Consider the following 57671-nt stretch of genomic DNA (forward strand, 5'->3'; position numbering starts at 1 on the left):
GATCATTCCTTTTCATCGATTATTTGTGTATGTCTACAGCTCACCGTACTGCTTCAAAATCGCCTTGATGATTTGACACACTCTTTCCTTGCTGATATTGAATCTCTGGCCAATTTCCTCGTGGTAATAGCCTTCACTTCTCATCTGGAGAATCAGCTTGTCTCGCGTGGACAGCTTCATATACTCCATGATGTCGATCATCATCTCTACTTCCTCATAGCGAAACTCCTCACTCGGAGAAGCAATACGACTGATCATCGTTTCCTCTTCATTCTCATCTCCACCAGAGACAAGAACTGCATTACTGTTTGTCAGGTTTTTTTGCGTGCCGGCTTTCCGCAAGCAGTCGCGAATTTTATTCGTAATCACATGATCGACAAAGGTAGTCACTCTGGCTTTTTCCTGGTCGTAATCCTTCATCGTGCGATACACCTTTAAGAGAACCTCCTGAACGACATCATCATGGGTCATTCCAGCAAACGTCATTCCGGTCAGCTTGGCTTCACAGTTTTCTTTTGCCTTCTGCAAAAAATCATCGACTTTCCCTGCGAAAAATAACTCGTCCATTTGGTGAAGTTGATCTGTCATGTACTTCATCCCTCCTCATGCTCCTATTCACAGTTGCTCTATCACACTAGGTAATGGGAGGAGGGATTTAGCAACCAGCTTTCAAAATTTTTTTCGGACAAGTTTGCAAGGTACCAGCCGTGAATACTTTTCCATTCAAAGTCTTCCAGGAAGCACACTGACGCTTAAGGTACCACTGGCAATCGCGGCAAATGTCATGAACCACACAACCACAAGTCATGGGTACGACATCCTGTTCCTTTGCTGACATCACGATGTCGTTGACTGTGATTTTCTTTTGGCAGGCTTTTTCATAATCACATCCCTGACAGGCCATGCTACCCACCGATCCTGACAATCCCGATTCCTTTTAGGGACTCAGGATTTACTTGAACATGCTCGCGAAAGAACTCTTCCAAAACAGCTATGGGGGTGTCTTGGGTCGACGTATATTTCATGACCTGCACCTGCTCTCCATCTGCCGAAAAACTAATCTGATAGTACATGGTTTCTCCCCTCCTTTTGCCTCTTGTCGAATCTATACGAAGCGATTTGCGATGCATTAAGCGGATTTTGAAATAAAAAAAACCAGCCGTTTATTCCAGCTGGTCCTCTACGTATAATTCCTCTATCATTTCCTCTGTTATCTTCATCTTCCCAAATTCCTGGCAAACTTTTTGAAATCCAAACAGCAGGGAGTCATTTTCTGTGAAAACCTCGTTCAGGTCCATTCCCACCATGCCAAGCGCGTCACTGAGCTCCTCCCAGCCTTCGCGATCGATATCCTCTCCTAGTAGAAATTCAGCTAATGCAGCAATAATTACGACATACAATACGGCTTTTTTGGAATCTCTCATTCTTATCCCCCTCAATTCTTATTCGTTTGAGATAGAATAGACAGTTTCGAATGAGTTTTCTCCCTTTAAAAAGAAAAAGCCCGCTGTAAACGGGCCTACTTTACATCTGAGATGATTTTTTGAATCAAACTTTCATCAATCAAATGGCTGGCTACTGTCAATGCCTTTGCCATTCGCTCCTTATCTCCATCAAAAACCTCGTGGATAATGTGACGCACACTTTCTTCATTCAGCATGAAGTTCTTGGCCATCGCCATAATCCCAACAACAGCTTCATGGTCCTTGAGCGCCTTCGTAGAAACTTTTTCCTTCGTTTGTTGAATGATGATTTGTATCCTATCACTTCGCAATGTTATGACCTCCTGGCTTATTGACGACCGAATATGTATTCCAAGGGAGACATCTTCCTCATCTGTCTAACCTATGAACGTAGAAGGAGCACATTTTGTTCCCAAAATTCTCAGCAAAAGGGGGTGAATCATTCGTGGTTGTCGACCTCTATCATCATCTCTATGAATTACTGTCTACAGATAGCCAGTTGCTCGCATTACTCGGAATTGCTCCAGAAGACAAGGACTCCCTATCCAAGCAGATTATCAAACGAAGAAAGCTCGCCGAGCTATCTGATGTTACGAAGCCTCTCCTTTCCTTCTACGCAACTTCCGGAAAGCGCGACACCGATAATCCCCTCCTTCTCACCAGCTTTTTCCGATTGGATGTGATCACGCCTGGTGATGTCGAGCTGGCGCATCAGATCACGAACCATCTTTTCCATCTCTTAAACGGCAAAAGCTTATCGATGAATGGAATAGAAGGATTGGACACGTATGTTGTCTCCCAGCAGGAATCCGATACCGGCCATTCCTCTGCGTACTGCTTCACACTGATCACGAAGTTTACTTTGCAAGTTTGTTAGACATTTCAAAACCCCGTCTATCCTATGACAAGCTGATCGCGGTTCCCTTTCCACACGATTCAGCAACAGCACCCAAATCCCCTATCTAGAAGGAGTGACTTTCATTGTCTAAAAAAATGATTATCAAAGGTGTCGGTCAATTTCTTGCCAAACGCGCTTCCAAAGATGGAAATGGCGTCGAAGTCATTACGCTTGGTAATATGCAGGATCTGAAAATTGACATGAATGTTGAAATGGAGGATATCTTTGGCGGCGATGGACTCTTCGCCATTGACACTCTCGTCAAATCCAAAAGCATTGAGATTACCGCAACGGATGCCAAATTTGATCTGGCCGCACTTGAGCTCATGATGGGCTCCAAGCTGCAAGAGCAAAAGAGCGACTATGTCTATGTGCTGGGTGAGCAGAAAGCAATCACTGCTGGCAGCCTTGATCGTTCTGCATCCACTGGCGACGCTGGTGTGTGTGAAGTCGACTTTGGCGGTACCCTCTTCAACGGCGGCGGATTTGCTGTTCGTCTGAAAAATAGCAATCGCCTGTTGAAGCAAGTTAGCTTGAGCACGTCTGCTGCGCCAAAAGCTGACGAATTCATGGTGGATACTTTCAAAGATGGCGGCGAAGATAAAACGCGTCTCATCTTCTCTCCTGCCCTGATCAATGAAGATGTGGTCTTCAACTATCAGCGAACCGAAACCGTAGACGTGGTCGATATTTTGATGGATGAAGTTCCATTCCCGGTTCATGTCGTCCATCACGGCTCCTTCCTCCAAAAAGACGGAACCTATGCAGGCATTGAAACTGAGCTGTTCTCCTGCATGGCAAAAGGCAGCTTCTCGATCGATGCGGCCCGCTCCACAGCCAGCACTTCCGCTATTTCCTTGTCCGTTATTGATCCAGAGCGAGCAGATGGCAAGCTAGGCAGTGTGAAACGCTTCGTATCGACCAAAAAAGTGTAAACCTTTCGAGGTTAATCAGGCTGAGTGGAGAGCTCCGTGCTCTTCGCTCTTGCCTTGCTTTTCTCAAAGGGAGTAACTTACAACGAATCATAGCGAACGACAACTCATTTTAGCAAGTAAATATATGTTTCAAGGAGGGATTCTTTCGTGCTAAACCAACAAGAAGATCTGGAAAAAAAACACGCAGAGATGATGAACCAGGAAGCTGTAGAGCGCATCAAAAAACAGCAGGAGGCTGATCTGGTCGAAGCTATTTTCTTTGAAGATGATAGTGAAATCATGTTGCGTGATGGCAAAACTTACCGGATTCCGCCTGTGACCTTAAAAGACGCCCGCATCCTGATGAAGAAGCTAGGAACCGTCCATATCGACGCGATTATCCTTAATTTTCTCCCCTACGAAAACAAGGAAGAAGATTTGTTCGATATCCTGCTTCTAGGCTTTCGCAACTACCCTGCGGTTACTCGTGAGTACTTGGATGAACATTGTGATTTGGAGACGGCCAAAAAGCTTATTAACCTTCTCATTGGTCTAAACGGCTTAAAAAAGTAGAGAGTGGCGAGGGTGACAGTTCCACCATTCGCGATATGGAATCTGGTGAGCCACTTGATTGGGGCGACCTATTTTTTCATCTCCATAAGGACTGTGGTTTGAAGAAATGGGATATTTGGGAGTACACCCTTCCCCAAGTAGCAGAATTAATGAAGAGAGTGAACAAATACATTCAATTTGAGGTAGAGACACGCATGGGTTTTCCTTTTTGGAGAAGAAAGGGAACGAATTCTGTCGACAGCTCTCCCCGTGCATCTAGCTCACAAGACTATCAGGAAATTTCCGAAGACGATATTGCCGTACTTGGCAAAGTGTTAGGTGGTCTATAACCCGTTTCTGTCTATTCTAAGACCAGAACGGGATTTTTCTTTTGAGGAAGGTGATATTCATGGAAACCCAACGCTTGACCGATGCCCTCCGCTCTCTAACGAGTACTGTACGAAATTCAGTAGAACAGTCGGCATCCCCATTTCGTCCCCAACAAGCTGCACCATTTTTTCAAGCACTGCATCAGCAACTGTATGAACTACGCCAAATGATACGGGACATTGAGTCGAAGCCGCTCAGCATTTCCCGTAAGTACGCGTCTCAGCCTGTTTCCCATGCTGCTCCTGCTTCCCGATTGTCCGTAAGTACAGGCGAAGTCATTACCCCATTTCGCTTTGTGACTTTTCCTGATGCTCCCGTTAAAAGAACGGAAAAGTCCTACGGCACGAGAAGCACCCTCCATTCACAAGCTTGGGAAAAGGCTGCCGTAGATGTGTTGCGAAACATGATGAGCAGCGGCCTTCACACGCTGATCACCTCGATGGATATCGAAAATTGGGAGTCAGCGAAATCTTTGAACCGCCTGTTAAAGAAGGCAGAGCGTAATTTTTTATTCAAAGACACAAACATGATGGATTTGGCGCAGGCACGCGTTTCTGGACGAACGACGGATCAAAAACAAGTGGAAGAAGAAGCCCATGGTTTGCGCGAATACTTGCGATCGGGAGTCAAACAAGACCTGCGGGATATCGCGCTAACGCATGCCGTCAGCCTTGAAGAAGTAACCAGAGCCTACTATACGTCTTCCCGCCAATCCAATGACCCGCATGTAACTGTAGCCGATATTCGGGAGAAAGCAGCTCTGTTACCAGATGGCCCTCTCGCTCCCCAAAAACGGATGCAAGCCCTCTGGCAGACAGCATCCCTAGAAGCATTCGATCTTTTTAAAAATCAGCCCGGCAGCTTTCCTACGCTTTTGATCCACCTACTTCAGCGCATGCGAGAAAGCCAGAACCAATTATCGCTCGCTGTGCGTCTGTTGAAAAATGCTGCGGATCAATACGGAGGAAAAGCCTCCTACGTCAAAGCTCAGCGCAATCTTTATGAAGGAAGTGAGCAGCGAAGACAAGAGCGTGTTACCGCACTGCTTGGTCAATCCTCTTCTCCCTTTACACAAGAGGCGCTGGAGATCCAGTCCTGGCAATTGCAAAATCTGTCTTCCTATCAGGCTGCCCGCACTCGATTGATTCGTAACAGGCTAGAACAGAAAAGGGTACAAGAGCTGTATCCGTACAATGATCGATTGTTAAAGGCATTGATTGCGGAAGAGAAAAAACTTCTTGAACAGTTGCATTTGCTCAGACGAAAGATGCGCGACGTAGAGCGTCAGGCACATTTGCTCACCAGCCGAATCCTTTTGGTCCAGCGCGCATTTGGGGGATTGCAGAGCACGATTACCACCTTGATTCCTTCCGTCTCTTCGCTGGATGAGAAGCTGCGTGCCCTTGCTGATACGTCTATCACAACCGACCAGCAGATCACGGACATGACAAGCGATTTGAAGCAGCAGGAGGAACAACTCCAGAAAACACGGGAAGCCTTGAACGAATTGACAGAAGCACTGTCCACGGCTATACCCAAACCTCCGACTGCCGCAGCGGGTTCTCAGGCCGCTCCCTCAGCTACAGCCGCAAGCAGTTCATCCTCTACCGCTAGCAGACTCGCTCCTGTTGCTGCTCTCCTTTTTGACGAATTATCTGGTGATTTCAAGACGAAGATACGGGACAAGATGTTTAAAGGCAAAAAGAAGGAGGATAAGAAAGAAGCTGACTCTGACTCCGACTCTGACTCTGACTCCGACTCTGACTCCGACTCTGACTCTGAAACCGATTCTGAACCTAAACCTAAATCCGAATCTAAACCGAAACCTAAATCTGCCGAAAAAACGAGCGATACGGATGAGACAGACTCCACTCCAAAAGGCCCATCCAAAGCAGGCAAAGCTGCTTCAACGTCTGTTGATGATGCAGCCAAGAGTGTACCAGCATGGCGAAAAGGATTAAAAAATGCTGGGAAATTTTTAAAAGGCGCAGGTGTCTTAGGTGCTGGTTTAACGGCGCTCACGTTCTTGGATACTTTTAACAAAGATTGGTTACAGCCTTTGTTTATGTCCGACACCCAGCGACAAAGCAGGGTCTTGGATAACCAAAAAAACCTCGCGGCTGACATCATGAATATTGACAAAATGCCTCCTGTTTTAAAGGCTATGGGTTATATATCAACAGCTTTTAATGCTGTTACAGATAGTGCGATCAACCTCATGGGTGGCACTGCTCCTTCATGGAGCGATTACTCGAAAGCCTTGCAAGCCGGTGATAAATACGACGGTGCTAGGCTCAAAGAAGAGTTAAATAAAACGCTTCAGCTAGACGAGAAAGAAGCTGACCTTGAATTCGAAAAAACGAAATCCGATAAGAAAAAGCTGGAGGAGAAAGATAAGAACTCTAAGCTTATCGATATCGATGGCGACGGCTCCAAGTTGGACAATACCCCCATTACTTCATGGAAAGAGGTTAAAACACTCGACCTTGGCAAGGAAGTAGTTGGTTATCATCTGGAAAAACTCGACTATAATGACAGAAATCTCAAAGCCAAATATGAACTAGAAAAGAGCAAACTTTTGTCCGAGGGCAAAACAGAGGATTCCCAGGAAATTCTAGACTTATTTGCAAAGTACCAAGATGATAGAAGAGCAAATAACAGAACAATTCGTTTTTTACTGGAAAGCCTCATCAAGAATATTCCTGACAATAGCGACGCCAACCTAGTAGGACAATTTACACTTGCGGGCTTAGATGCTTCTTATGAACAAATTAACCTCGATAAAACCAACCATACAGCCGGTACCAAAATTGAATCTGCGATGAGCAAAGTGAGCTCTGACCTGGCAAATAAAGAGCATCAGTATTACATTGACCGAAGCGAAGCACTCTTAGCTGGTCACAGTGCCAATTCTGAAGTCATTAAGAACCTCGAGGAAGAATATTTACGCAGTACTATTGAGTCGTTAGATGCAGGGAATTCTGACATGGATCGTCTTTTGGCCGAGTACCAAAACAACGAGACATTCAAGAAAAGCATCGAAGACTTTAAAAAAGGCCTCGAAAAAGCCAAATACGACAATCTCGTATCCCTGAATATGTCCAAGCGGCCCACCAAAGGAACCTTCAACATGCCTGACGGCTTGCAGCCTCTTACCTACTGGGGCATGCAAACGGCAAATGCAACACATAGCACCTACGACCTTACTTATGGTGGCAACAGCAATGTGAACATTACCATCGCCAACATGAGCGGAACCGAAGCTGACCTACAGCGCATCGGCTCGACCGTCAGCGAAGCCATTCGCAGTACACAAGCAAGCCTTTCCACCGAATTGAGCCAACAAGTACGCTCCGGCATCGCCACGAGCTACACGAGATTGTAAGGAGGTACAACGATGACCCAACAATATGCCTTTGGCACTGCCAATCAGCGCTACAAAAAAAAGCTGTTCGTCGATACAGGCTTCGAGTTCATGGAAGTAAACGCCCGTCTCATCGAGCCCTATTCTCCGCCGAGCCCCCAGCCATCCTTGCGTGAAATCAAAATCATCAACGCTCCCTCGCACATCCACCACTCCGGCTTTAGCAGCTACCAATGTTCATTGACCTTGCTTTTTCCAGATAAAGAATCGTATAACCAGTACTTGAGCTACGCAGGCTGGACCCACAAGTTTTACGATGAAAAGGGCAGCATCTTCCTTGGAAGTGCAGAATCCATCACCCCCCATGTGCTTGAGGCAGGACGGCGCTACAGCGTAACCGTCGACCTGATCCTTATCAAAAAAGACTCGATCGAACGCGAATCTCGCTTCCAGTTTCAAGATATTGAAGGGCATTGGGCGCAGAAAAACATCGAGGAAATGGCCGACCTTGGGCTAATCACGGTCATTACCAGAGATGGGAAGCCCGTCATTTACTTCCGCCCCAATGATTTTGTGACGCGCGCCGAATTTATTGCTTTTTTGAATCGGACAAGGCGGCTGGTAGAGCGGATGATTCGGGAATAGCTGAGGCTGTTCCGCGTTTCTGTCTACTCTATATAGGAGGTGATGAAAATGATCAGCTGGGCTGATGTGAATGAAAAAGACTGGTTTTTTAATGAAGTAATGGAGGCCAGCAATTATTTGATGGCTGACGGAGAACCGTTCATTCAAGGAATTGCTTATGGCTCCTTTGAAAGCAATGCTCCTTACTTGTATGAGGAGCAGAAGGGCTCCACCGGACAAAAAGTATTTACGCTCGCAGCCAAATTGACACCAAGTGCGGATAACCCCCTCTTTGTCTATATTGACGGCACGCAAACCCTTTTCAAAGAAATTCGGCCGAATCAAACAGACCCGAACAAAACGGACGTCGAGCTGTATTACGCACCATCTGCCAACTCAGTCGTCGCTTTTTCCAGCTTCGGTAAGCCTGCCTTAGACCGTTTTGGCAAACCCATTCCCCCCAACTCCTCTTCCTTTGCTTACCCGAACAAACGCCTCGATAACGGAGACACGTATTTCTACAATCCGTTCAGCCGCCAATTCAACGAGTATTTGTACGCATATGGACGCTCCTTCAAGCGGATTGATGTGCCAGAAGAGGAATGGAAATCGACACCTGCCCAAGATCTCGCCAAAAAATATATCGGACTCAAGCAAGACGTCTACATGGTTAGTCCTGCTCCCGGAGCCACGATTTATCTTCCTTACAATCTAAACGGCGTACAGTTGCGCTTCATCTACAACAGCTACGAAAACGGCGCTCTGTTTATGCGAGGCGGATATTTTTCGGTGAAAAGCCCTGGCGTATGGCGAAACGACCGCTTCTTTCCCAACGCCTACATCAATCGGGCAGAGGCTTTTCTGCTCATTGACCGGCTTCGGCGCTCTTTTTACCAACGCTTCACGGATTCACAACCTCCCACACAGCGGCTGGATGAATCCCACACGGCATACGAGGGGCAACGTGTTTTTCGCCTGAACGGTACCTATCCCGCGGGTAAAAAGCTGCTTGCCGTCAAAGTGGATGGGAAAGTGGTGAGCAGTTCCGACTATCAAGAATTTGATGATCATACGGTACTGTTCAACATGCCGCTTACGGCAGGTAAAAACGTTCATTTCTTCTATGTCAAAGAGATGAGCACCCGCTTTGAAGATGTCGGGCGTGAAAAATATATGTACAACAGCAATACCGGGGAAAAAATTGCGCTAAACGGTGGGATGGCAGGCAGCAAGCCTTCATGGTGGGCACCATCCGTCCTCTCTATGGAAGACGAGCGGTTTGGCAACGGAGATTACTTGATCGAAGGAATTGCGATCAACAATTTCGTCGATGGAGCGGCTGTCGTCAACCATATGTACGAGGTATCGTCATCCAATGCGGAAGAGAAAGAAAAATGGTTCATGCCTTACTCGCTACTAACCCGGGCACAGGCCGTCTCTTTTTTGAATCGCTTTCGAAAATGGTCCCTGGAACGGTTTAAATAGGAGGTGTTTTCATGCAAACGATGTCCAATGATCTGCGCAGAATTCTCTCCGAAAGACTCAAACTCGGAGAATTATCGAAGCCCGCTTGCCGCGTCGAGGTAGATCGACTCGTCTTCGTGCCGGGCCGTACCGAAGAACTCGATTTCATTATGAGTGATCCGCGAGAAGAGAAAACGCTGACCCGCACCATCATTCAAGATGGTTCAGGAGAGGGAGGAACTGCTCTATCCAAGATTCCTTTTGTCTTTCCCGTAGAGGGCAAAAGCATCCGAGATATTACAGCCTATATGGGCGACAATCGCAACCACAAAGGGATCGATATCGCTTGTCCAGTCGGCACGCCTATCAAAGCTGCCTGGGCTGGCAAAGTAAAAAAAGTGACCGTGTCTGAAAAATATACGAGCTTTGGCTTTCGCGTAGAAATTCAGCATGCGGATGGCATATGGACCCGCTACGCCCATATGAGCGAAATCCACGTCAAAACAGGGGATTATGTCACGCAGGGCACCATCATCGGAAAAAGTGGCAATACAGGCGATGTCCGCTCTGCCGGCGTTACGAACATGGGCACCTATGACGATCCCAATTCCCCCCGCTCGAAAGGAAGAGGTGCTCATCTGCACTTTGAGGTCTGGAATGGACAAGCCGTCATCGATCCGTTTCCTTATATGAATGGCTCGAAGCATCTGTTCGCTGCCTCTTCCAATAGCGGCGCAGGAGTCACAACCGATGCCACCTATGTTGGAACGCCGGGAGCAATTCTTTTTGACGAACGCTTTACCAATAATACGTGGCACACAAAATCTGTCTATAAAGTAGATGAGCTGACCAAAAAGCTATCCATGATCGCCAGAAGCTCGACGGAGCATAGCAACCTCACCTTTACCTTTGATCCCAAAGGGTACAAGACCGTCTTCCCATCCCCTACCGTTACAACAGGCATGAATCTCAAGCTAACCTCCGTTCACCCCGGCATTTTTAGCATGGGGTTCTCCACCAACTTCGGTGAAGGTGCCGGCGAGCTGCGCGTTTTTTTCAATGGAAAAATGCAAATCAAGGTCAACAAATTCTCCGGGACAGAAAACGTAGAGATTCGTGATATCCCCTTTCCCAATGGCGAAATGGAAATCCGTATCGAGCTGTTTTGGAATGGAAAACAAGTCAATCGTTTTTCCCTCCAATACATTCAGATCAAGGAATTGCAAGGGCGACCTGACCTGTACGGGAACAAAGACAAAGTCGATCCGACTGTACAGCAGGAGTTTTTTGAGGAACGGGAAATTACGAGCACCTTCATGCCTGGTCAGCCGCGAAAAGTATCGCTCCAGGTCGGGAAGTTCGTCTATATGGACACCCTTACTCTGGACAATATTAACCACATCGAAATGGATGACCAGTTTGAAATGGATTCATGTGAGGCACGGATCACGATTTCAAACCCGGGCGGCTACTACAGCCCCGACTATAATCCGTTTTACTTTCCCGAAACCTACAAGGAAACCCCTTGGTCTTATTTTGTGAATGGATTCCATGTCGGTGTCCTCTCTGAAAATACTCCCGTTCGGATCTACATGGGCTATGGTCTGAATTTGATGCGAGTCTTTACAGGCCTGATCGACAAGCTCGATTTAAATGGCGAGGAATCGACCATGACCATTTACTGCCGCGATATGTATAAGAAGATTTTGAACAAGGTCATTACCGAGGACAAGCAATATCCCCCAGATGTCGGACATTCTGCTACACATGATACCAACGTTTTTTCCTCGATGTCTCGTCGGGACAAAATCATCTCGATGGCCAAAAAGCAGGCCAAGCAGCAGGGCCCAGAGCTCGACTATAAGTTTCTGCTTGCCATTGCCGAGCATGAGACGAAAATGGGGACGCTGGGGAAAGGTCTGCCCCCAGGGGACTTCATTCTCGGGTATGGATGCTTTACCGGTGAAAAATGCGACCCGCAATACCAAGGGATCGAGCGTCAGCTCTATCGCGGAGCCGTTCGCTATCGGGAAGCCATGGCGAGCAAAGGGTGGCGTTTCCAATCTGTCGACGATGTCAAATTTTTTTGGCAAGGAGGAGACAAGGGAGCCTATCAATGGGCTGGCGATACGAATTGGCCTAACAGCGTGTGGCAAATCTATCAAAAATTCCGTTCCAGCACGGAGTTTGATTCGATTCCAGAGTGGGAGGGTACCGCACCTGTTCCGACAGAGCCTGCTGCGAAAGCGGCCTATCTCAAATCCGCTATCGTCCAGGACTTGATCGCCCATGCAGGAATGTATGGCTGGCGCAGCAATCCGCAAGACATTTACTACCCCTATGCCATTGTACAAGAGACTAGCTATACCCACGCGACGCAGGCAACAGGCAAGGTTTTCAAGGCTGTGCCTGATAAAGAGGGCGAATTCTTGGAAGTAGATGCCGAATCCATTTTGACCCCAAAAGGTTGGAAAAATCCTTTTATCGAGCCGCCCGGCCGCAAATTCGAATCGTATCAATACAAAGTGGGAGAAGCCATCGCGGAAATCATGAAGGATACAGATTTCCGTTCCTATTGTGACCGTTATGGTACGTATCGCTTGGAAGAGATTGATATGAATCGGCCGATTGTGGCTACGTATACGGAGCACGATAATTTGATCACGATTCATAAGACGATCGATTTTTCCCGTGGCAGAAGCCATCTTGTCATTTTGGATGAAGAAAATAAGGCTGGTCATTTCGTAGACACGGAGATTTTGATGGAGCTGAAAGGCGAGGTCCGCACAGGCGTGAGGCACGTTCCTTTTGCGAAGACAGATGAGTTGAAGCGACTGGCCGCGCGACGATCATTTTTTGATATAAAACGCTTGTGCCGTACGCTGCAAATCTCCATCCCCGGCAACCCTACCCTAGATGTCCTCGATCGCATTTACATTATCGACTCCAATACAACCACTCGCGAAGCGTATACCATCAAAGGAATCCGCACGATGTTTGATGCGGAGAACGGCTATATGCAAATCCTTGATTTATTTTGGAGCAACAACGAGGGGGCGATTGTGTAATGGCCGGGATTGCCAATGATTATTTGATTTACCCCATCCTCGATCTGATCCGTGATGAAGTGCACCGTACCACGACCGTCACAGCAGACCCGTTCTCAGAAGAACCCTCTGTACGTCTGATCCGGGAGCATCCTCTCGACCCGGAAAAGGTCACGGGTGCCAAGCTATTCTACGAGTCTGGCTACATGCTGGATATTTCCCTCACGTTTGGCTCTACAGACACTACCACCTTCCCGCTTGAAGTCGATCAGCTCCATCCAGACTGGGAGTATTATTCTCTCTGGCGTTTGACCTCGGTTACCGCTGTGGGATACGCACCTGACGGAAAAACGGTAGGATCTTACCTGATCCGTCTACTCTATGATACGAGGGGCCTCTTAACTGGCACCGATGTCCTTCGTATAGAGAAAGAGAGGTGAGTACAAGTGGGCTTCTCCGTTGTTTATTCGGGCGGGGGCGTGATCGACAAGGTACGAGAGCTCCCCTACCCGCACTTTTCCAAATTTACCGAGCCCTTCATTCGCGGACGCATGCTTGATGTGACCGCGTCCAAGCAAGTCTTTTCCGATACCTATGCCCTTCCCTATCCGACAGAATTTTTATCCGTAGCTTTTGCTACCAATAATTACTGCGTCGGCGATTACTGGGAGCTGAGTCTGGACGGCGTGAAGGTCTGTGAAACGATCTATACCAAAGAGCTCCCGGAGTCCGTCTCGATGGGAAACAGCTTTGGGATCGTTTATCCACTAAAGCCAAATGCGCAGGTCCGCTTTGACTTCCACAACATTTCAGGTACGGAAAAGAAAGTTTGGTACAATGTGAAATTTTTACGCAAGAAACTGTAAAGGAGGCGTATGGATGCCTAGTAAACAAGTAGCTTGGATCGAGGGCGAGGTCACAGCCGATTTGCTCATCAACAAGCTGGCTGATGAAATCGTCAATGCCAAAATCCCGGATACGAAGAACCGCTGGGAAAAGGTGTTTGAGGTTAATGAAGATAAGTGGGTTACGTATACAAAGACGACTGTTGCGAATACGCAAGGGACGTACAAGCATACGGATGGGAAGAGTTATCCGGTTTATGTTTTGCCGGATTTGAGGGAATTAAGAGCCTCGTACGCTGATATTCCGCTCGTTGATGAAGATGGTTATGTCTATGAAACTCTCGGCACTAGCAACACGAAATCAGGTAAAAAAATTCAGGTAAAGGAATTTGTCTACAAAGATACTGAAGGTAATGACATTCCCCTTTCTGTGCCAGGGCTACTGGTGGTTAATATCGATGATGCTGATCCTTCAAACACCGTCGGAAAGAAAGCCTATGTACTGCTTCAAGGTAAATACGATCTTGATGGAGTTACTTTTACACCCGGTGTCGAATGGAACGAGTACAAGATCATTACACAAATGCCTTCCGATTGGAACGACCTACTTTCAAAAACTAAATGGACTACCTATTTTTCGGGAGGTTACACCACTTACGTTAGTGCCCAACTATACAAATTCGGAATGGTCAAATACACAGCCAACCCCGTCCATCACTACGACCGCACTGTCGTCCTAAAAACCGTTCCTGACGTACCTACAGGCCAAACGCCTAACGATTATTTCGTCATGTTCAAGCATCCCATCCAGCAATACAACTACTTGGATGTGTCCTACGGGAAAGGCTTCACAGGCAAAAATCCGTTTGGAAACTCTGCTGATACCTACCTGCTTGCCTGCGACAAGAGCACCGTCATCCCCGGCAAAGTCCCGGTCGTCCTCGACCAAAAACAAGCCGAGCTTCAATACAACAAATGGAACAATCCCGATGAAACCGACAAATACACCCCGCCTCACGAAGCATGGGCACTCGATTACGATGACAAGGTCGAAATTAAAAGCCCTTCCTCCCACTTTTTCTACGGCGCTGACTCTGTCGTCTCTTGGGTACCAAACAAGAAACGTCGCCCAGACTATTGGGTCGAATACAACCTCTCCGTCAGCAATGATCGTGTAGCAATCGTAATTGAGGGCGATCCTTCGCCTGATATGGATGCTTACTACAGCAGCTTTGCTTATATCGGAAAAACTATTCCTTTTGCTGACTATGACCACAAAGGCAATTTCGGAATTACAGTCGGCATGGGTGATTTGACAAAGGAAAAATCAGGCTTCCTTCCAGCCGACATCAAACAGGACTCCAATCCTAACTACTCGGGCTGGGGACGCTATACCTCCAACGGCATGTACTCCTTCTCCATGCTGCAAACCCGAAGCTCCGTCTATTTCCAAGCGTACTACCCTGCCTTCATTACCCAGCTCCCTAAATACGATGGAGTGGGCACAATCCCTCCTGAGCTGTCCAAGATGGTACTCGAAGCAAACGGCTTCCAAAGCTCGAAATGGACGAAGAAATATCACGCGTCGCCGATCTATCTGGTGCATCAGTTCGAAGGTTATCGTGGCTACCTCGACAGTGTCGTAGCAATTGAGGATCATAATCTGATCAACAAGGACGAGCTTGTCGTAGATACAGAGGAACCAAAAGATCCGAAGGACCCCGCTGCCGGAACCTGGACAGAGGTTTACAAGTTCTTCCGAATCAATACCCCTGTCAACTTCTTCAAGTACTCCCCCAACCCTACTGATTGCACCATCGCTATCTTAAAAGAAGTATATTAAAGGAGGAATTTCACATGGCCAATTTTAAATATATTGAAAAAATCACCACTTCTAAAGAGCTCCTGGATACGATTAAATCCGAAATTGAACAACTTACCAACTATACCTTTAACCCAGCCGCCGGAGAAACACAAGAAAAATCAACCTGGACGGTCATGACCGATCTGATCAAAAAAGATACCGCTTCTGGCAAAACCTCCGAGCTTGTCCTGAAGGGCATCTCCAGCATTAACAACGTGACCAAAGAGTTTTATGTTAAATTCGTCAATCCAGGCTTCACCAACCCGAAGGAGCATAGCTCCTTGACGGTTCAAGTATTGGAAGGATACAACGCGACAGCCAAAACCTTCGCAACAGAAGGACATCCAGTCAATTTCGAATGGGCTGACGAGAAATTCGTCACGAGTGACAAACGACCGACAGATCGTACGATAGACAAACCTGTCTACCTGTACATGAACGTGATGAACAATCGCCTTTCCCTCGTTGCTGTTGGCGATCCCGCTGTTCACTTTGAAGATTATCGCAAAAGCTTCCTGTACGTGGGCGCACTGAAACCATTCAAGTACAACATGGATGATGTGGTTGGAAACATCATGCTGACGGCTGGTGCTGTCGCTGCTGAGCCTGCTGCACCAATCGCCCCACACGATTATGGTCAATACACCTCTTTTGGCAACAACACCTTGCAAATGCTGGCGACAAAATCGGGCATTCGCTTCCAAAAACACTACCCTGCCTTCATTACCCAAGCTCCACAACCTGGCAAGGCATATTCCGATAGCAAGCTCGGCGACACTGGACTTCTTCTGGAGCCTCAAGGCTTTAACGCATCTGCTTGGACACGCCGTTACCATTTGAGCCCGATTTATGTCGTGCATGGCTACGATGGATACCGCGGCAGCCTGGATGCATGCATTGCTGTTTCGAAAAACAACATTCTCCACTTGGATGAGTTGATCATTGATGTCGATCCGAGCGACACGACCAAGAAACACAAGCAGGAAGTATACCGCTATTTCGACCACAATACCGAGCAAAATTTCATGAACTACTCCGCCAACGTAAAAATGGGAGTCGCATTCCTGAAGGAAGTTCGCTACTAAAAGAAGTCCCTCGAAAACCGTATAGTTAGCATAAGGGGGAAACTAGAACACATATCTGGTCTTCCCCCTTCTTTTTGGGAGGTGAACCATTTGACCGGGATTTCTTCTCTAGCAGCCTATCAATTCAGACTTGCAGACCACCATGCTTCTATTCGCAACTATATAGGAAAAGTAACTTTCACGACTTCTCCCTCCCGTACGTATTCCTTCGTCTATATTCCCTACGGACAAAGTGCCAGCATGGTCATGCTGGATTATTTGCTCGCGAATCGAAAATGTTTTGCCTCCGCTGAGCTTCAAGATTCCTTGCAGGATATGATACGGAATGATACCAGCATGGCAAATCCTATGGATCTGGTCGTGGTATCCGATCGCTCTCTGCTTCAAGAGAGCTTGCTTCAGGACGAGATCTTGGACGCTGACCGAATTATTAAGCAGCCATTACAAGTTATTCGTCGCGTTCATTTATCGGATCGGATCAAAACAGCAGGGATGGCACAGCTCGATCCGACCAAAATGTCCGTGCGCGTCAATAAGGATGAGCTGAATATTGATTTGCCACCAACATCGGCAAGCCGTTCCATTTCTACCGAAGCTGCCGTTGGGAAAGATAAACCTAGCGCAACACGAACTGAGCGATTCGCAGGAAAAAAGATAAACGAATGGTTCACGGGAGTGCGTACTTCTACATTTGATTTATTCATCAGCACCGAAAGAAGCTTGGCTGAGCGAAAGTTTTGGGCTTCTCTCTTTGTGCAGATGGAAAGAGAATACGCAACCAGATCAATCACTCACAACCTATCTATTGAGAACAGCCTACCTCTTTCCAGCCGGGATAACAGACATGCCATGTTTACGGATTGGTCCCGTTCCATTGGCGAGCGTCATTTTGCCTTCGAGATGACCCGACACCTCGTGCAAGCCTTCCACCGGATGAAAACAAAGCCGACGAAGGTGCTTCGCGACATGGACTGGGCTTACCTCAAAGCCCGTCAGTATGACGCCTTGCTGCACTTCCTACAACGTGCAAGCAGGATTGCTACGCAAGACTTAGCTATCCATCGAGCTTCTACAGGTTTTCGAAGCATGCGTCAAGATGGTTCCCTTTTACAAAAGCACGACTGGGGCTATCGAGATTTCACGCGTCTTCTCTCCCTCGATTCCTTTTCACCAACAGCCTTCCGACCCTACCAAAAAGACTTGTTCATCACTCACTCTCGACTCCATGCTACTCGTCCCTATCACTCCTTAGGCACACTCATGACGGAATATGCAATCGGGAATCGGGACGTGGTTTCAGACCTCGCTATTTTCCTATCACAGATTACGGGAACCCGAACGATTCAAACAGATGCTTCGCTCATGACCTATCTGGAACAAAGCTCCCGCCACAATAGCCACCCCTTGTTTGTTCCCAATCCCATCAATGATTCTCTTCGTGAAAAAACCAATCCGCTCTGGATTCCTCAGCACTTCGAACTCGGAAAAAAAGAGCTTTCTCGCCCCACTTCGATTATCAGGGATGATGTTCGCGCAAATCGCCAGCTCATGCATGCTGCTCATCTTTGGGAAAAGGAACGCCCTATCAATCTGAGTGGAGGCAAAGCACCTAAGCCATCTTTTTATCAGAATGAGGATGACATTTTCGCCAACCTGGAAAATGTACGCCCAAGTCTTCTACAAGAATGGCTCGCTGCCCAGCTCTATTCTCGCGAAGCAACTAAGGATGGGTTGTTGGCAGAAGAGATGATCTTCGCAGCAATGTTACGCTTACTGCCCGCTCATCTTTTGGAAGACATCCTTGCTTCCAAAGAATTTCCTTCCCACCTGATGGATGACATGATTTTTGCCTCGCGCCTTACAGACGGCCAAAGCATTCTGGAAGCACTCATGGAATGGGCGCTGACCAACAAGACTTTCGATGCTTACGTAGATGAGGAATTTTTGGAGGGCGTGCGGACGCGGGTTCAGGCATTGATTGAATCTGAAGTCATTTTCAGTAAAGCGTTGCAAGACAGGGCCGGCATTCTTTCCTTTGAGACATGGGAGTCCACCCGTCCGAACGAGGTTCTCTCGCATCTGGAGGAAGACGGGGTTGCAGGAAAACGGGAAGCTTTGCTCCCTTCCACGGTTGATGAGGTCGAAATCACCAGCCAAATGGAGGCAGCCCCTGCAACCATTGCAGAAGCACTCGTTGGCGAAGATATGTTCCGTCCAGCCGAGCTGCAAATCGAGCATCCTTTTAGTTACATGGAACCCGATCCGTCCTTTTTGTTCGACGAGCATACAGCTCGTAAATCCGCTCACGCCAGCGATCTTGACGAGTTGCCGGTCACCGCACTGCTTCGCAGCAGAATCACGGAATTGTGCAGCGGCTATCTCTTCGCTACCTCCCCACATGAACGAGCCAGTTACCTCCTCGATTTGTACGATGTGGCAGAAAAAAGCGCACGTGATGGAGAACTGCAAGATGATGAATGGCGAAAGTATGCCAAGCTCGCGCTGGAACAAACGGTATTGCATGAGCAACTGATTGCCTATCAGCCGGAAGCAGCAGCTCATTTGATCGAATCCATCCTCAGCTACAAGCAACCGGATCAAGCTGTTATCAACACGGATTGGATAGCGAACAACCAAGAACGCGCTACCTCTCTTCTCACCCAAGTCATGGGTAAAAAAGAACTCGCAGATGCCGTCATTCTGGAATACTTGGCTGGCCAATTGGATCGCGGAAAAGGTTATATCGAGCAACCATTACTTTCTGTTCGCGACTACAAGAAGGCGTGGGCAGATCGTATAGAAGAAATAGGACAAGGTTTGGTCTACGACTACTCGGATGATGTACTCGAAGCAGAACATGATCCCGAGCATTGGTCAGGTGGTTTTTCTGTTCCAGAAGTATACGATCCCCACGATCCATTCAATGCGTACTATCCTTGGACGACAGATATGAATGCGCTCGCGATGGGGCAAGACAACTGGACTCGTTTTGGTTCTGGCACATGGGAGCATAATCGCGACCAAGGCACATTTACCCATCCAAAAGGCTCCAGTGGCATGAGTGGTTACATCCGAAACGACTTTACCTATACAGACTATCAGTTTGAGGTCGATTTCAAAGTCGATGAGCCCGCAGATGGTGACAGCGCTGGCATCGTGTTCAAATATCACAATGCTCAGAACTACTGGATGTTTGTCGTCAGTGACGGAAGCGCCAGCGGTATGCCGCGACCCATGCAGCTTTTTAAGGTAGAGAATGGTAGATCAATCATGTACTCTACCCCGATGAACCCGTTTGCCTGGGAAAAAGAGAAATGGTATACGCTGCGTGTTTTGGTTACGGGCAACCGCATCCGCCTCTGGGTAGATCATAACCTGCAATACGATTTTACGGATTAGAGGTGATCATTTTGGGTCATACGTTTGGCATTTTTTCTAAATCAGTGGGCAACGTCACATTCGGAAAAATGCGCTCCTCATTGGTAGAGGGCGCATTCCACCCGAATCATCCGGACAACCCGGACAGCCCCAATCGGCCTCGTGCAGAGGATCGCTACGCTGGGTATCAAAATCCGCTCTTAGGCGATCCTGGCAAAGGTCAGATTGGTCGTTGGCAGACGGTCAATCTCGACTCTCTCGAAAGCATGATCGACCAGATGATTGAGCAATTTGTCCGAGACAAAAATTGGTACGCCAAGGTTCGTTGCCGCGAAGCGCTTTGGAACATGTACCGTCGCCTGGAATGGTGGGTCAACCAGCAAATCGATCCGCAAAAAAACGACTACCAGCGCGCCCTGCTCATGGTACGAGATTGCATTTACAAAATCCTGAAAAACGCCGAGCAGCCGGATGGAACCCATCAAGATGTTTCGCTGCCAGTCTGCCCGGCTCCTTACTATCATCATTTCAGCGGCTACTATCTCAATCATTACGATGCCATCGATAAAGAAGTCCCGACCTTCGATATGCGGACCCTCCCGCTGTCGGACAAGTTTCACGGCTTGTTCCGCTACGTCTCCTCGACGGAGGATCAGGAATGGAAGATAGTTCACTCCATCGGCTCCAATGAGATGGCGGGGAACGAAAATATCATGAAGCTGGATGTGACCACACTCAAGCATGGCAACTCCAGTAAAGTGACTTTTCAATGGCGCTTTAAAAAGCAAGGCTTCATTCGTTTCAAGTACATGGCCAGCACCGCTCCTGGGGATGGGCTGCTGTTTTTTATTAACAATAATCAGGTTGGCGGGGAATGGAATCAAAACAGCAGTTGGCAGGAAGCAAAGTTTAACGTCAAGCCGGGGCAGACGTATAAGTTTGATTGGTTTGTGCGTCGGATGAGTGATCGGCGGTTTGGGGAAAATGCGGTTTATGTTAAAGATGTGGAGTGTGTTGAGGTGGTGCAGAGCTTGGATGAGCAGACGCCGCCGGATGTGGATACGTTGGGGGATGCGGCTTATAACATTCCAGGGTGGGAATGGATTACGTTTTCAGATAAGAGCATCATCACCACTTATTTTTCAGGAGTAAACGACACACTTTCAAGGAAAGTTCAGAGAGTACTTGATGCGGAGTGCGCTGGAGATTTCAGTTTTCAATATGAAATGGGAGTGGATAACCCGCCCTATACGAATGAATCTGCTCTATTTTTCGATGAAAGATTTGCTTCCCGTACCCAAATCGGCGAAGGAGTACGAGGAAGTACCGCGGTCTCACAACATGGATGGCAGTGGTCATTAGATGGACGTTCCTCCTCCACTCAAGAAGATTCAGCTATCATTTCCTATGATATTGAAATTGGTGACAACTGTACCGTTGATTTAACAGGAGATGTCCAACTGATTTGTCCACCACTAGAGATTGATCACTATGAGGAACGAACCACCAATGTTTCTGATCCTTTAAACTTCTCCTTCACCGGGGTGAGTCACTGGGAATGGAAGTCGATTCCCGGACTTGGCAGCGGAATTTATATGCAGGACCCTATTGTTTCTGGAAATGGAGATGCCACCTATACTTTTGATCTGGAGGCTGATGGGTGGATTGAGTTTAGCTTTACCACAGGTTTACGTGATACAGAAAGACTCCTCGTCATTATCAATGACGTACAACAACTAGAAGCAACGGGAGATGAATGGGAGAAAAATGTACAGCTCCCATTAGTAAAAGGCCGCAATACCGTTATTTTTCGAATTCAAGATGACCTGACAGAAGAACCCCTGGAAGAAACTTATCCTGGTGAATTCTCTTATCGCTCGTCAAGCGGCAAACATAAAACACCAATGGGCAGCTATATTGATGTAGACCGGGAATGGAAAACAGACAGAAACTCGAGTTATACAAAAGAAGATCGTGCAGAAAATGTTTACGACATCTTCCTGAACCCTGGTTCCTCCTTTGACTTTTCGGAAGAACTGGAGCTGAAAAGTCTCGTTGATGAATCAGAGGAAGATGAATATGAAGTAATTTTCTCTGAGGATTTCAATGATCGCGATAATTATGCACGTGAAATTCGTGTCGATGACAATTGGGAATGGGAAGATATCGTTACTCGTTATCATGGAGAAGGTCACGGAGGAGACGGTGTACTCAAGGTTGAGAATAAAGACGGTACCAAGAACCGCCTTTATGTCGAGAATATAGATTTGGATGAACCGGGGTTCGTAAAGTTCGAATATGGCGGTTCCTTTTCAGACTACGAGTATCTCAGTCTATATAGTAACAATCGGTTAATTTGGTCTGAAAACAAAAGCACAAGTGATCCTCTTGGTCATACGGTAGTAGTTCCACTTAGCCGAGGAAAGCAAACGTTAAAGTGGGTATTTGAAGATTGCGATGAAGTTGAGGTTGAGGACCCCGATTCCGATTATGAGCCGCCGACGAAGCCAGATCCTTCTACAGGTGGCGAGCAGTGCTATCCGGCTGGAACAGAGACTTATCTGGCTGAATACGGTGTTAACTATGACCCTCAGCCAGTTCGTGAATCCAAAAGAAAGTTTAGAGTTGCCTGGAACACCAATGCTCATAGACCCATTAAGATTTACTATGATGGTTCAGTACCCATTGCTCAAGGTACCGAAAAAGATGGTTTTACAATCAGACGGCATATTAATAACTCCCCCATTACAATAGCCAAATATTCAGAGCGATTAAAAATCTATGCTGGTAAAGGCTATGATGTTCCAAATGCATTCGATGTCCCTGTCAAATGGGTTTTCCGCTCTCATCCTGACGCTGCTAAAAAGACACCGATACACTTTGATAATACGTATGTGATCACGTCTGAACAGGTTGCAAATAAAAATAATTCTTCCACCTATTGGTACGCCATCTTTGACAGTGTAGGTAATGAAAATATAGAAGTTGAGTTTGACTATCAATACTATTGCTACGAATTAAATAGTCAACAAGGTAATAATAATGGGCGACAAGTCTCTACGCGAAGATTATATGGTCAAGCAGTCGCGACAGGATACGATCCCAAAACAAATTCTCATATTTTTCCTCGTAAAAGTATTGGTTGGAGTACCCCAACAATCACAACTACAGGAAATAAGAGGATGAATGTAGGAAACACGCAGAATCCCTATAAAATAAAAGATTGGAGCGGCGCTAAACACCATGGCCCCAAAAAATTTTATTGTAATAAGCCAGGTACCTATTGCATTGTCTTTGACGTCCGACGAACTTTTTTTAAAGACTCAACGTTTGGAAAAGATAGTATCCCCTATTACATCGCTATTCGCAATCTCAAATTAACATCCAATAAACACCGTAAATTCAGCAACAACTATGACGACACTAAAGTAGAAGTTACTGTAACGGATATAACTAATCGAACAATTATTGATTCCTACCCCTTATCAGCAGGTCCTACAGGTCAGGCTGAACATTTCATAGAGTACGATGTCCCTCTAGGTAAACACTATCGTTTTGATTACAAGCTTTTAAAGGGAATAAGCCAGAGGGGAGGATTAGATGACAACGGAGGTGTCTTTACTCTAAGTCAAGGAAAAGCTGTAGAAAAGTGGTCTAAATATTGTACCGATAAACTAGGCTCCACTTATCCAAGAGACCAATCTCCATATGAACCCAATCTCCCCCCTCCAACTCAAGTAATCATACCTGACGACTCCTGGTGTTGGATCGATACAATCGAGATCAGGCAAAGTAAAAAATCAAAACCATGCCGTGATGCCTATGTCCGCGTAAGAGTTCACGACGAAGACAACGGAACCATCCTATCCGAAGAGAAATACTCTGATTTTGATGATATACAAACAATTAAGGCTGCCATTACCAATGATTCTGACGAAGGGAAAAATTATTCTATCCGAATCAAGTTCTATACGGATTGCGATGCCGAAGCGAGATTAAGTAATGGAGAATATACCTTCCACGACAAACTCCCCCTCCCTAAATCATCGGTTTTTGTCTACAATTTCAAAACAACAGCCAACGTCCCAATATGGATGGGCGGATGCAACGGCAGCAATATTCAGGTAAACATCTATGATCAAACAGGCAACAAACTTCAAAACACTACCGTGAATCTCTCCGGAAACTACGACTTTACCCTCGAAAACCTATCCAAACCTAACGTTACCAAAGTACGCGTTGAAATTACTACAGAACAAAAAGGCGAAATAAGCGAGTGGACTGGTAAAAGTTATTTGACTACGTTCAAGCTACGAAATTTCAAGGCATCGGAAAATTGGACAATTGTCCCCTCTCCTTTTAATAGCCAATTGGACTTTTTCATTGATGGCGTTCTTCGAGGCAGCTATACAAATGCTGGTGGAGCTCCAGTGTTTCAAGTAGATAGAGGAAGACATACTTTCACCTGGGTATTTACAGCAAAAGGTACAACTGAGGTCTGGGATTACTGCAATATCGACTACATCAAACTAACCAACTGGATCTGCGACAAGGTCCTCGTCACCCCCTACTGCGATCCCGGCAGCGGAGACAAATGCGTCGAAGCATTGATCAAATGCTTGCTGGCGATCTGGAAACAACGCCCTGAGGCATGTGTGATTGGCAAACGAATATGGCTATTTACGTAAGGAGGTACTTCTATGAGTGTAGTTTCTCGGCGTAAATCGGGGTTTCTCTTCGAGGATTCTTTCGATTCTCTTACCCTCGATTCCAAGTGGAACATGACACCGAATGATTCTTCAAGGTGGTCGTTAACAGACGCACCAGGCTCTCTCCGTTTAAAAGGCGGAGCTGAGCCACTTCAACTCTTTTTAGACACACTTACCCCCATGAAGCAATTCGTCCTCGATATGAAAAATTCATACAATCCGAAAGCTTCCGGAAGCACAGGCGGATTGACTGTCTTCATAAACCACAATGACTTTTTCCACGTCGAAGAATATTACGATGCAACGCAAGGCACTGCGAAAACCTTCCCCTGGCTCCGGCTAGTACGCGACTACAATACCTACACCGCGTATTGGTCCGAGGACGGCGTCATCTGGCACATCATCGGTTCGGAGGAATTCAATCGCCTTGCTCCCAAAATCGGTATGTTTCTCAACAGCAGCGCTACAGACGACTATCTGGACATGGAACACGTCCGCGTTTTCTCCCTCCCCACTCTCACTGTTTCAAACCTCTCCCCCGGCACCCGCGTGGAACTGCTCGATTCCACAGGAGCCGCTGTCGACTCCAAAACGTGTCGGACAAGCCAAACCTCCATTCAATTTGATATGACTCAGCGTCCTATCCCTTTCACTGGCTCTCTTCGTTTTGCGGAAGCAGACGGCAAAACAACGATTAGCTCTAGCGACCAGATGAAAATGTGGGGCGGAGACGAATACGACTTTTCCCCCTCTCCCACCCTCTTTTTTATCGATGGCGAAGGAAATGAGGTCCACCTGCAAGACAACACGGAGGAGTTTCTCGGTCATATGCTCCAAGGCCAGTATAGGGAAGTGAAAATGATCGCCCGCAATACAATGCATCATGGAACCTTTACAGGTATCCAAGGTGTTCTCACCTCCTATGCAGGTACCGATCAGTACAAGCGGCTTGTAGATGTCGCCGTAGACCAAAACGGAGTGCCCGGCACGTGGGGCGATTCTTTCACCCTGCCAGATACTGCCGCAGGAAAAGAACAAGTTTTCTGGACGCGGATTTCCCGAGAAACAGATCCAGCACTCATAGATAAAACCACGCATGTCCATTTCGGGCTCAATTTGTCCGCCGTTTATACCAAATAAATCGAAAAGGAGCTGAACGTATGTCGGTCAGAATCACCCGAACAGGTACTGAAGTCGTCAAGGATCATAATGAGTTGGCCAATAAGGGAAAACGTACCCACGCTGAAATCGACTCCTACCTTCTGGAGCTGGATGACGCTAGAGAGGATAAACCGAGCTTAAAGGATAGATTCCGTGAGCTAAAAAACAAAGATGATGAACAGGATCGTCAGCTTGATGCTTTGAAAGGTGCTGTTTCTACCTTTCAAACGGGGCTGAATACGTTATCGTCAGCGGTCAGTGCGGCAGAAGCAAAAAACCAGACGCAAGATCTTCGTCTTTCGCAAGTCGAACAAAAAAACGCACAGCAAGACCAAGCCATTTTGAAGCTGCAAAGTGATGTCTCCTCTAACCCGAACGCCGAGGTCGTCGCTGCACGTCGGGATCGGGATGGCAGGACGTTTCCCAGTCTGAAAGCTCGGTTGGATGACATGCAGGGAAAGATTGGTGCTGGGGGTGGCGGGGGAAATGATGGCGGGGGAACAACTACCACGAAGCCGTTAGTTGACGTCGTTGCTGCGACTAATATTTTGCGCAATGCTTATCGGACTTTGGAAAGTGCAGGGCAGGGAGCTACGGTTAGGCATAATATGTATGCTGATGCATTTGTAAATACATCAGGAATAGATCTATTTAAGTCTGAATCCTTTCAAATTGCGAATGGAAGATTCGGCAAAACTACTGGCGAAGTTTACAAATGGGATGATTTGGGTGTACAAACAGCTTCTTCTACCGGGGATTTCAGCAATAGAAATACTGCCTATAGAACGTTTAAAGCCAATAACATTTCTCCTGTCTATTCGGTTGAAAAAATTGCAGACGATAATTCTGCTGTCACGCCAGGTGGATTCTCTGATTATTGGCTTCAAGACGGTACAAGTGCGGACCTCTATATGAAATGGAAGACACCTGTTTTGGTATCCAAAATTATTCTTTGGATGAACGGAAGTTATGGTAAGGATCACAACTATTGTGATCATCAATTTTTTGTCAAAGATCCTTCTTCCAATCAATGGGTAGAAGTTACTTCAAGAGTAAATCTCAATTCTCCAAGGGACATGGGTATAAACGGAGATGGTTCTTGGCACTATCCTATCGTCCTTGACTATCCCATTAATGAACTTAAAGTTACCGTATGGAGTAAAATCCATTATCAAAATATGACGGTTACTGAAATACAAATTCTCTATGTTTCTGAAAATAATCCTGTCATGGTTTCAAACCCGATTCCATTAGCAAAGGCCCCTTCTCACCTTTTACTAGATGCTGAGTATGAGGGGAGTATCAGCATTGATTTGTCATTAGATGGAGGAACAACTTTCACAAAAGACGTTCCTTTGAATCAGTTAGTTGACTTACGCAGCTTTCTACCAGGTACTTCTCTCGTCATTCGAGCCAACCTTAGTGAAACAGCAGTACTAAATAGCATTGGCTGCATTTGGTATGACGAAGACACTCTCCCCACTTATACAGATACGGTAGGCAGTAGTTCAGGCGGTAACGTACCTGGTAACGGTAATTCAATGATCCAGATAGAGAAATATGGCGTTATCGCATCTCCTGTTTCTCCTTTAGAAGTAAATATCACCATCCCCTACACTTCTGATTATAAATTACCCCCTATTGAGGTTTTGAAATTTGCCCCCGGTAAACAAAATTATACTTTCGAAATTGCAGCCTTTTCTAGTAACGAGGCCCCTAACTTTGACCATGACAATTATTTGGAGCTGGATGGAAAATTCCGGCTTAAAACAGACTATTCGTTTGAATTGACAGAGGACACTGTGCTTCCGTCTGGTCATAGTGTGTACTCTTTTACTCTCAATGTTAACCAATACTCGAGTATTGAGAAAATTGGGGTGACTTAAATATCTCCTAAGTACCTTCTTTTAAAAGAAACGCGACATCATGATGGAAATACTACTGCAGCATTTAGAAATCGGATTCGTAGAGGCTCTGCTAACAGTGTAACAATCAGATTCGCTTTAGACCTGTACTGAATATAGAGAGGAATGATGAGGAATGCCAACGCCCGCTACAACAGGACAACTACGGACTAAAATCGCAGCTATGGAGATTGGCGATTATCTAAAGGTTAACTGGATTGGGCCTGCCACTTATGAAATAGGCGATGGAGGAAAGCCAGAATGCCCTGTTTCTGGCATCTTCTACAATACTGATCCCTCTAAGCCAGCTAGCCACCTAAATTACTTTTTTTATTTTATTAAAATTGATAAGGGATTACTGGTTTGTGACCGTGTTTGGTATCATACAGTTTCCTGGGATACTTTAAATAGTGGCAAGCAAGTTCAAGGGCTTGCAGCAAAAGTAGATGATATAAATGGATGGGTCCGCTGTCTAACGGGCGGAGTAGCTTATACAGATGAAAACGGACGTCTTTCCCTAACTGACAAAAATAAAGGCGCATGGCCTCTCAATAATGAGTGGGATAAGTACATTGTGAATTTCCCAGTGGATATGATCCAACCAGGAAAAACACTAGATGATGTTTTTCATTGGAAGGGAGTATGGTCAATAACTCAAGATACGCCAGCTAATGGTCTTCAAGATGCTAGTGGAAGTGTACAAGCAAACTTACCTTACAACCGCATACTAAGAGGCGGAGGGTTTAATGAAGCTACTCCTGCCAATGACATAGGCTACACTACTTCGGCAAACAAGCTTTCCACAATCGGTTTCCGGCCAGTATTTGAATACAAGGAGGTATAGCAGATGGCAACAGTAGGAGAACGTTTATTAACTCCAGAAGAAGGTTGGGTAAGGTATGACCATACTTCTTCCTTTATTAAATACACGGGGACATGGCAAACAGAAACTGGATCATGGAACTATGGTGGAACATCTACCTATACCTCAACAGGTGGTGCTACCATTTCTTTTAATTTCAGTGGGACCCAGCTGCGTATCATTGGGGGTATGTTTACTGATCGTGCAAGAGCAACAGAAGTATATATTGACGGTGTTCTTAGAGGAACAATAAATGAGCATACGACAGGTTCTCCCGTTGCTCCAGCACTTGTCTTTAATCTTGAGGGGCTGGAAAACGGAGTCCATACCGTTCAAATAAAAACTGTGGGAACGAAATTTTTTCTATTTGATGCTATTGAAGTTAATACGCAAGGATTTCTTGTTGGGCAATTGGAGTCACCCCAGAAAGGTTGGAAAAGATACGAAAATTCTATTACCCAATTTCATTTTCATGGGAATTGGAAGACAGAAACAAATACGGTGCACAGCGGGGGAAGTGCTATAACTACCTCTACGATAGGGGATAAGGTTACTTTTAAATTTAACGGTACAAAAATTAGACTGATATCAGACAGAAATACAAATAGAGAACGAAATTCTACGAAAATCACTATAGATGGCATAACCGAAACTGTTGATATGTATGGTAGTCCTATTGGAAAATACCTATCCTATGAAAAATCAGGTCTGGAAAATACCATCCACACTGTTGAAATTGAACACATAAAAACAGGAGGGTTCACGACTCTAGATGCTATTGATATAGATGACACGGGCACACTGATTGCGAGTATTGGACAACGCCTGCCTGAACCAGAACTTGGGTGGAAAAGATACGAACAAGATAATCAGGCCTTATCTTATTCCGGTATATGGGTTACGCAAACAAACGATACAACATCGGGTGGAAGTGCGATCTATGCAGAGAGAACTGGCAAAAATAAAGTCAGATTTGATTTCTACGGTACTAGGTTAAGAATTTTGGGTATGGCTAACAGTGGATACCATCCTGATTTAAAAATAGTGATTAATGGAGTGCAAGACAGTTACAGCGCCGCCATTGGAAGTCAAAACCAAGGATCCATACTTCAGTACGAGAAATTAGGACTTGAACTTAAAAGGCACTCTGTTGAAATTTCTTCTACTGTTGAAGGTTACTGGTGGTATATTGATGCAATTGACATCGATACAAATGGTCGCTTACTTCATCCTGACGAGGTTACTAAAGTAAATGACCTTGAGGTAGGAAAACGCATTCGTTTCCATTACTCTGCTTCATCCGGGACTGTAGGGAAATTCTCTGATTTAGGTATGGAAACAAGTAAATTTATCCCTGCATCTTCATCTGCAAGTTCAAATGGCGATGGTTACTTTATAATGGTCGACACTGATCACCAGGGGAAAAAAGTTCTTCTTGCGGATAGAAATATTCAAAATAATATTAGCTGGGATGTCTTGAATACCGCTGGTGTCGCTAGCGGGAGCGGGCTACCATTAGAAATACTTGAGGACCTGGTTCCGACCATGACTGGACAAACTACTGATGGGGTTACTATAACTGCAAGTGCGTATTCTGCCAATGATATGCCTTGGAAAGCTTTTGACAACAATGTATTAGGCCAAGAAAGAAGTATCTGGTACGTGAATGGAACAGAAGCTCCGGTTGGAGGTCATTGGATTAAGGTAGACTTTGGTAGTCAAAAGAAAATCAATTATCTCTCATTGATTGGGATGAAAATATCGACAGGCTACCTCAATAATTCCATCAAAGATTGGCAACTATTTGGTTCAAATGATGACACCACCTACGAATCGGTAACATCTGGGACTGTACCCAATATTGAAGACGCTAAGTTTGTCTACGAGTTTATCAATAATAAATCGTATCGGTATTACAGAATCAATGTTTTAACTAGTTACAACAATTATAGTACTACGCAAATTGCAATTGTCGAGGCAGAACTAGCCGAAAGAAAACACGACAGCGCCTTCACCTTTCGTCTCCCGACTGGTGGTGTAAATTCCACAGATAAAGACAACGAATGGGATAAATACATGACCGATGATCGCATCTGGAATAACTTGAATCATGGTTCATGGACCAGTACTACTGATGAATCCAATTCAAAAGCCCGCGTAATTCGAGGTTATAACGGTCTCACAAACTGGACCTCTGGTTCAACTGATCTGACAATCCCAGCTAGAGGCTTCCGTCCAGTTCTGACGATTGAGCCTATCAACAATAATCGATTCCTCATACTAGACGGCACAGACATGAAAACGTACACTTCTTCCGGCTGGGAAACCGTTGGTACTACTCCTCCCACAGACGATATGTTTCTAAATAAAGGCATGCTCGACCTCTCTACATGCGCCCCCTACTTGAAAGATTTAAAAGACAAATCCAACCTCAAAATCCTTGTTTCGAAACCTAAAAGAGAGCCAACAGTCGCTCATCTCACTGGAGTTCCTGTACCAAGAATCGTGAAAATGAAAAATGATACTAGCTTTCTCGGCGTAGCTAAAATCAACTCTTTAACCTTATCAGGTACAAAGAAAGGCGTTTTAAGAGTCGCAATAAGTACGGACAGTGGAGCAACATGGGAAGCAAAACAAAAGGATGGCTCTTGGACAGCAGTCGATGTTACTACCCCCATCGAATTCAAAGAAAAAGCAATGACAATAGACGAATTCAATAGCATCTTTGAATGGGACGAGAAAATTGGCCAAGCTAGAAACTTGCGATGCGCCTTCTACTTTGAACAGTCTTCATCCGCTGATGAAACAAGTCTGGACTCCCTAACCATGGATGTAGACTTACTAGATTCCTGGGACATGGCGATGCCAGGTGTAGACTACAAATATGGATATAATCGAAATACCAATCTGCGTGTCCTTTTACTCTCAGATGGAGACTACAAAATAAACGTTGGCTCTGGCGGCGGCAGCGGCTCCACGCTTACAGAAGTAGATGGAGGTACTTTTTAATGACACTACCAATTAAACTCAAACGCGGTCTAAAAGCCAATCTCCCCTCCGCTGCATCAGCGGGGGAGCCCCTTTTTACAACCGATACCCATGAACTTTTTGTCGGAACAGGTGAAAGTGTAGTACCAATCGCAGCATCTGATCCCACTCTTGCAAATCGAGTAGAAGAACTTGAAATGAACAGAAGTACCATCTCCAGCACCTACTCCGAAGAATTTGATACATTAACCTATGTCGACTCCGAAAGGACAACTGCTGGAATTGTAGGGGGAAGAGTAACTCCTACGGTTACCCCTGACTTTACCGAAGACTTCAGTACCACAAACTATTATGACGCATCGAATTCTTTGGGAGTCACCGTAGATACAACCAATCGTCTGATCAGGAATTCCGCAGGGATTAAAAACGGTATTTTTTATGCGAAGCCGATTACCATCCCTAACACAAGTAAAGTAACCATTAACGCTGTAGCCAACGAGCCTAGCGCATACGCATTCTCAGAAGCCACTCGCTTTTCTTATTCCGGAAGTGTCTTTTCGCAGCCTATGGGTTTTACAGATCGCACGAATCGTACTTGGAAGGTGGCGCTTGTCAATGGTAAGGGGATTTATGCAAAAGTAACAAATCCTGATGGCAGCCTGGCTTTTGAAAGAACCATCTTGCCATTTACAGGGAATACTCATACTCTTCCTTTTCAATCGATAGATTACGTCGTCGACTACAACAATCGTGTTTGGTTCTCCATCTCACACGCATCCTTAGACGGTGTAATTGGTAGCGTGAATAGCGACGGTACCACATTCAAGGATTGGTCTCCCATTTATCTAGGATCATTTGAGGTAGTCGCAACTTCACTAACGGTAGATAGGCAAAACAGAATTTGGGTGTTTCATTCTGTTTACGAATATACACGAATTCACGTTTTTAACAATGATGGTTCTTTAGTTAAGGATTTGGCTAATATCCTTAGTTCCGGAACTACGAGTTACTTACGTTCAACCTACGACCCTATAAGAAATCAAATTGCTGTAGCTGTAATAAATTCAAATGCATTCAAAGTAATCCTACTTGATAGTGCATTTCGCATTGTTCGAAATGTCAATATAACTGTGGGCGGGGGACATGACGGCTCACTGGACATGATGTACGACTCGGATCTCGATAGATACATCGCTATACAAACGATTTATACGAGCGCAACGACATCCTACACAGTTAAACTCTATTCTCTTCATCCTGAAACACTTGCTCAAACCACTACAGTCGCAAACATCAATGCAAATTGGGTTTCCAGACTAGTTGCTGACGGCTCAAATTACCACTTCGTTTACTCCTCGAATGCAGAGCTAAACAAATACTATCTCACTACCTTCAAGGCTTCCGATTTATCCGTCATTGATTCTTCTGTAACGGTCTCGACCTATGCTGGCAAGCATTTTCCCTTTAAAGATAGCAACGGAGTTCTTCGTTCGTTATCGTTAACTTCCAGATATGAAACAAACCAAGCCATCGACGAATACACTTTTGGAGCATCCAAAGCTACCGTTACGTTGGAGGTAACCAATAACAACGGGCTAGATTGGATAAATGCTTTACCCGGAGAAGAAGTTACATTCCAAACACCTTCCACCTCACTACTTATACGAGCCAGATTAGACTCTCCTACTACAAATCTATCCCCTGAGCTATATGGCTATCGGGTAATTACAGGCACTCTTTCAGGAGAGGTCATCCAAGAGTTTGTAAGCACCAAGCTCCCTTCCGTATCTCCCATTGCCCATGCCTCGCTTACCGCAGACCAAACCCTTCAAGAAGGATCGATAGACTGGTACCTGTCCAACGACGGCGGCGCTACTTGGGAATCAGCCGTCCTTGGACGTAAACATTCCTTTAAGAACCCGCTCTATGCAGATTTACGGGTAAAAGCAGTCATTACCTCGCCTTCTGGCTCCGTGAAATCCCCTGCCATCTCTGGTTACACCCTCACCAGTTCCAACCTATTACTTACCCCAGCCAAAACAGGGACCAATCTAACCGCTACCATGTCAGCAGACCAAACCCTATCCGCCCCGGACACCTTCACCAAAATCAATTTCAATACAACAACCGAAGACGGTCTGCAAGAATTCGATAAAAACCAGAGCCGTTTTGTGGTAAAAGCACCGGGCGACTACTTAATTATCGGATCAGCCCGCATCAAAAGCCCGACAAGCTCTCCAAACGAACTGCAACTAGAAGTCCGGATCAATGGTGAACGTCATAAAGTACTCAGCAGCATCGTTTCCTATTCGAATCATGCCTGGTGCTTAAACGGCTCAAGCATCGTTCGTCTACAGCCCGGCGACTATGTAGAGCTTTTCGGCTACTCTTTTTCTGCCAATGGCGTCATAGAAGCCCTTCCCACTTATTCCTACTTCCAAATCAAGCAGTTGTGGTAAAGACAATCTCTCAAACCACCGTGAGGATTTCCCCGAACTGTCTACTCTATATATAGACCTCACAAGAGAAAGCAGGTGAACAAACGGATGATCCAAACACTACTCAACTCCTCCACTCTCCCTTTGGTAGTATCCAGTGTGCTGACGGCAATCGTCACCTATCTGGTTGCTCGCCACAACAACAAGAAAGAGTTGATGATTACAGACAGGCAGCAAATCTCGCAGGAAAACCAGCAAATTCGCCAGGAGCTTCGTCTGGAAATGGACAAGCTTCGGGAAGAACTCCATGTTTGGCGGAACCGTTGCATGGAGCTTGAAACCATCGTGCAAGAGTGGCGAGATAAATACACGACGCTGGTAGTAGAGAGACAACAGCTAGAGTTTCGTGTAAAAGAGCTGGAGACCGAGCTCAAAACGTACATGCAGGGAAGGGTCTCCTAGTTGTAGCAGATCCAGCCGCATCTCCTTTTGTTCCTCATCAATGACCGCTTGGTTCAAGGCGTCATCCACGAAGGTGACACCTACCTTCCTCGGGGCGAAATCTCGCCTCGTGAATTAACTCCCTTCCAAATGAATAACGGCTGGATGTTTGTCGATTAGCCTTGATCACTTTTTTACCTTCCCCGAAGTACGCCCCGCTTTAAAAACAAAAGGAGGAGCAACCTTTGATTGACATTGATCAGTTCATTCACAGCCTGAGTCTGCTTACTTTTATGGCGATCTTGATCGAAGCCGTAACGGAAATTTTAAAAAATGCCTTCCCCGTACTAAAAGACCGCTCCACTTACCTCCTCTCTATCCTCATTGGCATTTCGCTCTCCCTTGCTTTTCAAGTCAACCCCTTTGGTCTTGAGGGCAGCGGCTACTACGTTTCTGCCGTGCTGGCTGGTATCCTCACCAGCCGCGGAGCGAATTACCTCAACGGCTTTGTGAAAAAGCTGAATACATCCTCGAAGCAATAGCCTCATTCTTCCTCACACAAAAGCACCTGTCCGATGCAATATTCCACGCATCAGGCAGGTGCCTTGTTCTATTGTTCTGGATCATGAAAAGTTTATTGTGCCTTTTACGGAACTAACGCTTTTCCTACTAAGTCTTCAAGTATGTAGCTCCGACTTTCGAACACCAAATAAAGTTGATTTTTCGAACGTCTCATATTTGGACATCGGGCCTTTAAGAATGAATCCAGTTTGAAATACTCTAGTACCTAATTGTTTTCTAAGTCTCTTTGAGCTAAATCAAGAGCAACAGCTATTTTTATTAGATTTATTTTACTAAGTCCTTTGCTATAATCTTGCAAGGACAGTCTTCCAACAATAGGTTTTTCACCAAGGTTATACCGATCCAACTCAATTGTGGCAATAATATCCGTATTAACAAGAATGGTATAAAGGTCTTCTCCTTGCTCAGGTATGTGCCCGATGAAATATGCGGTCCTCATTTCGGGAAATGACTTCTGCAATACAGATAAAAGTCTTTCGTTTGATTCATCTTGAAATAATGATGTATGTGACTTAATTAGGTGAACTCTAAAATCCTGTTCTGTTTTACTTCCTTTAAGTTTCATATAACCACCTCACATATTATTGTTATCCTCGTGGAGTAGTTACTAAAATTTTCAAAAAGCGCACAAAGAAGGTTATATAGTATCTGTATAAAATTATTCATTAGCAATTCATATAACCTCAGCAGTGAAAACCTCTCTGCGACTACATATAGTCTAATACATTAAAAATAGTATCCCTTAATGCTTTATAGCTTAGCTCGCCATAACACGAAACTTCTTCATATATTTCCAAAAGTGAGTTCTTTAATTCTGATTCTTCTATCTGAGTCAAATCATTATCCATTATCGCAATTAACTCAAAAAATCTGCATAGCTTTACTCGTAAGTCTGGATGTATATGTGTATTTTCTTCAACTACATGAATACCATCGGGTAGTAGATGCCAACTCGCCTTGTATAACACAATCCCCATCAATTCATCATTTTGAATCACAAAGGAAAAATCTGCGCTTATTTTTATTTCAATAGATGGTTGTATCCTGTTCCACTTTTCTGAATAGCATAGGATAGTATCATCTTCAACAAAGTACTCCGTAAAATCGGACAATTTACAATTAAAATTTTTATTCTCACTTAGTTTGATGTTACCGTTTTTCTCTTCTATCAAGCTGATATTTATTTTATCCTGGTTTACTATTATCGGCTCATTTAACTTTATCACCGCTCCTATAAATTCCAAATTATCCTGTTGGAATAATAGAGTATCTGCATCCGACCACAACCATTTAAAACTTCCGAAGCTAGTATTTTGCAGTTTCTCTATTTCATTGTAATTCTTCTCTTTTCCAATCCATACAATTTGACTGGATAAGTACCATCTTACCCATGCGTTACTGATAGACTGAGTATCTTCATAGTTAATTTTCATAACTTTCATGGTAATATTTGCGTTGCAGGTGGCAAAGTCGCTCCGCTGGGAGTTGGAATTGTTCCGTTTACAATCGAGTCATGGGTAACAGGCTTTCCTGGTTCAGTGGGTTCACCGCCAAAAATTGCAGCACCACTTTTTCCCCTAGCTCCATCTTCCCCATAACTAGTTATTGTATTTCCTTTAGAACTGCCCTTGCTCTCAACTATTACCACGTTCCCTCCCTTTCTATATATGAGGTTTTGAGAATTATTACTTGATACGTAAATCGCATCGGGATTGGATAATATTTCCAACTCCTTTTCTTTCCCGAGTCTACCATGATAGTCACTTGCGTATTTAATTTTACCTTCTTTGGCTTTCTTACTAATATCATTTGCTGACTTTGTAAGCTTTTCAATGTCTTTTGATGTCTTTCCACTCCCCTTCTTCTTATTTACATTCGCCAACCCACCCCATATATCCTCAATATCTTTACTTCTCCCAGCCGTAAGTGCCGCCAAGACAATCCCACCGGCTGCCCTTCCATCGGCTAAATTGAGCTGATCATCCTGCAACGTATCCAAATCTTCCAGTATCGGATCCACGTAACTTTCTTGCACAAACAGCTCTACACCCTTAGGCAAATCCTCTGCCGCCTTCTGTAGACCTTTTGGCAAGTCATTTGCTGCTTTCTCCAGAGCACTCGGCAACTCACTTGCCGCTTTTTGCATGGCAGCAGGAACATCTCCAAGCTTCGAAATCCCTTTGATGAAGTTATCCAACTTAGTTGGCTTTTCCTGTGGTCTTTCACACGCTGGTCCTTGTCCAAAACTAGTAGCTGACAACCCACTATTTGATGACGGCTGGTTTCCTACCGTTACACCTGCCAAATCCTGTCCGTCATCCTCAATCTTGATCAACCCGCAATGGAAACACATATTAGTAGATTTGTTCAGTAATGCAGGGTGACCCCCGACCAGATTGTCCGCATTCCCATCCATCCAGGGCATTGTCGTCACAGGTGTACACGGCATCGGGGTCAGTACCCCGTTATTAGCGGCAGTGGCTGAAGTGACGGCAGGATTTTTCAAGCTGCTGCACTTTCCAAATGGCATGATATTAATGTTGGGGACGAAATCCATAATGCTCACTTGCGGTTTCCCTTTTACGAACACACCATGGCTGAACGGCATTTTCAATCGGCTCGGCTGACTTCCGCTGCTACATGATAGAATAGCTCCTACCACTACGTAGCTCTTGCGTTCCGCACTCGACTGCTGGACATTGATACCTTCAATATTGGGCATACAGTCTCCTCCTCTCTGTAAAGTATCGATACAGATGGAAGATGCTCATGTTAGTCGATAATCATAGGTATTTAGAGCCACAAAAAGCACCTACCCAGATGCAACGTCACACACATCAGGCAGGTGCTTCTTCTCTTTTTTCTCTTGCTTCTCTCTATACTTCCTCTATCAACCGCGCCAACAAGGTAGCGCGCGTCGATATTTCTCCCAGTTCGATCCATTCATCCGGCGAGTGGGCGTAGCCACCCTTTACACCAAGTCCATCCAGTGTCGGGACTCCACAAGCAGCAGCAAAGTTGCCATCGCTGACTCCGCCTGTACCCGACTCTTCCAAAGCCATCCCTAGTTCATTGATGCTAATCGATTGTGCAAGGGAAAATAATTTGCCTGTCTCTTCGGTTCGCTCCATCGGCGGTCGGCGAATGCCTCCCTTTACGCTGATGTTTGTACCGGCTAGCACTGGTGTGAGTTCACTCATTACCTTCTCAATGCGTAATGCCTCTTGCATCGAAATAAATCTCACGTCTACTTCAGCTTCTGCCGAGTCGGCTACGACATTGGAGCCGATTCCGCCCTTGATGACGCCCACGTTGACGGTCGTTCCTTTCTCGTAATCGGTCAAGGCATGCAGAAATTGCACCTGTCTCGCCAACTCTTCAATAGCAGAAACACCTTTTTGGTGATCGACACCCGCGTGTGAGGAAATACCGCTGACTGCCACGGTAAAATAGGCGCTTCCCTTCCGCCATGTTTTGAGTGCGCCGCTCGGCTCGGTTGGCGGCTCCAACACAAAGCTCGCCACCGAACGCGCGGCTTCTTCTTCTACCAGTCGGCGAGAAGTCGGGCTGCCGATCTCCTCGTCGCTGTTTAGCAGAAGTACAATTTTTTTATCTGCAGGCAGGCGGTCCAGCTTCACCAATGCACGCATCGCAAACATGGCTTGCAAAACGCCCGCTTTCATATCGTATACGCCTGGCCCGTACGCTTTCTCATCCCGGATTGCAAACGGTCGGCGAGCCGCCTCTCCTTCTAGCCATACGGTATCGTAGTGACCGATGATGAGGATTTGCTTTTCCCCGTTGCCCAGCGTACAACGCACCTGATCACCATACGTCTTATTCGGGATCAGCTCTGCTGCTCCCCCTGTCAGCCGTTGAAACTGCAGGGCGAACCAGCCCGCCATGCGGTCGCCTAGCTGTTTGTCACGAGAAGGCGAGTCCATGTTGACTGCCTCTTCGAGTAGCTGTAGATAGTGGGACATATTCTCTTGTACATAAGTGTGGATTGACATAGTGCCTCTTCCTTAGTGAGATTGTGAATTGAGTCCGAACAGGCGCTCTAGTCCGTACACTTTTTCCAACAAGACGATGAACACCAGACTCAGCAGGATGACCACTGAGGAAATCGAAGCCACCAACGGGTCAAGTGTTTCCTGCATATAGGTGAAAATCGCGAGTGGCAGCGTCGTCGTATCCGGTGCCACCAAGAATAAGGAAACCGTCACATTGTCAAACGACGTCAAGAACGAAAAGATCATCCCCGACACGATGGCCGGACGCAACAGTGGCAACGTAATATCCCAGAACACCCGAAACGGATGGGCCCCCAGCATGTATCCCGCTTTTTCCAACGTATAATCGAACGAGCTAAGCCCTGTGAGCACCAGCCTTACGACATACGGAATCGAGATTAGCATGTGCGCCAGCAAAAGCCCCGTAAACGTCCCTGCGATTCCAATTCGCGTGAAAAACAGCAGCGCGGATATCCCGATAATAAGCGAAGGAACGGTAAGTGGTGAAAGCATCAGTGCGTTGATGATGCCGCTCCCACGAAACTTGTATTTGGACAGCGCGAATGCAGCCAATGTCCCTATGAGAGTCGCCAAAATTGCCGTTACCGTAGCGAGCTTAAGACTGAACCACAGCGAATCGATGAACTCCGGTCGATCCAAAATCATCTCATACCACTGCCACGAAAACCCTTCCGGCGGAAACCCGAGATATCCTGCTGCGGTAAAGGAGCTCGGGATAATGACCAGAAACGGCAGATTGACCAAAACAAGCACAAAGAATGTGATGAGTCCGAGTACGTTTATTTTTTTCATGACGCAAACACCTCTTTATACCGCTTGGTTTCAATCAGCTTCGTATACAAAGTCACTAATAGAATCGTGCTTCCCAGAAGCAGGAAGGCAAGTGCCGCACCCAAAGGCCAGTTCAGTGTCGCCATGATTTGCTCATAGGCGATGACAGGCATGACCTTAACGGACGTTCCCCCCATCAAGGCAGGTGTTACAAAAGCACTCATCGACAAGCTGAACACCAGTGTCGTACCGGCAATAATCCCTGGCAAGCACAAGGGCAAAGTCACACTGAAAAACGTACGTAAGCGGGAAGCCCCCAAAATCGATGCCGCCTTATTCAGGGACGGATCGATGGCATACAGGCTCGTTGCAATCGCAAGAACCATGTAGGCAATAAAGGAATCTGTCAGACCGATCACAATACCCAGCTCGTTGTACAACAGCCGCAATGGTTGATCGATCAACCCCAGACTGATCAACGTTTCATTGATCCACCCTTTTTCCCCTAAAACTACTACCCAACCGAAGTTGCGAATAACAACACTGATAAGATGAGGGGCCAAGATCAGCATCGTGACGATTCCACGCATTTTCCCTGTAGCCTGCGCCATGTACATCGCTACAGGGAATCCAAGCAAGAGGCTCGCCAATACCGTCCAGAGACTCACGCGAATTGTCCGCCAAAGAACTTCCAAGTAGTACGGATCTTGTACAAACAATAAATAATTGTGCAAAGAAAACGCCTGATTCTCATCCTGAAAGCTAAGCAAAAGCATCATCAGCATCGGGATGATGAATACGCCAAGCAACAAAATCATCGCAGGTGCTGTCAACAATGTAACCGAGAGACGCTTGCTCATCCGTCATCCCCTTCCTGCGGGCATGACCAGTACGTCGTCCGCGTTCCATTGACAGTAAACCGTTTGACCTTCTTGGCGGTCCACCGAACTATCGGTCATTTGGACTTTTACCGAAAGCGTATGCTCCCCGACCTTGACCTCACATTCTGTGTACGAGCCCAGGAAGGAGGCAAGCTGCAAATGTCCTTTTACCCGATTCGCTTCCTCACTGACTGCTGTATCGGTCAGCTTGATTTTCTCTGGTCGGATAAAAATGATCACTTTTTCATGGAGTGCCACTGTTCGCTGTTGCTTTGCCGCCTTCACGAGCATTCCACCAGTCGTCCGCAGCGTGAGTACATCCCCGTCCATTCCGATGACTTCCCCTTCCAAACGGTTCGTCTTCCCGATGAAGGTATGTACGAATTCAGATGCGGGCTGATTGTAAATCTCCAGCGGTGTACCGATTTGCTCCACGAATCCGTGATTCATGACCACGATGCGATCAGAGAGCGCTAGCGCCTCTTCTTGGTCATGGGTAACGAAAATAGTCGTAACGCCGATTTCGTGATGTAAGCGCTTTAACTCATCGCGTAGCTCTTCACGAAGTTTGGCATCCAAGTTACTGAGCGGCTCATCCAAAAGCAGGAGCGACGGCTCAATAACAAGCGCCCGTGCAATCGCAATCCGCTGACGTTGTCCGCCAGAGAGCTGTTTCGGGTAGCGGTCTGCTACGTTTGGCAGCTTGACCAGCCCAAGTACACGATTCACACGCTCTTGCATTTCTTGCTTGTTCACTTTGCGCAATTTCAAGCCGTAGGCGATGTTTTCCGCCACAGTCATATGCGGGAACAGCGAGTACGTCTGGAACACCATTCCCAGCTCCCGTTTGTACGGAGGCACGCCATTCATTCGCTGCCCCTTGATCAAGAGGTCTCCGCCATCCGGGTCCAAAAAACCGGCAATTATATTCAAGGTCGTGGTCTTACCGCAACCAGATGGGCCGAGGAACGAGATGAATTCGCCTTGCTCCACCTGCAGGTTGAAGTTTTGAACCACGACATTGCTTTGAAATTTTTTCATGATGCCGCGCAGTTCAACGTCAATCACCTTGGTCACGTGAATACCTACTTTCCTGTTTTAGGTGCGATTTCTTTGTTAAAGCGATCCAGCCAAGCAGATGTTTCCTTGCTCACTACGCTATAGTCGAAGTTGACAACCTTTGTACGATCGAATTCCAATGTTTTCGCTACATCGTCTGGCAGCTTCACAGATGTTGCCGGATTGTAGTACAGCTTCGTTGCGTACATCGTTTGAATTTCATCTGTCAAAAGGAAATCGACGAATGCTTTTGCCGCTTTTGGACTCTTCGAACCTTTTACCAGTGTAGCTACATTCGGTACGATGTTTCCGCCCTCTTCAGGGAAAACGAACTCCAATGGTACGCCTGCCTCTTTTTGTGTCAAGCTGCGCGCCATTGTCCAAGTGGTGTACGCTGCGCTCTTGTTTTGCAGATTTTGCTGAAGCTGTGCTGCACTCTTCGCAAAGGTCGGCATGTATCCTGCAATCGTTTCCATTTGTTTGAAGCCTTGTTCCATATTTTTCTCGGACCCGCCATTTGCGTACGCCAGCATGATCATCGCAGAGCGTCCGAAGTTGCTCGCTACGTCTGTCATCGTGATGTAGCCTTTCACTTCAGGCTTCGCCAAGTCATTCCAGGACTTCGGTACAGGCAAGCCTTTTTCTTTTACCAGATCCGCATTATAGGAAATCCCCATCGGCGTGAAGTTTACGACGACACCGCTATCCTCTGTCACATGTAAATCTTTCGGTACGTTTTTCATGTTCGGAATCTCTGTTGCCGATACGGTTTCCCACAGGCCTTCTTGACGACCTTTCTCTTGCTCGCCGCCCTCAACAATGGTCAAGTCGATTTGCGGAGCATTTTTCTGTGCCTTAACCTTCGCTACGATGTCCGTAGAAACCCCGGAAACATAGGTCAGCTTTACATTCGGATACTTCTCGTTAAACTTCTTGAAGACTTCATCCTTCATCATCTTTTCAACGGTCGCGCCGTTTCCTGCTACTACCAAAGTGTCTTCCAGCTGAGCTTGTGCTTCGGTGCCGCTATTGTTGCCAGCAGCCGGTGCAGGAGCAGATGTTTGCGGCGTGGAAGAGCCACATCCAGCCAGCAAGGAACCAGTCAAAGCGAAAATGGACAAGACGGATAATGCCTTTTTCTTCATGTAAGTTCGACCCCCGATTGTCTATATTGTTCACGAATAGAGAACAACGTTTCCTATTCGAGAACGATAATGTTATACTAGCATAAAGATACTGACTATTCAAGGTAGTCGTAATAGCATCATCATTGCCCGAATTGCGAGATTGTCAGCATTGTTTCTTACACGTAAAATAAGGCTATTGTAAGTAAAGGAGACGTTTGTATGGACCAAGTATTGTCTTCTGTTCGAAATGGCTGTCGGCTGTTAAAAATATTTCTCGATTCGCCAAAGGAACTCGGGGTAACGGAGCTCAGCAAAAAGCTCCAGCTCTCTAAGGGAGCCGTTCACAAGCTCCTGTCCACGCTGGAGTCTGAAGGCTTTATCCGTCAAAATGAAAAAACCAAGCAGTATACGCTTGGCTACACGCTATTGGAGCTGGGCACGAAGGTGCTCACGAATCACGATATCGTTGATTTTTCCAAACCGTTTCTGGACCAGCTTGTCTCACGAACAAACGAATTGGCGGTCTTATGTGTACAAGATTCCAAGGACGCAATTTATGTAGCCAAAGAGGATTCGCTTCATCCTGTTCGCTTTACCGTAGAATCCTTCCGACGTTTTCCCCTTTACTCTACCTCCGCCGCCAGGGTTTTGCTCGCCTATCAGCCAGAGGAGTTTCAGGATGAGATTTTGCAGGAACACCCGCTAAAAAGCTACACACCTCATTCGTACACGTCAGTCGAGGAAATCAAAGAAGATTTGGTGACGATCCGCAAGCGAGGCTATGAAATCAGCTCGAATCGGCGCAATACAGGCGTGACCGGAATCGCTGCCCCGATTTTTGATTCAACTGGACACGTAACTGCATCCGTCAGTGTCATCGGTCCCTCCGACCGCGTGATGCCGAAACAAGAAGAGATTTTACAAGAAACACTAGCGACGGTACGTGCGATGTCTGCTCAGTTAGGGTATCGAATGTCTTGAAGCTAGCTTGAGTTGCCATGAAAAAACCTCCTGTTCATCAGTCTGCTCCGATGACAGGAGGTTTCTCTTTATGCGAGTAGTCTTTGATCTGATGGTTTCTAATCAGGTTCGTTACCCAACACCACGAATTATTGACTTTGTTCTCTTCAAAAAAACTGCTCCAAAGACATCGTTTGCATGACATTCACCTCCCTATCGTATCTTTACTTAACACAAAGAAGACATTATCGATATTTCGAAATGTCTTCCTGGTGTTAAGTAATATGCAATTAATTTTAAGCGTTACACTAAACGTCAGATACAGTAAATACTAATTAATCGCGAATACGCTCTGAAGTGTGTCCTGTAATTTTTTGTACATCATCTTCGTATTCAAATGCAATGCTTCCACCTAAAGGAATTGAGAAAGCACCTGACCAATGTATCTTGTACTGTGTATGCAGATAATGGCTAAATACATCATATCTCTCTCCACCCCAAGAAGAACCCTCAGGTTCTACATCAACTTTCATGTAGCCTCTTATATTTTTTATATGCTGTCTTCTATTATTATTTAAACTGGGGAAGTTCACGTTAAATGCGTAACCACCTTCGTCCCGCAAATCTGCTTTACTATCTGTCTTACTATCAGAGTACCACTCATTAATAGGATCTCCATACTTATCGTATTCACCGTTGAACCCATATAACCGATATTTCAGAGAAAAATCCTCAGTACCAGACATTAGTCGAGCATTTTCGCTAACACCAATGGCAAGAATATCATCATAAAGATCTGCTTCTGTAAAGCCATATGTAGAACTATTATCTGCAAATTCGAAACGTGCTGAAGCTTGTGCGTCCCAGTCCACTTCGTCATATATGAACCATGTCTCTAAGGTTATATAATCGTGACGATCTTCAATATCGTGTCCTAGTGTCGAAATTAAACCTGATTCCGCATCTTTGCCTTTCTCTTCGTTGGCCTCTTGGTTTTCAGTTACCTTTATATCAAACTCTTTTTTTGTAAGTTGCTCGACTGCGACTTCACCGTTTGGCTCTCTTGTTAGCTCATAGTATTCTTCTTTCTTACTAACTACTGGTTTTTCCATAGATAAATAATCTTGAACAAATCCATCCTCTATCAAATCCTCTATGTGTTGATCAGAAAACTTAAAGACTTCCTTTAGTTTTTTCATTTCAGCTTGACTCAAATTGTCATTAGATTTCGCCAAAATCGTAGTAGGATCCATATAAAATATGGATGTAAGCAACAGTGCCGATATGGCCATTTTTGCTTTTTTTAACATTTATTACACTCCTTGTTATATAATTAAAAGAAAACGAAAAGGTGAGGTTACATTGAAATTTAGTAAAAAATACTTTGTCTCTACATTAATTGCTGCATTAGTAGTAACTAATGTCCTAACTATTTGGGGATTGGTTAAAAGCAAAAATAATTTAGAACTTTACCAAGAGCGCATTGATATTGATTTTCAAAGAAGTTTAAGATCCATCGCTACTTCATTAAGGCAAAGCACTGATTGGGATACAAAATATAAATTAGCCCTTTCCCATGCGAGTAAAGTTCAAATTCTTGTTGATAGTACCTCATTTACTGTAGGAACAACTGAAGAAGCCAAGAATGTACTTAGTTACGGATACATGCTAGAAAACTACTTTCAAAATTATCAACATGCAACAATCGATGATAATCCCCAAGAATTAGAAGAGTTTATTAAATGTGTCGAAGCATTATCATCTAACCCCTCAGATAGTGAATCCGCCAAAAGACTAATTTCACTTATGAAATAAATTAATTCCACCCCCAATACAAAATGTGATAAAAATTACCAATATTACCCTTTTATCACGTTTTATGTATTATTGTCAATTTTGTATATTAATGTAAATTTATTATATTTTTAATGCACTACTTTCTAACTTCGAATAATAGATGTATTCATCTGAATCTCTGACATGGAATAGGGTAAAGACACACACCAGTATCAAGCCTTATATTAGCTTTATCGACTTCAGGTTACGGGGAGGCTTAAATGCCAACCCCTTGCCCGCCTCAATATCTGAGAGGACGTTATCAAAAAACTTACGAGTACCTATGTTGTTTTTCTCACCGCACCGCCCGCACTTTAGCTGACCTGGGGAGCTACACTCCCCTTATAAGGTCTAACTTTTGTCTCTTTTCTATAGAACACTTTGCTGCTGTTAGACTCCCGAAATATTAAGTTAAATTTTTCATGTAGAGGAGAAACGGTTTAGTTCGTTTTTCGTCTACTAATTGTGAATCGTATTACGTGTAAATAGAAAGGAAATGACACCCATGAGAAAATCATATTTGCTGCTTTCTTCTTTGATATTCTGTACATTGTTTGTTCCTGACGCCCAAGCAGCTTCACCCCAAGAAACGCTTGCACCTGTTCCTTCCCAAGTAATGGTTCCAACAAGTAGCAAGGATAAACAGGGAAATACCCTTGAAAAATCAATGGCATATGTGAAAACGCTACAAGTGAAAAATGGAAAACTAATCGTCTCGCTTGACTATGTTCAATGGTTTTTCGGTGAGGCAGCTATAAAAGCTTATCGTCAAGATCATCCAAAAGAAAAAGAGGACTATCCAATGCCATATTACATTCGTAATAGCAGTCCTAAAATTAGAACGTTTGAAATTTCTCCAAAGGCTTCGTTTACTCTTCAAACCAACTCTACACAAGGCGAGAATTTCCATTGGAATGAAGCCGTAAACGCCGATACTTTTAAAAAGTTTGTACTATCAAAGGGAATTCCTTATCAGATACCGTTCCACGTTGAAGTAAAGAATGGAATCATCACAAAAGTTACAGAACAGTACGTCCCCTAATGATTAGCAGCACTCCCTTTTTGGGATGCTGCTTTTCCTCACCCGATCCCTTGGATTGGTTTTTTATTTTCCCATTCCACTTGTAAATAAGGCTCCCATGCACGTTTCAATAGACGAATCCCACCCTCAATCTCCTCGATGGTCTGCCCCCCGAATCCGAACTGAAAAGCCGGAAGTCCATTTTCCTGCGGATGAACCCATTTATGTGCGGTTGGATAGACACGAACGCCTGATGCAGCCGCAATTTGCGTCAACTGTTGCGGTGTGCTCTTACTTTCCACTTCTACCGTTACGGACAGCCCAGCATCCTGACCTTTGATCCGGATGTACGTTCCAAAGTGTTCCTGCAAGCACTGAAGCAGCACCCCATGCTTTTTGCGGTAAAGCGTCCGCATCTTGCGAATATGCCGCTCCCAATCGCCATTTTTCATGAACAAAGCCAGCGTCTCCTGATGAATACGCGATGCCGACTGGTCAAAATCCGCCAATTTCTCCTGATACACCGCCAATAACGCTTGTGGCAAAACCATATAGCTCATCCGAATCGACGGCAGCAACGCCTTGGAGAACGTCCCCAAATAAATGACGCGTCCCTGCGTATCCAGCCCTTGAAGGGAAGGTATCGGCTTGCCATGATAGCGAAACTCACCGTCGTAGTCATCCTCCATGATGTAGCTCCCCGTCTGATTCGCCCAGTGTAGCAGCTTTAGTCGTTTGGCATACGGCATGACAATACCAGAAGGGTCCTGATGAGACGGAGTGATATAAACGAGCTGCGCTCCACTCTCACTGAGCGCTTCCACATCAATCCCATCCTCTTCCAGCTTGATCGGGCGCACATCATAGCCCAAATGGGAAAACACGGCACGAACACCGTGATAGCCCGGCTCTTCCATCGCAACAGCCTGTCCTCGTATCCCGAATAAGATCATCAATAAGCTGATCATCACTTGCGTTCCCGCACCGATCACTATTTGTTCCGGCGTAGCTTGTACACCTCGAGCACGTCCGAGATAACGTGCGAGCTCCTCCCGTAGCTGCGGCTCTCCTTGTCCGTCGCCGTAGTAGAGCACATGCTTGTTTTCTTCCTGCATGCATTGGTTGGTGTACTTGCGCCAACGCTCAAAAGGAAAATGCTCGGCATCTACGCGCGCTTGGTGAAAATCATATTGGACCGGGACTGGTAAAGACGTAGGTGCAGGCGTTTGGACGTGAGCCGTTTTACTTGGTTGCTGCCCTTTCCCTGTAGATACAGGTACAGGTACAGGCACTGGCCCATCCCAGTCCACATCGACCACATAAAATCCGCTGCGCTCCCGACTCTCGATGTAGCCTTCTGCCATGAGCTGATGATAGGCGCTCTCGACAGTCGTTTTACTCAATTGCAAAAATCCGCTCAATGCCCGAACAGAAGGCAGACGCGTCCCGGAGATCAAGCGCCTCCCCTGTATTTCTGTACAAAAATAGCGATATAGCTGTAGATAGAGAGGCTCGCTCCCTTCTACAAAGCGGGGACTAATATCTAGCAAGCTGTATCCTCTCCTCGCTGTCCAAATGAAAAACCGACGGAGACAAAAATCCCCATCGGCACTCACCTTTCTATTACGCCAAATACGCCTCTCTTACCTGCGGATTCATCAACAATGTCTGAGCGTCGTCTTGCAAAATAATTTCGCCTGTCTGAATCACATAACCGCGATGCGCGACAGACAGCGCCTGATTCGCATTTTGCTCAACCAAGAGAATCGTCATGCCTTCCTTGTTCAGCTCTGTAACGATGTCAAAAATCTGCTCCACCAGAATCGGCGCCAATCCCATCGACGGTTCATCGAGCATGAGAATTTTTGGCTTCATCATCAGTCCACGAGCAATCGCCAGCATTTGCTGCTCACCCCCGGACATCGTGCCGCCTTTTTGACTAACCCGTTCCTTCAATCGCGGAAAGTAAGCAAAGGCACGCTCGATTCCTTCTTCAATCACCTTTTTATCAGATACACTGAAGGCACCCATCTCCAAATTCTCGCGCACGGTCAGTTTGGGAAAAATACGGCGACCTTCCGGAACATGGGCAATTCCTGCTAACGCAATATCATGGGTACGCATCTGTGTAATGTCTTTGCCATTAAAGATGACTTTTCCTTCTTTGGCACGGGTCTGTGCACAAATCGTTTTCAACGTGGTCGATTTACCTGCCCCGTTGGAACCGATCAGCGTCACCACTTCGCCTTCGTTTACCGTTATGCTCAATCCTTTTAATGCGTGGATGCCGCCGTAATACGTATGAACGTTAGTCAGCTCTAGCAATGCCATCGATTTTCCTCCTTCTACGACACGTCCGACGCACTTTTTCCGAGATAGGCCTCAATGACGTTAGGGTTGTTGCGGATTTGTTCGGGTGTACCTTCTGCAATTTTTCTCCCGTAATCCAGCACGTGAATGTACTCGCTAAGTCCCATGACCAGCTTCATATCATGCTCGATCAAAATGATCGTCAAATCGAGCTCTTTTTTCAGCCGACGAATAAAATCCGTCATCTCAACCGTCTCGCGAGGATTCATCCCTGCCGCCGGTTCATCGAGCAAAATAATTTGCGGATTGGTCGCCATCGCCCGGGCAATTTCCAGTCTTCGTTGCAACCCGTAAGGCAGACTCCCTGCTGCTTCATTGGCAATATGCGCGATCCCGACATACTCCATGAGCTGATAAGCCTCGACGCGCGTCCGCTCTTCCTCCTGTCGTACACGTTTGGAGTTAAACAAGATTCCGAGAATTCCAGCCGATAGGCGGCTATGCACGCCCACCATGACATTTTCTAATGCCGTCATTTCTTTGAACAGACGAATGTTTTGAAAGGTACGGGTGATACCCCGACTCGCGATCTGATCAGGACGAAGCTTCTTGATGCTTTTGCCATTCAGCAGGATTTCTCCCTCGTCTGGCTCGTAAAATCCGGTAATCATATTAAAAAAAGTCGTTTTTCCGGCCCCATTCGGACCGATGACCGCCGTAATGCTTCCTTTTTCGATGTCAATCGAGACGTCTTGATTGGCTACCAAGCCACCAAAGCGCTTCGTTAAATTTTTTGCCTCTAACAATGCCATGCTCATTTCCCTCCTCGTCCGCTATGACTGTTTTCCAGAAGTCAATTGGGACAGTCTGCCGAGAATCCCCAGCTTTTCTTTGCCAAACTCGCTCTTTTTGATCGCATCGAGATCGTTTTTCTTCCGTTTGGCCGGAATCAATCCGTTAGGGCGATACAAGGCAACGAGAATGAGCATAATTCCGAAAATGAGTCGCTGAAACTTGGATGGGTCCAACTGGTTAGGCAAACTGATGATCCCCGCATTTTGCAGACCGTGCAGGAAGTTGGAGAATTCTTTTAACAACTGTACCTGCAAGATTGTGACAAAAGCGGCACCAAGCACAACGCCTGGAATACTGCCACTCCCACCCAGAATGACCATGACCAATATCCCGATCGATTCCATCAGCGTAAAGGAAGTCGGATCGATAAACGTCTGTTTGGCAGCAAAGATAACACCGACGACACCAGCGAAGGAAGCACCCAGTGCAAATGCAGCCAGCTTGGTATTCAACAGGGAAATCCCCATGGACTGGGCAGCCAGCTCATCCTCACGTACCGCAATCCATGCACGTCCCAAACGGGAATGCTCAAAGCGTATATTCGCCAAAACGATAAAGGCAATCACAAACAACACAATGAAGTAAAAGTAAAACGGCGTCCCCATTTTGATCCCAAACAGCTCAGGAGACGGAATCGGCGTGATTCCCTGCGGACCGTTGGTGATGTTGATGGGCTTGTCCAGGTTGTTGAAGACAATGCGAATGATTTCACCGAAGCCCAAGGTCACGATCGCGAGGTAATCCCCTTTTACTCTGAGAACTGGCAATCCTAGCAATATTCCGAAAACGGCGGCCACGATCAAGCCGACTATGAGAAATGGCCAAAACCACTCACCGGAGAGAGGGAACAGATTCCCTGCAATAAACTCATTCGCTTGCGAGGTCGAGAAAATCGCGTACGCATAGGCCCCAGCAGCAAAAAACGCAACGTAACCCAAGTCAAGCAGACCAGCAAAGCCTACTACGATATTCAAGCCCAAAGCCATCGCTACGTAGATGCCTACCTGTGAAGCTACCTCCATGTAGTAACGGTTTTCACCGGCTACCAACGGAATGATCAGGAGGAGAACGATAGCGCCAATCACCATTTTGATCGACTTGGAGGTATTGGTGTAATAAACAAGCACGATGGAAGAAAGAATGCCGAGAAACGCGATAACCGATTTATCCATGAGGTACAACGCGGCAGAAAAAGCTACAATCCAGATCAACGTAAATACGAGCGGAATGCCTTTGAACGATTTCCAAGCGAAATTTGCCATTTATTTCACCTACACTTTCTCTTTTACAGCTTCGCCAAACAGTCCTTCCGGCTTGAAGAGAAGCACGAGAATTAAAATACTGAACGCAAACACATCTTTGTACTCTGCACCAAAGGCTCCATTGGTTAGTGGCCCCATGAAGGCACCGGACAGGGATTCTAGAAGACCGAGGAGTACGCCACCGATCATCGCACCACGCAGGTTCCCAATCCCGCCGAGCACGGCAGCGGTAAATGCTTTTAGACCAAGAATAAAACCGATATACGGATCGATCGTCCCGTAGTTTTGCGCAAACAGAACACCTGTCGCGCCACCCAGACTGGAGCCAATCAAAAACGTAAGCATGATTACTTTGTTTACATTTATGGTCATCAGCGAAGCCGTACTCTGGTCTTGTGCAACGGCGCGCATGGCGATTCCCCACTTTGTTTTATTCACAAACAACGTCAACGCAATCATCATGACGATCGCAATTACAATGACGATCAATCCTTTTGTTGGGATCGTAGCAATACTACCTATTGGAATCGAACCTGTAAAAAGAGCGGGACTATTCAGATAAAACTCATTACGAGCTAGTGCTTCTGTAAAACGTACGAGGTCCTGCAGCAAAAACGATACGCCAATCGCCGAAATCAACGGCACAAGACGAGGTGCTCCACGCAATGGTCGATAGGCAATCCTCTCAATTCCTACCCCCAAAGCACCAGTTAATACCATGGCAATTATGAGTGTTATGAAAAGTGCGACAAATGGATTCATACCTTCGAGTGCCCCTAGCGCATCAGAGATCAATAATACCTCTGTACCGATAAAGGCTCCGACCATGAAAATGTCTCCATGAGCAAAGTTGATAATTTCCAAAATCCCGTAAACCATTGTGTAGCCTAAAGCCACGACTGCGTACATAAATCCAAGTGTCAATCCGTCAACCAACACCTGAGGCAAAATGTTGATCATGCTTTTTCATCCCTCATTTCTCATGTGAACTTGTACAAATTTTCTGCATTCATTCGGTTGACTGGACTTGTTTTCTCGTGGAAAAGGGGCCAACACCGGCGTGCAGCCCCCTATCCTGATATGAGGCATGGGAGTGTGTGCGCGTTGTGTGGTGTGATTACTCGGCCTTGCCTACGAAAATGGATTTGTCCTTGTCAAACTTGTAAATAAATACATCTGCATTTGTGTTGTCACCTTTTTCATCAAAGGTAACCTTGGTGAATTGACCCTGAAAATCTTTGGTTTTGTGGACTGCATCGAGGACTTGCTCGCGGGTTGGTTTTTTGCCTCCGTTTGCTTTGGTAGCTTCCAAAACACCATTGAGGATGACGTTCATAGAGTCGAAACCGTAGACGGAATAGGTTTCCAGAGGCTTGTTTGTGACTTTTTTGTACTCTTCAGCCCATTTCTTGCCCTCTTCGGTCTGCGTTACGTCCCCTGCTACTGACGTAAAGACTACACCTTCGACAGCATCACCGGCTATTTTTATCATATCAGAAGAATCCAAGCCGTCGCCACCCATAAAATAACCCTTAAATCCTTTTTCACGAGCTTGCTTGATCAAGATTCCACCTTCTGGATAAAGACCGCCGAAAAAGATAATGTCCGGGTTTTTCACCGTTACCTGGTTAAGTACCGCGCTGTAGTCCTTTTCGCCCTGGGTAATGCCTTCGAAGCCAAGAATTTGAACTCCGTCCTTTTCGAATTGCATCTTTACTTGATCACTCAGACCTTGGCCGTATGCAGTCTTATCATGGATAATATAGGCCGTTTTTACACCAAGTGTATTTTTTGCATAAAGAGCAGCCTTTGGTCCTTGCGCGTCATCGCGAGCACAGATTCGATGGACGGTTTTCTTGCCTTCCTCCGTGAGCTTTACCCCTGTATTTGCTGGAGATACCATGACCAGCTTGCCTTCCTCGTACTTCACAGACGATGGAATGGCAACACCTGTGTTATAGTGCCCAACTACACCGTACACATCGGGATCAGAGATGAGCATCTCCGCATTGGATACCCCGATTTTCGGGTCGCCTTGATCATCCTGAGGGAAAAGCTGGAGATCAAAGCCAAGTGCTTTAAACTCTTCCTTGCGCTTTTCGAGAGCGTAACCTGCGCCTGTCTTAATCGCATCTCCCACAGCAGAATTGCTCCCGGATAGTGGGGATTGTGTGGCAATCTTGATGAGACCACCCTCGGTCTTTCCGCCACCGCTGTTGCTTGGAGCTGGCTGACTTTGGCCCCCGCTTGCGTTACTACCGCCGCTTGAATTACTGTTTCCTGCGCAACCTGTTAATGCCATACTCGCAGCTAATACCGCAGATAAAACCCCGACATAATAGCGCTTTTTCATTCAGAATGAATCCCCCTTTTATCATTCTTTGTTCTTGTTACCCAGTCCATCTACCTTGTTAGCCAGGTTGCGACTTTCAAAAACAATAACTCTTCGGGGATAAAGATAGATGAGGCTTGGTTGTTTTTATTTTAAAATAAATCTGATAATTTACAAGAAGTAAAATATATTTTATATACATATATCATTGATGCACAAACAATCAGTAATCGTTTGTGACCGCAAGCGGTCCCTCAAGGTAGAGGGAGTGCCGGAACGATGATTTGCCCACTCTTAACATCGACAATGCCTGTTGCTGTAAGACGGGCATACGGTAAGTGGGTAGCGGTAAAAAACAAAATCGAATAAATCGGGTCGAGATGGACATGGCCTTTGGAACGGAGCTGATTTACCAAATTTTCACCCATGCTGATCACTTCCTCCATAGGTGCAGATGCGAATTTTCCAGTAAGAGGTAATGGGCATTCACAAATTATTTTTCCTTCATCGATCAGGACGACCCCGCCTTTTATTTCGCGAATGTGTTCCAATGCTTGCGCCATCGCTCGGGGATCGCGTCCGATTACGATCCAATCGCCAGACGCCGAATAGGTGCTGGCCAGCCCTTCGAGATGCTCACCGAAGCCATGAAGCACTGCCAATGTTCGATTGCCGCCAGTTGCATCAATGGTCGCGATCAGCGCTAACTGCGGATCATGCTGCAAAGATACATAACCATCCTGATCAACGGGCATGTCCTCTAGCGACAACCGTGTGATAACGGCATTCAGCATCTGTAACACAGGGGCTTTCCCATCTTCATCTGGCCTTAGGCGGAACCAATCAGGATGTGCCTGCTTTTTCAATGGATCTGACAAACGTAACGAAGCTTCGTCCCATTGTGGCTGAACGGTTGGGACGAGCAGGGTTCCCTTTTCTGCCACCCGTTGTCCATTTGCAATTACGATGGATGGTGTCGGTTGATCCTTTGCCGTCAACAACAGCATATCCGCGATTCGGCCCGGCGCAATTCCTCCGATCTCCGCGTCCAGCCCGTAATAGACAGCCGGGTTTAGTGTCGCCATGACATACGCTTCTTCTGGTGGCATCCCTGCTTCGATTGCCACACGGATCGTACTATTCATGAACCCGTCACGATGCATCGGCGGCGTACTTCCATCTGACGTGAGCATCATCCGTGATGACCACGGCACCCCCAACTCCAGCCAGCCCTTCACCAGCTCCGGCAGATCAGGGCGAATAGAGGAATGACGCAGTGTCGCATACATGCCTACACGGATGCGCGCCAGCAAATCTACTGCATCGATGGCCTCATGACAAGCTGTTACGCCGGCTGATGCGGCAATGTTCAAGGTCTCGTAAGAAGCTCCCGGATGATGCCCCTCCATCCTTTTGCCCAAATCCCGCGTATGCTTCAAACCAAAAAGCAGCGTTTCATCCTCTTGTAAAACGCCGCCCCAATTCGTCAACTCCCCACCCTGGATCACGCGTGGATGCTCCAGCATTCGCGCCAAGCTTTCCTTGGTGAACGCCGGATGAGCTTTCCCTGTCTGCGGGTCGAGTCTGCCCCAGAAAAATTGCTTCACCGGATGAGCTACCAGAGAATCCATGATCGCTGCTGTTTGCGAAAAAGGCAGATGCATCAGCATCAATGAGTCCGACATCATTCCAGTCGTTCCCGTTTGCAGAGCAAAGTCAGCCAACGTGTAAGGGTTGTACCATTGAAACGGATGCGCGTGTGGCTCGATGTAACCCGGCACGAGATACTGTCCAGCCGCCTCGATGATCACAGTCTGGTCATCGACCAACGGCTCTTTTTCTCCTACATAAGCAATACGTTCTCCTGCCACTGCAACGTGATGCTCTTGCCATTCCTTTGTATACACATTCAGAACACTTGCGCCTTTTATCCAGAGGCTTGCCGGTGCCTGACGTCTACTCACGCGAATCATGTTCAAGTAATCACGATCTGATATGGCTCGTACGCGCATCATTTCTTCTCTCCTTGTTGGTCTTCCGATGTCTACAGCTTCGCCGCCCATAAATCATTCCCCTGCAAGCTTGGTGGTGGTAGTAACAATTCCCACGGGTGTCTTGTCGCCCTTCATCGCAGACTATCGAATAGAAGTAATTGCGACAGGAGGACAACTCTCATGCACAAAAACGTAGGTAGAACTGACGCGCTGATTCGCATAACTGGCGGTCTGTTAGGCTTGGCATACGGCATCGGTAGAATGAACCGCCGCCCATACAACACTCCATGGCTGCTCATGGCTTTTTCAGCCATGAAAGTAGCAGAAGGAGCTACTCGCTTTTGTCCGATGTACGCAGCGCTGGGCATCAATACGAAAAAAGGGAATGGCATGCAGGGCATGATGGATCAACTCAAGAAAAAAGGCGTACAGATGGCAGTCAATCAGTTCACGCGCTCCATGAATATTGCGCCCATCAAAGACTCGAACAACAGCCAGGATGATGCGAGCAATACGCCATCTACCACCAATAAGACAAACATACAGTATTCTGCAAGCCCTCAATCATCAACGAATCAGGAAATACAACCAATCAACAATCTGCAAAACACGAAGCTTACCTCCGAGGATCAACTTCTCGAAAAGGCGGCAAGAGAGTTCATTTCATTTCGCTCCCAAGATAATAATAACAGCAGCACTACTCGCTACCCCACGTACAGATAAGGAGAGGAGGCACTGCATATGCTTGTCGGCTCCCAGATGTATGAATGGATGTCCCATAACTTCTTTGTTATTGCCACGATTATTGGCGTCATCGGCGTGATGGGATATTACTTCTTTCGGACGTCGAAAAGAAGAGGAAGATATCGACAATAGCCAATCATAGACAGGAAGACGAAAAGCCCGTTACATTCGATGAAAATGTAACGGGCTTTTCACAAATCATATTAGAAAGGGAATTTGCGCGGTTCTGTCTGGACGGACACCCATTTTACTGTCGTGAATTCTTCCAAGCCGATTTCACCGCCGTAGCGGCCAATGCCGGAGCTTTTCTCTCCACCAAACGGAGCGTTCATATCCAGGTTAGCGGTAGCGTCATTGACATGTGTCATGCCACTTTCGACAGCACGTGCAAATGCAATGCCTTTTTCCAAATCCTGCGTAAAGACTGCGCCAGACAAGCCATACTCTGTGTTATTGGTCCACTCCAGCACTTCTTCATCTGACTCGAATGGAATAATGGTTGCAATCGGTCCGAAAATTTCGGTTTGAGCCAGTCGCGAATCCTGCTTCACATCTGCAAAAACATACGGAGTCAAAATATTGCCGATACGCTTACCTTCCAGCACAACGCGTGCGCCATCCTGCTTTGCATCCTCCGCAATACCGATGACCTTCTGCATTTGGCGTTCGTTGATCAGTGGACCGATAATTACTTTTGGATCGATTGGGTCGCCGTATGGCAGTTGCTCTGCTCGTTCCGCGAAACGGCGGACAAACTCGTCGTAATGCTTGCGATGAACGAACATGCGATTTGTGCACACACATACTTGTCCAACATTGAAAAATTTTCCGAATACGGCTGCATCAATCGCAGCATCCAGATCAGCATCTTCCAGTACAACGAACGGATTGTTACCGCCGAGTTCAAGAGAAACACGCTTCAGATGCTGGCCGCACAATGCACCGATATGACGGCCGACATTTGTAGATCCCGTAAAGGAAATGATCCGTGGAACCGGGTGTTCGATCAAGTAATCTCCTACCTCTGCGATATCATAGCCGACGACATTCAGGACACCTTTTGGAAGGCCTGCTTGCTCAAAAATATCAGCAATAAACGGACCGCCCGACATGTATGTGCCGGAATCCGGCTTGAGAACGAGAGCGTCACCCACAGCAATCGCCGGAGCGATTACGCGCATCGCAGACATAAGCGGGAAATTGAAAGGTGTAATGACACCGATCACACCGATTGGGTGACGGTAGATATGATTCTCTTTGCCAGGGACAGTACCTGGGAAAATTTGTGGCTCATACATGCGATCCACATACTCAATAGAAGCCACGATCATCCCAACCGAAACCATGAATTCGGCCATCGCTTTGACGAACGAGCTTCCTGTCTCCTTTATCATGATTCCAATGTATTCGTCTTTTCTTTCCTGCATGAGCTGAGCTGCACGTCGCAGCACTTGCTTCTTCTCGTCAGCCGAAGCCTGTGCCCATTTTTTCTGCGCTTGCTTCGCTGCCTGG

General features: G+C 46.2%; 46 protein-coding genes and 1 pseudogene (1 of these 47 cut by a window edge). 26 read left to right on the forward strand and 21 right to left on the reverse strand.

Annotated elements, in window-relative coordinates:
• Positions 1-33 precede the first annotated feature (33 nt).
• From ASG16_RS09675 to ASG16_RS09690, 4 genes are all read right to left on the reverse strand, one after another.
• Positions 34-588 (reverse strand): sigma-70 family RNA polymerase sigma factor, encoded by a 555-nt coding sequence (locus tag ASG16_RS09675; RefSeq protein ID WP_048031111.1) that lies wholly within the window; start codon positions 586-588, stop codon positions 34-36.
• 317 nt (positions 589-905) lie between these two features.
• Positions 906-1073, reverse strand: a complete 168-nt coding sequence (locus ASG16_RS30865; protein ID WP_164724532.1) for a hypothetical protein — start codon at positions 1071-1073, stop codon at positions 906-908.
• A gap of 90 nt (positions 1074-1163) precedes the next feature.
• Positions 1164-1424, reverse strand: coding sequence for a hypothetical protein (locus ASG16_RS09685; protein ID WP_056494815.1), 261 nt, complete (start codon positions 1422-1424; stop codon positions 1164-1166).
• Between the two features lie 95 nt (positions 1425-1519).
• Positions 1520-1774 carry a hypothetical protein gene (locus ASG16_RS09690; RefSeq protein WP_056494811.1) on the reverse strand — a complete coding sequence of 85 codons (255 nt, stop codon included), beginning with the start codon at positions 1772-1774 and terminating at the stop codon, positions 1520-1522.
• A gap of 134 nt (positions 1775-1908) precedes the next feature.
• Between ASG16_RS09690 and ASG16_RS09695 the strand changes: the two genes are divergently transcribed.
• From ASG16_RS09695 to ASG16_RS09795, 21 genes are all read left to right on the forward strand, one after another.
• On the forward strand, positions 1909-2340 hold the full coding sequence (locus ASG16_RS09695) for a hypothetical protein (protein WP_056494809.1): 432 nt from the start codon (positions 1909-1911) through the stop codon (positions 2338-2340).
• Positions 2341-2444: 104 nt separating this feature from the next.
• Complete coding sequence (locus tag ASG16_RS09700) at positions 2445-3296, forward strand: YomU family phage tail tube protein (RefSeq protein ID WP_056494807.1); 852 nt, start codon at positions 2445-2447, stop codon at positions 3294-3296.
• Between the two features lie 147 nt (positions 3297-3443).
• Positions 3444-3848, forward strand: coding sequence for a hypothetical protein (locus ASG16_RS09705; RefSeq protein ID WP_048031105.1), 405 nt, complete (start codon positions 3444-3446; stop codon positions 3846-3848).
• 98 nt (positions 3849-3946) lie between these two features.
• On the forward strand, positions 3947-4177 hold the full coding sequence (locus ASG16_RS09710) for a hypothetical protein (protein ID WP_241970727.1): 231 nt from the start codon (positions 3947-3949) through the stop codon (positions 4175-4177).
• 59 nt (positions 4178-4236) lie between these two features.
• Positions 4237-7602: a hypothetical protein gene (locus tag ASG16_RS09715; protein ID WP_056494800.1), complete on the forward strand. Its 3366-nt coding sequence runs from the start codon at positions 4237-4239 to the stop codon at positions 7600-7602.
• Positions 7603-7614: 12 nt separating this feature from the next.
• Positions 7615-8226: an S-layer homology domain-containing protein gene (locus tag ASG16_RS09720; RefSeq protein WP_056494796.1), complete on the forward strand. Its 612-nt coding sequence runs from the start codon at positions 7615-7617 to the stop codon at positions 8224-8226.
• Between the two features lie 48 nt (positions 8227-8274).
• On the forward strand, positions 8275-9690 hold the full coding sequence (locus tag ASG16_RS09725; protein ID WP_056494792.1) for a hypothetical protein: 1416 nt from the start codon (positions 8275-8277) through the stop codon (positions 9688-9690).
• A gap of 11 nt (positions 9691-9701) precedes the next feature.
• Positions 9702-12737 carry a M23 family metallopeptidase gene (locus ASG16_RS09730; protein WP_056494789.1) on the forward strand — a complete coding sequence of 1012 codons (3036 nt, stop codon included), beginning with the start codon at positions 9702-9704 and terminating at the stop codon, positions 12735-12737.
• Positions 12737-13156 carry a hypothetical protein gene (locus tag ASG16_RS09735; protein ID WP_056494786.1) on the forward strand — a complete coding sequence of 140 codons (420 nt, stop codon included), beginning with the start codon at positions 12737-12739 and terminating at the stop codon, positions 13154-13156. The genes ASG16_RS09730 and ASG16_RS09735 overlap by 1 nt, the downstream gene beginning before the upstream one ends.
• Positions 13157-13162: 6 nt before the next feature.
• Entirely contained in the window at positions 13163-13582 is a 420-nt protein-coding gene (locus tag ASG16_RS09740; protein WP_007717420.1) for a DUF8551 domain-containing protein, read from the forward strand.
• Between the two features lie 13 nt (positions 13583-13595).
• On the forward strand, positions 13596-15404 hold the full coding sequence (locus tag ASG16_RS09745; protein ID WP_056494783.1) for a hypothetical protein: 1809 nt from the start codon (positions 13596-13598) through the stop codon (positions 15402-15404).
• 14 nt (positions 15405-15418) lie between these two features.
• The gene (locus ASG16_RS09750; RefSeq protein WP_056494780.1) at positions 15419-16510 is read left to right on the forward strand and encodes a hypothetical protein; all 1092 of its coding nucleotides are present in this window, start codon (positions 15419-15421) and stop codon (positions 16508-16510) included.
• Between the two features lie 81 nt (positions 16511-16591).
• On the forward strand, positions 16592-19909 hold the full coding sequence (locus ASG16_RS09755; RefSeq protein WP_241970728.1) for a 3-keto-alpha-glucoside-1,2-lyase-like domain-containing protein: 3318 nt from the start codon (positions 16592-16594) through the stop codon (positions 19907-19909).
• Between the two features lie 2 nt (positions 19910-19911).
• Positions 19912-24576 (forward strand): hypothetical protein, encoded by a 4665-nt coding sequence (locus ASG16_RS09760; protein ID WP_241970729.1) that lies wholly within the window; start codon positions 19912-19914, stop codon positions 24574-24576.
• Between the two features lie 12 nt (positions 24577-24588).
• Complete coding sequence (locus ASG16_RS09765; RefSeq protein WP_056494774.1) at positions 24589-25737, forward strand: beta-xylosidase family glycoside hydrolase; 1149 nt, start codon at positions 24589-24591, stop codon at positions 25735-25737.
• A gap of 20 nt (positions 25738-25757) precedes the next feature.
• Complete coding sequence (locus tag ASG16_RS09770) at positions 25758-27644, forward strand: hypothetical protein (RefSeq protein ID WP_056494772.1); 1887 nt, start codon at positions 25758-25760, stop codon at positions 27642-27644.
• A 154-nt stretch (positions 27645-27798) separates the two neighbouring features.
• Positions 27799-28506, forward strand: coding sequence for a hypothetical protein (locus tag ASG16_RS09775; RefSeq protein ID WP_056494768.1), 708 nt, complete (start codon positions 27799-27801; stop codon positions 28504-28506).
• A gap of 3 nt (positions 28507-28509) precedes the next feature.
• Positions 28510-31533, forward strand: coding sequence for a discoidin domain-containing protein (locus ASG16_RS09780; protein WP_241970730.1), 3024 nt, complete (start codon positions 28510-28512; stop codon positions 31531-31533).
• Positions 31533-33971 carry a hyaluronate lyase N-terminal domain-containing protein gene (locus ASG16_RS09785; RefSeq protein ID WP_056494765.1) on the forward strand — a complete coding sequence of 813 codons (2439 nt, stop codon included), beginning with the start codon at positions 31533-31535 and terminating at the stop codon, positions 33969-33971. The genes ASG16_RS09780 and ASG16_RS09785 overlap by 1 nt, the downstream gene beginning before the upstream one ends.
• Before the next feature lie 87 nt (positions 33972-34058).
• Positions 34059-34412 carry a hypothetical protein gene (locus ASG16_RS09790; RefSeq protein ID WP_056494762.1) on the forward strand — a complete coding sequence of 118 codons (354 nt, stop codon included), beginning with the start codon at positions 34059-34061 and terminating at the stop codon, positions 34410-34412.
• 224 nt (positions 34413-34636) lie between these two features.
• Positions 34637-34933: a hypothetical protein gene (locus tag ASG16_RS09795; protein ID WP_056494759.1), complete on the forward strand. Its 297-nt coding sequence runs from the start codon at positions 34637-34639 to the stop codon at positions 34931-34933.
• Between the two features lie 245 nt (positions 34934-35178).
• Here the strand turns inward: ASG16_RS09795 and ASG16_RS09800 are convergent, their stop codons facing one another.
• The 8 genes and pseudogenes from ASG16_RS09800 to ASG16_RS09835 all read right to left on the reverse strand — a co-directional run bounded on the left by ASG16_RS09800 (position 35179) and on the right by ASG16_RS09835 (position 42863).
• A complete protein-coding gene (locus ASG16_RS09800; protein ID WP_056494756.1) occupies positions 35179-35538 on the reverse strand; it encodes a hypothetical protein in 360 nt (119 codons plus the stop codon).
• A gap of 142 nt (positions 35539-35680) precedes the next feature.
• Positions 35681-36415, reverse strand: a complete 735-nt coding sequence (locus ASG16_RS09805) for a hypothetical protein (RefSeq protein ID WP_056494753.1) — start codon at positions 36413-36415, stop codon at positions 35681-35683.
• A gap of 860 nt (positions 36416-37275) precedes the next feature.
• Positions 37276-37695, reverse strand: a pseudogene (locus ASG16_RS31215) (DUF4280 domain-containing protein); the annotation flags it as partial.
• A gap of 154 nt (positions 37696-37849) precedes the next feature.
• Complete coding sequence (locus tag ASG16_RS09815) at positions 37850-38986, reverse strand: M20 family metallopeptidase (RefSeq protein ID WP_056494750.1); 1137 nt, start codon at positions 38984-38986, stop codon at positions 37850-37852.
• A gap of 12 nt (positions 38987-38998) precedes the next feature.
• The gene (locus tag ASG16_RS09820) at positions 38999-39799 is read right to left on the reverse strand and encodes an ABC transporter permease (protein ID WP_048031089.1); all 801 of its coding nucleotides are present in this window, start codon (positions 39797-39799) and stop codon (positions 38999-39001) included.
• On the reverse strand, positions 39796-40638 hold the full coding sequence (locus ASG16_RS09825) for an ABC transporter permease (RefSeq protein ID WP_056494749.1): 843 nt from the start codon (positions 40636-40638) through the stop codon (positions 39796-39798). The genes ASG16_RS09820 and ASG16_RS09825 overlap by 4 nt, the downstream gene beginning before the upstream one ends.
• 3 nt (positions 40639-40641) lie before the next feature.
• Positions 40642-41736, reverse strand: coding sequence for an ABC transporter ATP-binding protein (locus ASG16_RS09830; RefSeq protein WP_056494746.1), 1095 nt, complete (start codon positions 41734-41736; stop codon positions 40642-40644).
• An 8-nt stretch (positions 41737-41744) separates the two neighbouring features.
• On the reverse strand, positions 41745-42863 hold the full coding sequence (locus ASG16_RS09835; protein WP_056494743.1) for an ABC transporter substrate-binding protein: 1119 nt from the start codon (positions 42861-42863) through the stop codon (positions 41745-41747).
• Positions 42864-43064: 201 nt separating this feature from the next.
• Here ASG16_RS09835 and ASG16_RS09840 point away from each other — a divergent pair, with 201 nt between their 5' ends.
• On the forward strand, positions 43065-43826 hold the full coding sequence (locus ASG16_RS09840) for an IclR family transcriptional regulator (protein WP_056494740.1): 762 nt from the start codon (positions 43065-43067) through the stop codon (positions 43824-43826).
• 314 nt (positions 43827-44140) lie between these two features.
• Here ASG16_RS09840 and ASG16_RS09845 read toward each other — a convergent pair whose 3' ends face one another.
• Positions 44141-45115 carry a hypothetical protein gene (locus ASG16_RS09845; protein ID WP_056494738.1) on the reverse strand — a complete coding sequence of 325 codons (975 nt, stop codon included), beginning with the start codon at positions 45113-45115 and terminating at the stop codon, positions 44141-44143.
• A 52-nt stretch (positions 45116-45167) separates the two neighbouring features.
• Here ASG16_RS09845 and ASG16_RS09850 point away from each other — a divergent pair, with 52 nt between their 5' ends.
• Together ASG16_RS09850 and ASG16_RS09855 are read left to right on the forward strand one after the other, a co-directional pair.
• The gene (locus ASG16_RS09850) at positions 45168-45620 is read left to right on the forward strand and encodes a hypothetical protein (protein WP_056494735.1); all 453 of its coding nucleotides are present in this window, start codon (positions 45168-45170) and stop codon (positions 45618-45620) included.
• 526 nt (positions 45621-46146) lie between these two features.
• On the forward strand, positions 46147-46683 hold the full coding sequence (locus tag ASG16_RS09855) for a hypothetical protein (protein WP_056494732.1): 537 nt from the start codon (positions 46147-46149) through the stop codon (positions 46681-46683).
• A gap of 38 nt (positions 46684-46721) precedes the next feature.
• Here ASG16_RS09855 and pdxR read toward each other — a convergent pair whose 3' ends face one another.
• The 7 genes from pdxR to ASG16_RS09890 all read right to left on the reverse strand — a co-directional run bounded on the left by pdxR (position 46722) and on the right by ASG16_RS09890 (position 55433).
• Positions 46722-48212, reverse strand: a complete 1491-nt coding sequence (gene pdxR / locus ASG16_RS09860) for a MocR-like pyridoxine biosynthesis transcription factor PdxR (RefSeq protein WP_056494729.1) — start codon at positions 48210-48212, stop codon at positions 46722-46724.
• Positions 48213-48285: 73 nt separating this feature from the next.
• Positions 48286-48993 (reverse strand): ABC transporter ATP-binding protein, encoded by a 708-nt coding sequence (locus ASG16_RS09865; protein WP_007717358.1) that lies wholly within the window; start codon positions 48991-48993, stop codon positions 48286-48288.
• Positions 48994-49007: 14 nt separating this feature from the next.
• Positions 49008-49784 carry an ABC transporter ATP-binding protein gene (locus tag ASG16_RS09870; RefSeq protein WP_007717354.1) on the reverse strand — a complete coding sequence of 259 codons (777 nt, stop codon included), beginning with the start codon at positions 49782-49784 and terminating at the stop codon, positions 49008-49010.
• Between the two features lie 21 nt (positions 49785-49805).
• Positions 49806-51089: a branched-chain amino acid ABC transporter permease gene (locus ASG16_RS09875; RefSeq protein WP_056494726.1), complete on the reverse strand. Its 1284-nt coding sequence runs from the start codon at positions 51087-51089 to the stop codon at positions 49806-49808.
• 9 nt (positions 51090-51098) lie between these two features.
• Entirely contained in the window at positions 51099-52049 is a 951-nt protein-coding gene (locus tag ASG16_RS09880; protein ID WP_048035678.1) for a branched-chain amino acid ABC transporter permease, read from the reverse strand.
• Between the two features lie 157 nt (positions 52050-52206).
• Positions 52207-53442 (reverse strand): branched-chain amino acid ABC transporter substrate-binding protein, encoded by a 1236-nt coding sequence (locus ASG16_RS09885; protein WP_056494723.1) that lies wholly within the window; start codon positions 53440-53442, stop codon positions 52207-52209.
• A gap of 233 nt (positions 53443-53675) precedes the next feature.
• Positions 53676-55433 carry an adenine deaminase C-terminal domain-containing protein gene (locus ASG16_RS09890; RefSeq protein WP_056495080.1) on the reverse strand — a complete coding sequence of 586 codons (1758 nt, stop codon included), beginning with the start codon at positions 55431-55433 and terminating at the stop codon, positions 53676-53678.
• A 162-nt stretch (positions 55434-55595) separates the two neighbouring features.
• On the opposite strand from ASG16_RS09890, the gene ASG16_RS09895 reads away from it, so the two are divergent.
• Both ASG16_RS09895 and ASG16_RS31505 read left to right on the forward strand, forming a co-directional pair.
• Positions 55596-56138 carry a YgaP family membrane protein gene (locus ASG16_RS09895; RefSeq protein WP_056494720.1) on the forward strand — a complete coding sequence of 181 codons (543 nt, stop codon included), beginning with the start codon at positions 55596-55598 and terminating at the stop codon, positions 56136-56138.
• An 18-nt stretch (positions 56139-56156) separates the two neighbouring features.
• The gene (locus ASG16_RS31505) at positions 56157-56291 is read left to right on the forward strand and encodes an EYxxD motif small membrane protein (protein ID WP_255412999.1); all 135 of its coding nucleotides are present in this window, start codon (positions 56157-56159) and stop codon (positions 56289-56291) included.
• Between the two features lie 71 nt (positions 56292-56362).
• On the opposite strand, the gene ASG16_RS09900 is transcribed toward ASG16_RS31505, so the two are convergent.
• Positions 56363-57671: the 3' portion of an aldehyde dehydrogenase family protein gene (locus tag ASG16_RS09900; RefSeq protein ID WP_056494718.1), read on the reverse strand. The gene runs 146 nt beyond the window's last position; only the last 1309 of its 1455 coding nucleotides appear in the window; its start codon lies beyond the right edge, outside the window; its stop codon occupies positions 56363-56365.

Source organism: Brevibacillus sp. Leaf182, assembly GCF_001423865.2.
GTDB classification, from domain to species: Bacteria; Bacillota; Bacilli; order Brevibacillales; family Brevibacillaceae; genus Brevibacillus; species Brevibacillus brevis_C.

Coding starts and splice junctions, on each gene's coding strand:
- ASG16_RS31505 (WP_255412999.1), top strand. CDS start 56,157: ATGCTTGTCGGCTCCCAGATGTATGAATGGATGTCCCATAACTTCTTT.
- ASG16_RS09805 (WP_056494753.1), bottom strand. CDS start 36,415: ATGAAAGTTATGAAAATTAACTATGAAGATACTCAGTCTATCAGTAAC.
- ASG16_RS09855 (WP_056494732.1), top strand. CDS start 46,147: ATGAGAAAATCATATTTGCTGCTTTCTTCTTTGATATTCTGTACATTG.
- ASG16_RS09770 (WP_056494772.1), top strand. CDS start 25,758: ATGTCGGTCAGAATCACCCGAACAGGTACTGAAGTCGTCAAGGATCAT.
- ASG16_RS09790 (WP_056494762.1), top strand. CDS start 34,059: ATGATCCAAACACTACTCAACTCCTCCACTCTCCCTTTGGTAGTATCC.
- ASG16_RS09765 (WP_056494774.1), top strand. CDS start 24,589: ATGAGTGTAGTTTCTCGGCGTAAATCGGGGTTTCTCTTCGAGGATTCT.
- ASG16_RS09885 (WP_056494723.1), bottom strand. CDS start 53,442: ATGAAAAAGCGCTATTATGTCGGGGTTTTATCTGCGGTATTAGCTGCG.
- ASG16_RS09785 (WP_056494765.1), top strand. CDS start 31,533: ATGACACTACCAATTAAACTCAAACGCGGTCTAAAAGCCAATCTCCCC.
- ASG16_RS09820 (WP_048031089.1), bottom strand. CDS start 39,799: ATGAAAAAAATAAACGTACTCGGACTCATCACATTCTTTGTGCTTGTT.
- ASG16_RS09835 (WP_056494743.1), bottom strand. CDS start 42,863: ATGAAGAAAAAGGCATTATCCGTCTTGTCCATTTTCGCTTTGACTGGT.
- ASG16_RS09845 (WP_056494738.1), bottom strand. CDS start 45,115: ATGTTAAAAAAAGCAAAAATGGCCATATCGGCACTGTTGCTTACATCC.
- ASG16_RS09775 (WP_056494768.1), top strand. CDS start 27,799: ATGCCAACGCCCGCTACAACAGGACAACTACGGACTAAAATCGCAGCT.
- ASG16_RS09725 (WP_056494792.1), top strand. CDS start 8,275: ATGATCAGCTGGGCTGATGTGAATGAAAAAGACTGGTTTTTTAATGAA.
- ASG16_RS09800 (WP_056494756.1), bottom strand. CDS start 35,538: ATGAAACTTAAAGGAAGTAAAACAGAACAGGATTTTAGAGTTCACCTA.
- ASG16_RS09840 (WP_056494740.1), top strand. CDS start 43,065: ATGGACCAAGTATTGTCTTCTGTTCGAAATGGCTGTCGGCTGTTAAAA.
- ASG16_RS09895 (WP_056494720.1), top strand. CDS start 55,596: ATGCACAAAAACGTAGGTAGAACTGACGCGCTGATTCGCATAACTGGC.
- ASG16_RS09730 (WP_056494789.1), top strand. CDS start 9,702: ATGCAAACGATGTCCAATGATCTGCGCAGAATTCTCTCCGAAAGACTC.
- ASG16_RS09745 (WP_056494783.1), top strand. CDS start 13,596: ATGCCTAGTAAACAAGTAGCTTGGATCGAGGGCGAGGTCACAGCCGAT.
- ASG16_RS09685 (WP_056494815.1), bottom strand. CDS start 1,424: ATGAGAGATTCCAAAAAAGCCGTATTGTATGTCGTAATTATTGCTGCA.
- ASG16_RS09735 (WP_056494786.1), top strand. CDS start 12,737: ATGGCCGGGATTGCCAATGATTATTTGATTTACCCCATCCTCGATCTG.
- ASG16_RS09890 (WP_056495080.1), bottom strand. CDS start 55,433: ATGCGCGTACGAGCCATATCAGATCGTGATTACTTGAACATGATTCGC.
- ASG16_RS09865 (WP_007717358.1), bottom strand. CDS start 48,993: ATGGCATTGCTAGAGCTGACTAACGTTCATACGTATTACGGCGGCATC.
- ASG16_RS09875 (WP_056494726.1), bottom strand. CDS start 51,089: ATGGCAAATTTCGCTTGGAAATCGTTCAAAGGCATTCCGCTCGTATTT.
- ASG16_RS09825 (WP_056494749.1), bottom strand. CDS start 40,638: ATGAGCAAGCGTCTCTCGGTTACATTGTTGACAGCACCTGCGATGATT.
- ASG16_RS09715 (WP_056494800.1), top strand. CDS start 4,237: ATGGAAACCCAACGCTTGACCGATGCCCTCCGCTCTCTAACGAGTACT.
- ASG16_RS09815 (WP_056494750.1), bottom strand. CDS start 38,986: ATGTCAATCCACACTTATGTACAAGAGAATATGTCCCACTATCTACAG.
- ASG16_RS09720 (WP_056494796.1), top strand. CDS start 7,615: ATGACCCAACAATATGCCTTTGGCACTGCCAATCAGCGCTACAAAAAA.
- ASG16_RS30865 (WP_164724532.1), bottom strand. CDS start 1,073: ATGTACTATCAGATTAGTTTTTCGGCAGATGGAGAGCAGGTGCAGGTC.
- ASG16_RS09675 (WP_048031111.1), bottom strand. CDS start 588: ATGACAGATCAACTTCACCAAATGGACGAGTTATTTTTCGCAGGGAAA.
- ASG16_RS09870 (WP_007717354.1), bottom strand. CDS start 49,784: ATGGCATTGTTAGAGGCAAAAAATTTAACGAAGCGCTTTGGTGGCTTG.
- ASG16_RS09750 (WP_056494780.1), top strand. CDS start 15,419: ATGGCCAATTTTAAATATATTGAAAAAATCACCACTTCTAAAGAGCTC.
- ASG16_RS09880 (WP_048035678.1), bottom strand. CDS start 52,049: ATGATCAACATTTTGCCTCAGGTGTTGGTTGACGGATTGACACTTGGA.
- ASG16_RS09780 (WP_241970730.1), top strand. CDS start 28,510: ATGGCAACAGTAGGAGAACGTTTATTAACTCCAGAAGAAGGTTGGGTA.